Source organism: Anaerostipes sp. CAG:276, from assembly GCF_000432215.1.
Taxonomy (GTDB): Bacteria; Bacillota; Clostridia; order Lachnospirales; family Lachnospiraceae; genus Anaerostipes; species Anaerostipes caccae.
Genome location: NZ_FR889175.1, coordinates 12,690 through 67,180, shown reverse-complemented (window position 1 = coordinate 67,180; position 54,491 = coordinate 12,690). Strand labels below are relative to the sequence as shown.

The window sequence follows — 54,491 nt, the reverse complement described above, 5'->3', positions numbered from 1 at the left end:
AAAATATTTATTAATTAATATTCATTAATATTATAATAAAATATTACTAATAAAGCTATAAAATATTAATTTTTATAAAAAATCATCACATCAACGGAATAGAAAAAACTGATAAAACCTAGGTTTTTTTTTGACAATAGATCTGGTATACAATAATCACAAAAGAAAGGTTATTAATAAACCGTAAAATTATTAATAAATTCACGGGAAATCGCATAAACACTGGGGTTTAGGAGTTTGACAAACCGGGGGGATCCATGGTTAAATGATACCAGAGCAAAAGTGCAGCAATTCATTTTAGGAGGAAGATAATATGAGATTTTTTTTAGACACAGCAGATGTAGAAGACATCAAAAAAGCAAATGACATGGGAGTGATCTGCGGAGTGACAACAAATCCGTCACTGATCGCTAAATCCGGAAGACAGTTTGAAGATGTCATTAAAGAAATCACTTCTATTGTAGATGGAGCCATCAGCGGGGAAGTCAAAGCGACTACTACAGATGCAGAAGGAATGATCAAAGAGGGAAGAGAAATCGCAAAGATCCATCCGAACATGGTAGTTAAGATTCCTACAACAGTAGAAGGGTTAAAGGCTACAAAAGTATTATCTTCTGAGGGAGTTAAGACGAATCTGACTCTTGTATTTAATCCGACACAGGCATTGCTTGCAGCCAGAGCAGGTGCTACATATGTTTCTCCGTTCTTAGGAAGATTAGATGATATCTCTCAGAACGGTTTAGACCTGATCGCTGATATCGTTGAGATTTTTGAGGCAGGCGGAATCGATACACAGATCATCTGTGCTAGTGTCCGCAACCCGATCCACGTAATTGAGTGTGCAAAAATGGGTGCGGATATCGCTACTGTACCTTACAATGTCATTGAGCAGATGATGAACCATCCTCTGACGGACCAGGGAATCGCAAAATTCCAGGCAGACTATAAAGCAGTATTTGGAGAATAAGAAAGGTTGGGAGAAAAAATGACAGTGGCAGAATTACAAAAAACAGCCAATGAGATCCGAAAAGGGATCATAAAAGCGACACACGCTGCAAAATCCGGACATCCGGGCGGATCCTTATCATCCGCAGACATGTTTGCATATTTATATTTTGAAGAAATGAACATTGATCCGGAAAATCCGAAGATGGAAGACAGAGACCGTTTCGTGCTGTCCAAGGGACATGTAGCACCTGGACTTTACTCTACTCTTGCAGAGAGAGGATTTTTCCCAAAAGAAGATTTACTCACACTGCGTCATATTGATTCTTATTTACAGGGACATCCTGATATGAAGAAAATCCCTGGTGTTGATATGTCCAGCGGATCATTGGGACAGGGAATCTCTGCAGCAGTGGGAATGGCTGTAGCTGCGAAATTAAAAGGAAAGGACTACCGTACCTACACACTGCTTGGTGACGGGGAGATCCAGGAGGGACAAGTTTGGGAAGCTGCCATGAGCGCAGGCTTCAGAAAGCTTGACAATCTTGTTGTCATCGTAGACAACAACGGCCTTCAGATTGACGGAAATATTGACGATGTTTGTTCACCATATCCGATCGATGCAAAATTTGAAGCATTCAACTTCAATGTGATCAATATCGATGGACATAACTTTGACGAGATTGCCGACGCACTGAAAAAAGCAAAAGAGTGCAAAGGAAAACCGACGGCGATCATTATGAAGACGGTCAAAGGAAAAGGTGTTTCCTTTATGGAAAATCAGGTCGGATGGCATGGTTCTGCTCCGAATGATGAACAATGTGAACAGGCATTGAATGAATTAGAGAAGGTGGGATGTTAAGATGGCAGATGTAAAGAAAATCGCAACCAGAGAAAGCTATGGAAACGCCCTGGTTGAATTAGGAAAAGAAAATCCAAACGTAGTAGTGTTAGACGCCGATTTGGCTGCCGCTACAAAGACTGGTGTATTCAAGAAAGAATTTCCGGAACGCCACATTGACTGCGGTATCGCAGAGTGCAATATGATGGGAATGGGAGCAGGACTTGCTGCCAGCGGTATGATCCCGTTTGTCAGCACATTTGCAATGTTCGCCGCAGGACGTGCATATGAGCAGGTAAGAAACGGTGTAGGATATCCTCACCTGAACGTAAAGATCGGTGCTACCCACGGCGGTATCTCTGTCGGAGAAGACGGTGCTACCCACCAGTGCTGCGAAGACGTGGCTTTAATGCGCACGATCCCTGGAATGACTGTCATCGTTCCTTCTGACGATGTGGAAGCAAAGGCAGTTGTAAAGGCAGCGGCAGAACTTGACGGACCTGTCTACATGAGATTCGGACGTCTGGCTGTTCCGGTCATCAATGACACAGCAGATTACAAATTTGAGATCGGAAAAGGTACCGTGTTAAGAGAAGGTACAGATGTGACCATCATCGCCAACGGACTTTGCGTAGGTGAAAGCCTTGAAGCTGCTGAGAAGCTTGCCGCAGACGGAATCAACGCAAAAGTTATCAACATGGCAACAGTGAAGCCGCTGGATGACGAGCTGGTGATCGCTGCAGCAAAAGAGACCGGAAAAGTGGTTACTGTAGAAGAACACTCTGTGATCGGCGGACTTGGAAGCGCAGTATGTGATGTACTGAGCGAGAAAGCGCCGACTCCGGTACTGAAACTCGGAGTACAGGACGTGTTCGGACACTCAGGACCTGCAGTGGAACTGATCAAAGAATTCGGACTGGACAGCGAAGGAATTTACAAGAGCGTGAAAGCGTTTGTATAACATTTTCCACATGATTTCCGTTCGGCTCTTAGAATGCCTCACTCCAATCATGTAGAAAATGGACGTAATATCTACTGGATAAGTATCCATCAAACAAATGGAACCGTCCAATGATAGTTTTTTTAGACATATCAGGGAAGAGGTCTTTTTATAGATCTCTTCCCTTTTGTTATGTCCCTGCGCGGCAGAAGATGGTATAATAGTCCTAACAAATGGGCGGGAGGCGATTTTATGAAGGTATTAAATTATGGTTCTTTAAATTATGATTTTGTATATCAAGTAGATCACATTACAGCGGCGGGAGAGACACAGGCATCGGAACAAAGAAAAACCTTCTGTGGGGGAAAAGGGCTGAACCAGTCCATAGCCCTTGCGAAAGCCGGAGCAAAAGTTTATCAGGGCGGGACGGTCGGAGCTGACGGTCAGATGCTTCTCGATGAACTGAATAAATACGGAGTGGACACCTCTTTTGTGCAAAAAATTGACGGCGAGACCGGACATGCGGTCATACAGGTGGACCGGAATGCACAAAACGGAATCCTTTTATTTGGAGGAGCAAATATGAGGCAGTCAAAGCAGGAGATGGAACGTGCTCTGGATACGTTTGGACCGGGAGATTTTCTGCTGATCCAGAATGAGATCAATCTCCTGGACTATCTCATTGACCGTGCATTTGACCGGGGGCTTTGCATAGTCTGCAACCCTTCTCCTTACAATCGAATTCTTGAAACGTGTGACTTTTCAAAAATTTCTCTCTTTATGCTCAACGAAGTGGAAGGTTTTCAGATGACAGGACAAAGAGAGCCGGAAAAAATTCTGGATGTGATGTCGGAGCGGTTTCCTAAGGCAGAAGCCGTACTGACGTTAGGGGAAGAAGGAGCGGTTTACCGGAAAGGAACTGTGGAACTAAGGCAGGAATGTATACCGGCTGATGTGGCGGATACCACAGCGGCAGGAGATACTTTCACCGGCTATTTTATTGCAGGTATAATAAATGGAATGAGTCCTGCCGACAATTTGAAGAGATGTGCCAAAGCATCGTCACTGGCCGTGTCCAGGAAAGGGGCAGCACCATCGATACCGACATCAGATGAAGTGGATATTGTTTGAAGTTTCTGAATATTTTCTTATTCCATAGGAAAGTTCTACGACCTTCCCTATGAAATAAAAACGCTCCGCGGGCTGTGCACAGATGCGTAAGGAAATTATTTGACTGCGTCAAATCGCATCTGGCACGCAAAGTTGTCAAGCCCCTCAAAGATTGAGGGGCCTAAGAGCTGAAGTGGGCTCGCCTACTTTGTTATATGGAAAAATATGTTGATTTTCTTTCTGTTCAGGAGTATAATATTGTTATAACAAAAGAAGGAGGAGCGGAAAATGGACCACGGTGAACTGCTTATACAGATAGAAGAGATGCTGGACCGCAAATTAGAAGAGAAGTTAGAAGAGAAACTCGATAAAAAGTTTGATGAAAAACTTCAGCCAATCCATGAAAGACTGACTTCAGTGGAACAAAAGGTCGATTCATTGGAGACAAAAGTTGATTCGCTGGAAGTAAAAGTTGAATCGATAGACGATAGACTGACGACAGTGGAGGATGATCTTGGTTCTGTAAAAAAGACTTGTTTCCGTGTGGAAAACGAAGTTATACCAAAGTTGGATGCTCTTTATGAGGACAGGATTTCACACGCGGAGTTCAGCAGATTGAGTGAGCGTGTGGATAAAAATACAGAAATGCTTCTGGTAATGAAGGATGTCATCATAGATCACAGCGGAGAAATCCGGCGGCTGGAAGAGGTAAAGTAAGCGATAAGAGAGCCTGCTTATTTTGGTTCTGCACAATTTCAGATCCTTAACAGTTCGCGAACCAGTTTTTTCTATGGATAAAAAACACCAGCCTAAAATAGGCCGGTGTTTTTTGTATCTCAGCAATATCAGCTCTCACATGAAATTCAGTCTTTGTCTGTCGGCTGGATTTCATAAAATTACTCTACGGTTACGGATTTTGCCAGGTTTCTTGGCTGGTCTACGTCATTTCCTCTGAATACGGTTACGTGGTATGCAAGCAGCTGCAGTGCCACAGTGACGCCGAAGGTTCCGAATCTGTCATCCACGGAAGGCACCTGGATCAGGTCGTCATAGACGCCTTCGTAATCTGACATGTCTTTGTCGGTCACCATGATCACATGGGCTCCGCGGGCTTTGACTTCTTCTACATTGGCCATGATCTTAGGAAGGACATGATCCTGAGTAGCAATAGCGATGATCGGAACTCCTTCTGTCACAAGAGAGATGGTTCCGTGCTTTAATTCTCCTGCATTGTATGCCTCAGAGTTAACATAGGAAATCTCCTTTAATTTCAAAGATCCCTCGCTTGCAATGGCATAATCAAGGCTGCGGCCCAGGAAGAATGCAGAGAAGGTATCTTTAATTTTTTCGGCGATATCTTTGATGTAACTGTCCATTTTCAGGACTTCCGGCACGGTTGCAATCGCTTCCTCAAATTTTTTGCAGTACTCTGATAATTCTGCCTCGGTGAATTTACCGCTCAGTTCAGCAAGTTTCAGTGCGATCAGATAGAAACCTGAACACTGTACAGAGAATGCTTTTGTGCTGGCAACAGCGATTTCCGGACCTGCGTGTGTATATAAAACCTGATCGCTTTCCCTTGCGATGCTGGAACCTTTCACATTGACGATGGAAAGTGTTTTTGCACCCCGTTCGTTTGCAAGGCGCAGAGCAGCCAGGGAGTCAGCAGTTTCTCCGGACTGGGAAACAATGACAACCAATGTATGTTCATCCAGAATAGGATCCATATAGCGGAACTCTGAAGAGAGTTCTACGGTGACAGGAATACGCACCATGGATTCAATCAGATGACGGCCCACTAATCCGGCATGCATTGCAGTACCGCAGGCAGTCACGATCACGCGGCTGATATCTTTGAACAGGTCATCTGAGATCCCATCGGCGCTGAAATCCGCAAGACCATTGTGAAGTCTGGGCATAACAGTGTTTGTCAGTGCCTCCGGCTGGTCATAGATTTCTTTCTGCATAAAGTAATCATATCCGCCTTTTTGAGCAGCAGTAGTATCCCAGTCAACGTGAAGCATTTTCGGTGAAACGATGTTCTGTTCCATATCATAGAGTGTGATACCGTCTTTTTTCATAACTACGATGTGCTCTTCCGGCACGACAAAATAATCTTTAGAGTACTGGAGCAGTGCTACCATATCGGAGGCGATGAAGGCACCGTCTTCTGTGGAGGTTGCTACCAGAGGGCTGGAATTGCGCATGCAGTAGATCTCTCCGGGATGATCTTTAAACATAATACAGAAGCCGTAGGCTCCATCCAATGCTTCATTTGCTTTTTTCATGGCAGCAAACGGGTCTCCCTCATATACAGAATCCAGATAAAGAGCGGCAATTTCAGTGTCAGTCTCAGAGACCGGAGTCCGGCCCTGGGCCTTTAGAGCGATCGCAAGCTCTTTATAATTTTCGATGATTCCGTTGTGGATCAGCGTAATATTTCCTGCTACATGGGGATGCGCGTTGGCGGTAGTCACTCCTCCGTGAGTAGCCCATCGTGTGTGTCCGATCCCGCATGTTCCGCTGCGGTCTTCTGATGACTCTACTTTTTCGCGGAGATTGGAAACCTTTCCGGCTGTTTTAATGATCTTAGTGGAGGAGCCTTCATTGACTGCGATTCCCGCACTGTCATATCCGCGGTATTCAAGCTGTGTCAGGCCTCCTACCAAGATATCTGCTGCCTCGAGTTTTCCTGTAAATCCAATAATTCCACACATGTTGAAATCTCCTTTTTATTTAATTTTATGCGAACACAAAGAAAACGTCGCTTAAAATGTAAAAGCGATGAAGTGTCCTTCTATTTAAATGTTCTTTTGTGTGGTTTTTATATCTTTGGCTGTACAGCCTTTGTTCTGCGATTACTCACAGTTTTTTTCTGTACATCACGTGTCCAAAGCCACGGGAAAGCATCCGCCGAATCTTCGATCACTTTCCACCTCGTTAACCTTCTGCTCTTCGTTATCTGTTCGATAAGTCAGGTTCCGTGCCAGAAGGTGCATGGCGCTTAAAACTGTTCTGCTCCTTTCTTTAATATAAACTAGAAACTTTACAAAAAACCATAAGAAAAGTTTCCTAGAGCATCGTATCATGGATACAGAAAACTGTCAATCTGGGCAGAGCATTTAAGAAATTTTTCACAATTAAAGTATAGATACTTTGGAATGACAGTGTTATAATACACTGTATGACTTTTTGCAAATAAGAAATCTCCGAGTTTTTCGGGGCCTTTTTTGAAAGACAGAATCAAAGTAAGGAGAGTATCATGAAATCTTTGGTAAAGAATATAGTAAGGCAGATTGGGAAGTGGATCGAGAAGGTTCCTGTTCTGTGCAATATTGTGCTGGCATTTGGCATGGCATTTTTACTGGAAGTTCTCGGGCGCCAGACATTTGACCAGGGAGTATTCGGCTTTGTCAATGACAGGACCAAGATGTTTCTGTACAGCGCATTCATCATTTTTGTCACTTATTCTGTGGTATTGATCGTGAAGCGAAGGCTGTTTACCTACATTATAGTGACATTGGTCTGGTCAGTCATCGGGATCGTCAATTTTCTGATGCTCAGTGCCAGAAATACTCCATTCACGTATGTGGACGTCACACTGATGAAATCTGTACTTCCGGTCATGACCAACTATTATTCGCCGTCAGCCATCGTCTTTATGGGTGCACTTATTTTAATCGTACTGGTGCTGCTCGTTGTAGGATTTCTGTATCTGCCCAAAAAACAGAATCTGCAGTATAAGAGGAATATCCTTGCGGTTGCTGTTATTTTTGCGGCATTCGGAGGGACAACTGTATATGGTTTCAGGAGCAATATGCTCACAGACAGGATCGGCAACATCCGGATTGCCTATGGAGATTACGGGACACCGTATTGCTTTTCAATTACTGCCTTGAAAAATGGGATTGATAAACCGTCCAACTATTCAGAAGATAAAATTGACCAGATTGAGCAAAAGACCAAACAGGCGCAGGATAAGAAAAAGGGCAGAGTCAGGAAGCCGAATATTATTTTTGTACAGCTGGAGTCACACTTTGATATCACCCAGGTAAAAGGCGTGAAGTTCAATCAGGACCCTCTTCCGAATTTTCACAAATATATGAAGGGATATTCTTCCGGACAGCTGAGCATGCCGTCTTACGGTGCCGGAACTGCCAATTCCGAATTTGAGGCGATTACAGGCATGAACCTGGATCACTTCGGAGCGGCGGAATACCCTTACAAAACTGTCCTGCAGTCGACTACCACAGAGAGCATGGCCACATTGCTGAAGGAAAATGGTTATACTGCGCATGCTATCCACAACAACAGTGCCGCCTTCTATGACAGGGATCTGGTTTTCTCCCAGCTTGGGTTTGACACCTTCACCTCCAAAGAATGTATGAATATCAAAAAGTGGACAGAAAACGGATGGGCCAAGGATACGATACTCACAGGCTGTATTCTGAACGCTTTGGATTCTACAAAGGGACAAGACTATATCTATACAATTTCTGTCCAGGGGCACGGAGATTATCCTAAGACAGAGATTATTGAAAATCCAAAGATCAAGGTCGTAGGCGGAATCAAAGATGAGGCTTTAAAGAACAAATATACCTACTATGCCAATCAGGTATACCAGATGGATCAGTTTGTGGGAGATCTGGTGAGTGCACTGAAAAAACGGGGTGAAGATACGGTCCTTGTGATGTATGGCGACCATCTTCCTAGTCTTGAGGTAGACGATAAAGATCTGACCTACGGGAATAAATATGAGACAAGCTATTTTATCTGGGATAACATGGGACTGAAAAAGAAGGACGGTGTGATCGAAGCTTATCAGCTCGGTTCCGATATCCTCGCCAAGCTGAACATCAAAAACGGGGTCATGAACAGTTTTCACCAGACCCGGCAGGGCACGAAAAATTACCAGAAGGATATGAAGACACTGCAGTATGATATGCTTTACGGCAAGCAGTATGTCTGGGATCAAAAAAATCCATTTCAGGCGACAGATATCTCGTTTGGCATTAAAAAAATCAATGTGACAAAAGCTTATGAGACTGAGAACAGTATATTTATAGAAGGAAATAACTTCACAAACTTCTGTCAGGTGTATGTGGATGAGACGAAGATCAATACGACATTCCACAACGAACATCTGTTGGAAGTATCCAAAAAGGATCTGAAGAAGGGAGATGCATTTACGGTGAAAATCGTGAGCAAGGCCCCGAGAATTCTTCAGACATCCGGTGAATATGTCTATCAGGGAGTAAAGCAGTAGGAAGGCTTCATTTGACAGAAATGGCGTAAAATCTGTATTTTCAGTCGACAGGTCGGAAACGTCATGGTATAATGACTTAATGTTTGTATAAAACTACAACAAAGATAATGATATTTAGGAGGATTTGTAAGAATGGGATTACAAGTTGAAAAGTTAGACAATAATATGGTAAAAGTGACGATTGAGGTAGAGCCTGAGAAATTAGATGCAGCAATCAAAAAAGCATATAATAAGAAGAAATCACAGTTCAGCGTACCTGGATTCAGAAAAGGAAAAGTACCTCAAAACTTTATTGAAAAAGCATACGGAGTAGAAGTTTTTTACGAGGATGCCGCGAATATTTTGATTCCTGAAGCATACAGTGAATCAATGAAAGATTCTGACCTGGATATCGTTTCCAGACCTGATATCGACGTAGTTCAGTTAGAAAAAGGGAAACCGTTTATTTTTACAGCCGAGATTGCGGTTAAACCGGAAGTGACTCTTGGAGAATATAAAGGACTGGAAGTCGAAGAAAAGAAAATCCGCGTAACAAAAGAAGAAATTGAAGAGCAGCTGAAGAAGGAACAGGAAGCAAATGCCAGGGAGATTACAGTAGAAGACCGCCCGGTCAAAGACGGAGACATCACTCTGATTAATTACTCAGGATCTGTTGACGGTGAAAAGTTTGAAGGAGGAACGGCTGAAGACCAGACTCTGGTTATCGGATCAGGTACCTTTATTGAAGGATTTGAGGAGCAGCTGATCGGCAAAAATATCGGTGATGAAATCGAAGTCAACGTAACGTTCCCGGAACAGTACCATGCACCGGAACTGGCAGGAAAACCGGCTGTTTTTGAAGTGAAAATCAAAGGAATTAAAGAAAAAGAACTTCCGGAATTAGACGATGAATTTGCATCTGAAGTTTCAGAATTTGAGACATTGGAAGACTACAAAAAAGAGATCAAGAAGAATATCAGGGCACAGAAAGAAGAAGCTGCCAAGACAGAGAAAGAAAATGCATTGGTTGACCAGGCAGTAGAGAATGCATCCATGGACATCCCTGATGCCATGATCGAAGAGCAGGTACAGCAGATGGCAGATGAATTCTCACAGAGACTCAGCTACCAGGGACTTAACATGGAACAGTACCTTCAGTATACAGGAAGTGATGCCCAGAAGTTTGCTGAAGAGTTAAAACCTCAGGCATTAAAGAGAATAAAGACACGTCTTGTATTGGAGGCGATCGTCGCAGCAGAAGGCATTGAAGCCAGCGAAGAAGACTTTAAGAAAGAATTAGAAAAAATGGCAGGTATGTACCAGATGGAAACAGAACAGTTAGAAAAGATGGTACAGGGAAGCCAGAAGGATCAGATGATGGATGACATTGCTGTACAGAAGGCAGTAGATTTCCTTATCAGTTCCTGCCAGACAAAATAATTGAAAGATAGAAAACCGGGAGGAATTTAAGATGAGTTTAGTACCTTATGTCATTGAACAAACAAGCCGCGGGGAGCGTTCTTATGACATTTATTCCCGCTTATTAAAAGAAAGAATCATCTTCCTGGGAGAAGAAGTTACCGATGTTTCAGCAAGCCTGATTGTATCCCAGCTTCTTTTTCTGGAAGCAGAAGACCCGGAGAAGGATATCAGCCTGTATATCAACAGTCCGGGGGGATCTGTCACAGCAGGCATGGCCATCTATGACACGATGAATTTCATCAAGTGTGATGTGTCTACGATCTGCATGGGTATGGCAGCCAGCATGGGCTCTTTCCTGCTTTCAGGGGGAGCAAAAGGAAAGCGTATGGCGCTGCCGAATGCCGAGATCATGATCCACCAGCCGATGGGCGGAGCCCAGGGGCAGGCAACAGAGATCCAGATTGCCGCAGAGCATATTTTACAGACGAAGAAGCGCTTAAACCGCATTTTAAGTGAAAATACAGGAAAACCATTAGAAGTCATTGAACGGGATACGGACCGTGACAACTGGCTGACTGCAGAGGAAGCTGTGGAGTACGGACTGATTGATGCCGTCTTTGACAAGAAGAGGGAATCATAATTAGAAAGAGCGAGGTAATTCTATGGTAAATCACAGCGATGACAAAAAGCAGCTTCGTTGCTCTTTTTGCAATAAGACCCAGGACCAGGTGAGAAAACTGATCGCAGGGCCGAAGGCAAAAGGCGTCTATATATGTGATGAATGTATTGAGGTCTGTGCGGATATCATTGCAGAGGAATTTGAGCAGTATATTGATGATACAGAGATCCATTTAAATAAACCGAAAGAAATCAAAGCATTTTTGGACGATTATGTGATCGGACAGGACGAGGCCAAGAAAGTGCTGTCTGTAGCAGTCTATAATCACTACAAGAGGATCCTTCTGGGAGATTCCTCAGATATTGATCTTCAGAAGAGCAATATTATAATGCTTGGGCCAACGGGATCAGGGAAAACGCTGCTTGCCCAGACATTGGCAAAGATGCTCAACGTTCCGTTTGCTATCGCAGACGCTACAGCGCTGACTGAAGCCGGCTATGTGGGAGAGGATGTGGAGAATATTCTCTTAAAGATTATCCAGGCGGCAGACTATGACATCGAACGGGCACAGTGCGGGATTATTTATATTGACGAGATTGATAAGATTACAAGAAAGTCAGAAAACACCTCTATCACCAGAGATGTCTCCGGGGAAGGCGTGCAGCAGGCTTTATTAAAGATCATCGAGGGTACGGTAGCCTCTGTTCCGCCGCAGGGAGGACGGAAGCATCCGCACCAGGAGTTTATACAGATTGATACAACCAATATCCTGTTTATCTGTGGAGGAGCTTTTGACGGGCTGGAGAAGATTATTGAATCCAGAATTGGACAGAAGTCTATCGGATTCAATGCAGAAATTGGAAATGGACAGAAAGAAGACATCGGAAGTCTGCTTCAGCAGGTTCTGCCCGAAGACTTCGTAAAATTCGGTCTGATTCCTGAGTTCATTGGAAGAGTTCCAGTAAATGTATCCTTAAATCCTCTGGACAGAGAAGCGCTTGTGCGCATACTGAAAGAACCGAAGAGCGCACTGGTGAAACAGTATCAGAAGCTGTTTGAACTCGACGGAGTAGACCTGGAATTTGAAGATGGTGCTCTGGAAGCGATTGCAGAGAAGGCCATGGAGAGAAAGACAGGAGCCAGGGGGTTAAGGGCCATCATGGAAGGCGTCATCATGGATCTGATGTATCAGGTGCCTTCTGACGAGAAAGTGTCCAAATGCGTGATCACCAGAGGCGTTGTAGAATCTTCGGAAGAGCCGGTGATCGAGAGGTCTGATGACAGATCAAAGAGGACGTCAGGCGTAAAAAAAAGAACGAAGAAGAGCAATGGCGAGATAGCATAAGACATCCGGCCCAAAGTCAACAAACTGCTTTAATACAAGAATTTCTTGCTATTGAGGCAGTTTTTTTGGCATAAATAACGATATAACAACGAAGGAGAAACAGATGAAAAAAGTATTACCGATGCTTGCGCTGAGAGGGAAATACATATATCCGAATTCGGTGATTCATTTTGATGTCTCACGGAGTAAATCGGTGCGCGCGATCGAGGAAGCCATGCAGAACGATCAGATGATTTTTTTGGATAATCAGATCGATCCGGCGATGGAAGATCCTAAATCTTACGACCTCTACCAGATCGGGACATTGGCGAGAATCCGCCAGGTAGTAAAACTGCCTCAAAATATTATCCGGGTTTTCGCCGAGGGCATGTTCCGGGCTGAAATTCTGGAAGTCTGTGAGGAAGAACCGATATTCCGGGTGGAAGCGGCTTATCAGCATACAGAGCAGCAGGAATTTGAACAGGATGAGAAGGAGGCGGTATTCAGAGCCTTAAAAGAAAATTTTGAAAAATATACCGGGGTTTGGAATCAGATGGACCCTAATGTATACAGTTATATCCTCATGCAGACAGATCTGGAAGTGTTTGTGGACCATCTGGCAACCCATCTTCCGTTTTCTCTTCAGAACAAACAAAAACTTCTGGAAGAGATGGACTTAAAACGGAGATGTGAGCTCATGCTTGTGTTTCTGGAACAGGAACTGCGTCTCGCCTATTTGAGACTGGACATTCAGGAGAAGGTCAAAGAGAATATTGACGACAATCAGCGTGAATATATGCTGAGGGAACAGCTCAAGGTGATCCGGGAAGAACTTGGAGAGACCAATATCGCAGATGAAGCCGATGAGTTCCTGCGCAGTCTTTCTGAAATGGAAGCCGGCGAAGAGGTGAAGGACAAGATAAAGAAAGAAATCTCCCGGTTCCAGGCTATGGGAAACAGTGCCGCCGAGAGCGCGGTGCTCAGAACTTACATCGAGATTATGCTGGATGTGCCGTGGGAAAAGCTTTCGGAAGATTCCATGGATCTGGAAGAAGCAGAAAAGATTCTGGAAGCAGATCACTATGGACTGAAGAAAGTTAAGGAGCGGGTTCTGGAATATCTGGCGGCAAGGGCCATGAGCCAGAAGAAGGACGCGGCTATCCTCTGCCTTGTGGGCCCTCCGGGAACGGGGAAAACATCCATCGCAAGGTCGATTGCCAGGGCTACCCACAAAGAATATGTGAGATTATCACTGGGAGGCGTCAGAGACGAGTCCGAGATCCGGGGGCACAGGAAGACTTACGTGGGAGCTATGCCGGGAAGGATCGTGGCAGCGATCCGTCAGGCTAAAGTACGCAACCCGCTGATGCTTCTGGATGAAGTGGATAAGGTGGGAAAGGACCAGAGAGGAGATACGGCATCGGCGCTCCTGGAAGTCCTGGATGGAGAGCAGAACGAACATTTCCGGGATCATTATCTGGAAGTGCCGCTGGATTTAAGTGATGTACTGTTCATCGCCACGGCAAATGATCTTTCCACGATCCCCAAACCGCTTTTAGACCGGATGGAGGTCATAGAAGTTTCCAGTTACTCTGAAAACGAGAAATTTCACATCGCCAAAAATTATCTGGTAAAAAAGCAGATGGAAGCCAACGGGCTGACTCCGAAGGAAATTGTCTGGAAGGACGATGCTCTCAGGCTGCTGATCGACAGTTATACGAGAGAAGCGGGTGTGAGAAGCCTGGAGAGAACCATTGGAAATGTTTCCCGAAAGATTACAAAAGACATTTATCAGGGAAAGAAGAAAAAAGTGACGGTGACGAAAAAAGCAGTCCGGGATTATTTGGGCACGGCTCCGTATGAACTGGAAAAAGAAAATTTGAAGGACGAGGTGGGAATCGTGCACGGACTGGCATGGACCAGTGTCGGAGGCGTCATGCTCAACGTGGAAGTAAACACAATGCCGGGGAAGGGCAAGTTTACCGTCACAGGATCTCTTGGTGATGTGATGAAGGAATCGGCCCAGGCTGCAGTCAGCTATATCCGGAGCAAGAGCGGCAAATATAAGATCAAGGATGATTTCTTTGAATCTCACGATATCCACATTCACATTCCGGAAGGTGCGGTGCCAAAAGACGGACCGTCTGCCGGAATTACCATGACTCTTGCCCTCATCTCGGCGATCACGGGAAGAAAAGTCCGGGGGACTGTGGCAATGACCGGAGAGGTGACGATCAGAGGACAGGTATTGGCAATCGGGGGACTGAAAGAAAAAATGCTGGCGGCAAAACGCGCGGGCATGACAAAAGTACTCGTACCAAAGGCCAATGAAAAAGATGTCAGGGAATTTGATACAGAGATTACAGAAAATATCGAGATCGTATATGTGAAGAAGATTGAGGACGTCATAAGGGAGGCTCTTCTTTCTTAACAGACAAAGAGATGAGACAGGGAGGCAGCTAACATGAACTATCAGGCGACAATGGAATTTATTGGACGAGCCAATAAGTTTGGAAGTATTTTAGGACTTGACAATATCAGGGAATTGTTAAACCGTCTCGGGAATCCCCAGGACCGGCTGAAGATCGTTCATATAGCAGGAACTAACGGAAAAGGTTCTACCCTGGCGTTTCTTGCGTCGGTATTCAAAGAGCAGGGTTATGAAGCAGGGCGGTATGTGTCTCCTGCTTCTTTCTGCTATGAAGAAAAGTTCCGTATTAACGATGAGATCATCACAAAGGAAGATCTCTGCTTTTATATGGAGAAAATAAAAAAAACAGCGGAGGAGATGGTCAGGGACGGAAAAGAGCATCCGACAGTCTTCGAAATGGAGACTGCCCTTTCATTTCTTTATTTTCTCGATAAAAAAGTGGACGCAGTCCTTCTGGAAACAGGGCTTGGGGGACGACTGGATGCAACAAACGTGATAAAGCACCCGATCTGTACAGTCATTGCATCGATCGGCTATGACCATACCCAGTATCTGGGCAGCACGATTCAGGAGATCGCAGGTGAGAAGGCAGGTATCCTGAAAAAAGGATGTCCTGCCGTTTCTTACGATAATACTTCTGAGGCCAGGGAAGTGATAGAGAAGGCTGCAGAAGAAAAAAACGTGCCTCTCATCTTCGCAGACACAAGCCGTGTCACCGTCTTATCCGAAAACTTAGAGGGCTCAGTATTTTCTTATGTCTGTGCAGATGGAACAGAGTACCGGAATATGGAAATCGGTATGCTTGGGGAGCACCAGATCTGTAATGCCGCAGTCGCTCTGGAGACCATTCAAATCTTAAAAAAATCTTATATTTTTCGGCAGGATTCCATAAGAAAAGGATTAAAAAATGCTGTATGGGATGGCCGATTACAGCGTATTTCCGCGGTTCCTGCGGTTTTCTGCGACGGAGCCCATAACCCGGACGGAGCCGAAAAGCTTTTACGGTTCCTTCAAAAGAATTTTACAAATAAAAAAATAATTTATATAATGGGAGTATTGTCGGATAAAGATTATCCGCAGATGTTAAAGATCATGTCTCCAATGTCAGATGAAATTTACACGGTGACACCGGAAGGTGACCGTGCCCTGCCTTCGGGTGTGCTAGCTGACGCTGCCCGTCCGTTTTACCGGAAAGTGACCGAAGGAGGAAGTCTTGGAGAATGTTATCAGAAGGTTAAGAAGGAATGCGGACAGGACGATGTTATCGTCGTGTTCGGAACCCTGTCATTTTTAAAAGAACTGAGAGGTTAGAGCAGTGAAGCGGCTTTCATATATCACGAATCATCCGGAATATCAGAGTGCTTACCGGCAGATTCAGGATGCGGAGAAAGGAAGGGCCTTTTGTCTCCACGACACCGGGCACTTCCTGGCGGTTTCCAGGATTGCTTATATCCTTGTGCTTGAAGAACGGCTTGACGTAAAGAAAGATGTGATCTATGCCGCAGGTTTTCTGCACGATATCGGAAGAGGAAAGCAGTATGCCGAGGGAATTCCACATGAGGAGGCAGGCATTTCGATCGCCTCGGCTATTTTGTCTGAGTCCCCTTATAATATAGAGGAGCGGAGCACGATTCTGCTTTTATTAGAGTCCCACAGAAGGCCGGACAGTGATAAGCTTTCCTGCCTTTTTGGCCGGGCAGACAAGCTCTCCAGGGACTGCTGCAACTGTAAGGCGAGAGAAGAATGCTATTGGCCGGAAGAGAAGAAAAACAACATATATCGGTATTAGGAGCTGGACATGAAGATAGGAAAAAGACAATTTGATATGAAAAACCATGGATATATTATGGGGATACTCAATGTGACTCCGGACTCTTTTTCGGATGGAGGAAGATACACCCGTCTGGATGCGGCTCTGAAGCATGCGGAGCAAATGCTCGGCGAAGGGGCGGATATCATCGATGTCGGAGGGGAATCCACCCGCCCGGGACATGAAAAGATCACCGTGGATGAAGAGATCGAGAGGACAGCTCCGGTGATTGAGGCACTGAAAAGAGAGTTTGATCCGGTCATTTCCCTGGATACATACAAGTGGCAGGTGGCTGAGGAAGGCATCCGTGCAGGCGCCGATATGATCAACGACATATGGGGACTCAAGTGGGACGGAAAAATGGCTCCGCTGCTGGCCAGGGAAGGCCTTCCGGCCTGCCTTATGCATAACCGGAAGAATACAGATTACAAGAATTTTTTGAGTGATGTGATAAAGGACCTCAGGGAGACTATGCAGACTGCCGGGGAGGCCGGCATGCGGAAAGAACAGATACTGCTGGACCCGGGCATTGGATTTGCAAAGACTTTGGAACAAAATTTGATGCTCATGAACCATTTGGAACTTCTTCTTGAGTTTCAGGTGCCGGTACTGCTCGGTACATCCAGAAAATCTATGATCGGATTTACTCTGGATCTGCCGGCAGATGAGAGGACAGAGGGTACTGTGGCCACTACGGTGAGCGGATATATGAAAGGCTGCCGGATGTTCCGGGTTCATGACGTTAAGGAAAACAGGCGCGCCCTCACTATGATCGAGGCAATCTGCCGTTATTAAAGGAGCGGGGAAGATGGATCAGATTATTATAAAAGAGCTGGAGCTTTACAGCAATCACGGCGTATATAAAGAAGAAAAAGTCCTGGGACAGAAATTTCTTGTGTCCGCAGTACTGTATACAGATACAAAACGGGCCGGCAAGAGTGATAAAATAGAATACTCCGTCAACTACGGGGAAGTATGCCATCGGATTCGGGAGATCATGGAGGGAAATACCTTTGACCTGATCGAACGGGTGGCGGAAACGATTGCAGAGCGGCTTCTGATAGAATTTGACCTGATCAGGAAGACAGAGGTGGAAGTCAAAAAACCCTGGGCTCCGATCGGGCTGCCGATCCAGAGTGTCTCTGTCAGAATTGAGCGGCAGTGGCACCGGGCATATATTGGGATAGGTTCCAATATGGGGGACCGGATGAAGTATATAAACGAAGCAGTAAAACAGATGAAACAGGAAGATGATCTCAGGCTGATCTGTGTGTCAGACCTTGCAGAGACAGAACCTTACGGATATACGGAGCAGGATAAATTTATCAACGGATGTATCGGGATCGATACATTGAAGACACCTGAGGAACTCCTCGAATATTTGCAGGGACTGGAAAATAATGCGGGCAGAGAACGGATTGTACATTGGGGACCAAGGACACTGGATCTGGATATTTTGCTGTATGATGACATCGTGATTCATGGAGATCATTTGACGATACCTCATCCAGAGATTCCGAAACGAAGTTTTGTTTTGGAGCCTCTCGTACAGATAGCACCCTATGAGAGGCATCCTGTCTTGAACAAGACGATCCTGGAGTTAAAAGATGCTTTGGAGGAAAAGGAAGAAAAATGAGAGATTTACTTGACATAAGAAAGGACATAGACCGGATAGACCGGAAGATTGTCCGCCTGTTTGAAGAGCGGATGCATTGTTCCGAGGAGGTTGCAGAGTATAAAAAAGGAACAGGCAAGCCGATTTATGACAGAGATAGGGAACAGGAGAAGATAGAGGCGCTAACAGGCGAAGTCGAACCGGAGTTTTTAAAGAAGGGAACAGAGGAACTCTTTTTACAGCTTATGTCCATCGGGCGCAGATACCAGTACAGTCTCCTGTCGGAAGAAGACAGCTACGTGCGGAAAATGTTTAAAGAGGTGGATAAACTGGAGATCAACCGAGATACAAAAGTTGTATATCAGGGGATTCCCGGAGCGTATCAGGAACAGGCCATGGTGCAGTTTTTTGGAGAAAATATCAGCCATTTTACAGCCGATGAATTTAAAGATGTGGTCGTGGCAGTGGATGAGGGAAAGGCAGATTACGGAATTCTGCCCATCGAAAATACCTCCGCAGGCACTGTGAGCGGCATCTATGATCTGCTCCTGAATCATGACGTATGTGTAGTCGGGGAAGAGACGGTAGAGTGCAATCATGCCCTTGTAGGCATTAAGGGAACAGATCTTTCCAAGGTGACCAAGGTATATTCACATCCCCAGGGGCTGATGCAGTGCAAGCAATTTTTAGACGAGACCGGCTGGGATCAGGTTCGCATAAGGAACACTGCCGTTGCGGCCAAAAAAGTTGCGGATGACAATGACCCGACCAAGGTTGCGATTTCCAGCGAGCGGGCGGCTAAGCTCTATGGACTGGAGGTGCTGAAGCGCAAGGTGAATTACGAAGGAAATAACTGCACCCGTTTTGTGGTTATGTCCAAGAAAAAGCAGTACCGGAGAGATGCCGGGAAGGTAAGCATCAGTTTTTCTCTTCCGCATGAGACGGGATCTCTTTATAACATTCTTGCACATTTTATGTTCAATGATGTCAGTATGACGAATATTGAATCCAGACCGCTTCCGAACAGGCAGTGGGAATATGGATTTTATATAGATGTGGCCGGAAACTTAAATGAACCGGGCATACGCAATGCTCTGACCGGCATCCGGGCGGAGGTAAAGGACTTTAAAATACTTGGAAATTTTTAAGGACACTGAAGAGAGGGGCAGGCTTTAAAAACAGCCGTTTAAAAAATACAAAATTAGGTGGGAAGAAAACATGAACAGTAAATCAAATGGTTTGAAAGACAAACTGGGAAAAATCCATAGCTTTATTCACAAGTTTGGAAAGTACTTTATTATTGCGTGTCTGATCTTATTCTGTGTGCTGTGTATTAAGAATAAAGATCAGTTTGCGGAACGGGTAGCTAAGGGCGTACCGGAAAGCGGCATGGAGAAGATCGCGATTGCAGACGGGGATACGATTAAGCAGGAATTTAAAGCTAATTTTACTTCGGCAGAAAGAATTGACTTCCGTGTGGGGAGAAACTATGGAGATGCAAGACCGGGAAGCATTGATCTGACGATAAAAGATTCAAAAGGTAATGTTGTATTTCATATCACCCCAACGATGGAGGAAGTTGACGGAAGGGCTGAAGTCAAATCCACTATGCGCCGCAGAGAGCTTCATGACGACCGCTGGTACAAAGTTGTCGTGAATCAGAAGCTTGAAAAGGGAGAAACTTATACCTACGAAATTAAAGGAATCGGAATTAACAAGAAAGATCCTCTGTATATTTACATTTCAAAGGATATGGGTTCTGTTTTCCAGCCTCTTGTAAAGAATAACAAGACACAGGATATCCGTCTCTGTGCAAGGGTTTGGACAACCCAGATTGACATGTGGGCCATCGGTTTGACGATTGCCATTGCCGTAGGATTGATTGTACTTTTACTGGTTCAGCTGAATATTCCTGAAAAATGGAATAAATGGCTCACATGGGCCTTATTTATTGTGAATCCGTGGCTGGCCTTTTATATGGTCGAAAAGGTATTTTACAATCCAATCAGTGTCATGGGTATTCTGTCCTATGCCTTGAATGTCATATGGTTCTATATCATCTTTGCAATACTGCTTCTGATCTTTAACCGGGTCAAATATGCAGTTATTGTGGGGAATCTGCTCTTATACGGATGTGCGGTTGGAAACTACTTCGTCATGCAGTTCAGAGGCACACCGATCACACCGGCGGATATATGGGCGCTCGGTACTGCTATGGACGTTGCGGATCACTATACTCTGTCCTATGATAAAGCAGCCATTGTTGCTACAATTATTTGTTTGGGACTGTGCATCATAGCATGGAAACTGGATACTATCAAGGCGTTTCGGTGGAAGCACCGTCTGGCGGCATTGGCCGTTGTAGTTGTGGCAACACTGGGACAGAGTTTCTTCTGCACCAGGGTGAACTTTTTAGAAGCACATAACGTAAAGGTAGAATTTTTCAATCAGAAAAAGGGATATAAACGAAACGGCTTTGTCTTAAGCTTCCTTCTGAATGTACAGTATCTTCTTGGGACGGAACCGGAAGGATACAGTGTGGATAAGGTAAAAGACATTGCCAAAAATTATGAGGTGACAACCGGACAGAACAAGAATCTGAAGCAGAAACCAAATGTGGTCGTCATCATGAACGAGACATTTTCTGATCTGAATGTGGTCAACAAGATCAAGACAAATAAAGAAGTGATGCCTTATATCAATTCTATGAAAGAAAATACAATCAAGGGTGATATGCTGGTATCTGTATTCGGAGGCGGAACAAGCAACTCCGAGTATGAGTTCCTCACAGGAAACTCAGTATCTTCTCTTCCGCTGAACGGAAATGCATATACCCAGTTTGTAAAACACGAAGTGCCGAGTCTTGCTACCCAGTTAAAAGAACAGGGATATGACACGACCGCATTCCACCCTTATAAGCCGAATGCATGGAACAGACAGAGCGTGTATCCGCTGCTTGGATTCGACAACTTCCTGGATGAGTCATCGCTGGATGAATCCAAAGTCAGGAGAATCAGAGGATGGGTCAGCGACGAGTCAGATTATGACAAGATCATAGAGACATTCGAGAACAGAAAATCAGATAATCCTCTGTTTATGTTTAATGTAACAATTCAGAACCACGGCGGATATCTGCTTCCGGACGATAACTTCAAGCAGGAAATTACGATTGAAGACGAGAAGAAGACAGAACCCGCAGAGCGTTATCTGTCTCTGATCCATGAATCCGACCGGGCATTTAAGAAGCTGATCGATTACTTTAAGGAGCAGAAAGAACCGACCATCGTTGTGATGTTCGGAGACCATCAGCCAAAACTGGAAGACGAGTTCTATGAGCTTCTCTACGGAAAGGACTTAAACAGCCTGAACATCAAGGAGATGCAGAAGAAATTTACTGTTCCGTTTGTTATCTGGGCAAACTATGATATCAAAGAACAGGAAAATGTAAAACTTACCAGTGCCAACTATCTGTCCACGCTGATGCTGAAACAGACAAATTTAAAAATGACTCCGTATAATCAGTATCTGGAAGAACTGGAGAAACAGATTCCGGCAATCAATGCCAACGGATATGTGACAAAAGACGGTAAAAATGTTGCGACCCAGGATGAGGAAGATAAAGATAAATGGCTGACAAACTATCAGTATCTGCAGTACAATTCCCTGCTGGACTATAAACACCGCGTAGATTCCTTCTTTTCTGTGAAAGAAAAGTAGGAATCTCCATGCGGATTCTTGACACATGGGACAAAACAATATAATATTAAAATGTTGTTCGCTTTATGCAAAAGAAAATGGCGAAAACACGTCATTGATAATTAGGAGGATACACATATGGTTAAAGCAATAGTTGGAGCCAACTGGGGCGACGAAGGAAAAGGTAAGATCACGGATATGTTAGGTGAGACTTCTGACATTATCGTGCGTTTCCAGGGAGGAGCGAATGCCGGGCATACCATCATCAACGACTACGGAAAGTTCGCGCTTCACACGCTGCCATCCGGTGTATTCTATGATCATACAACCAGCATTATCGGTAACGGTGTGGCACTGAATATTCCTGTGCTTTTTAAGGAGATTGGGGAAATCGTCTCCCAGGGAGTGCCAAAGCCGAAAATTCTCGTTTCCGACCGTGCCCAGATCGTTATGCCGTACCATATCCTGTTTGATGAATACGAGGAGGAACGACTGGGAAAAGGGTCCTTCGGATCTACAAAATCGGGGATCGCACCGTTTTATTCAGACAAATATGCAAAGATCGGTTTCCAGGTCAACGAGTTGTTTGACGGCAAAGTGTTAAAAGAAAAATTGGTCAGAATCTGCGAGATGAAGAATGTTTTGCTCGAGCATCTCTACCACAAACCCCTTCTTAATCCGGATGAGCTGTATGAAAAACTGATGGAGTACAAGGAAATGGTAGCGCCGTATGTCTGCGATGTATCCCTGTTTCTTCACAAAGCGATGAAAGAACAGAAGACCATTCTCCTGGAAGGCCAGCTGGGCTCGTTAAAGGACCCGGACCACGGTATTTATCCGATGGTGACATCTTCCTCCACTTTAGCGGCGTACGGAGCGATCGGTGCAGGTATTCCGCCATATGAAATTAAGAAGATTGTCACCGTAGTTAAAGCATACTCAAGTGCTGTAGGCGCAGGTGCCTTCGTCAGTGAGATTTTCGGAGAAGAAGCCGATGAGCTCAGAAAACGCGGGGGAGACGGCGGTGAATTCGGGGCAACGACCGGACGTCCGAGAAGGATGGGATGGTTTGACGTCGTGGCTTCCAAGTACGGATGCAGGATGCAGGGAACGACAGACGTGGCATTTACCGTGCTCGATGTTCTTGGCTATTTAGAAGAAATTCCGGTCTGCGTCGCTTATGATATTGACGGTGAAATAACGACCGATTTCCCGACAACGGGTGATCTGGAGAGAGCAAAACCGGTGATCGAAGTACTTCCGGGATGGAAGAGTGACATCCGCGGAATTACAAAATACGAAGAACTGCCGGAAAACTGCAGAAAATACGTAGAGTTCGTCGAGGAAAAGATCGGATATCCGATTACGCTGATCTCCAACGGACCCGGCAGACATGAGATTATCCGCAGAGGATATACAGACTAAAAATAAAAAAAACCTCTTTGCAGATATGGCAAAGAGGTTTTTTGCAAAGGTATAGGAGACATCTATGGAAAAAGAACAGGAACAAGAGAATAAGAAAAAACAAAACTTCAGGAAAGAAGTCAGAAGCTGGATTGTCTGTATTGCTGCCACTCTGGCCATTACTTTGTTTATCACGAATTTCGTCATAGTCAACGCCAGTATACCGAGCGGTTCCATGGAAAATACCATCATGACCGGAGATAAACTCATTGCATTCAGGACCGCATACCTGTTCAGTGAGCCTGAACGGGGAGATGTGATTATATTTGAGTACCCGGACGACGAGTCAGAGTGGTATATTAAGAGAGTCATTGCACTTCCGGGAGAAACGATCGAGGTAAAGGACGGAAAGGTTTATATCAACGGGAGTAAAAAGCCCCTGAAGGAGCCTTATATTAAAGAGGAGCCAGTGGACGATTTCGGACCGTATAAAGTGCCGAAGAACGGATACTTTGTCATGGGAGACAATCGGAACAGTTCCAATGATGCCAGAGAATGGCAGACTCACTATGTGACCAGGGAAGAGATCATAGGAAAAGCAAGCTTTCGATATTATCCGTCTCCAAAGTGGATCAAATAAAGGAGTGAGACCATGAAAAGAAAAATCAGGATTGTTATGTTTGCAGCGGCAGTCATGCTTGCCCTGGCAGCGGCAGGATGTCAAAAAAAATCTGAACAAAACCAGAAGCCTTTCGTATCGGAAAAAGATCTGAAAGCATTCATAGGAGAGACAACCAAAAAAGACGAAGTTTCTGATTTCCCAAAACTGGACTACGCTTCAGATGACAGGGTGATGTTCCACAATTCCCAGGGCTTCTATGTCTTTGATCTGAAGGAGAAGAAAGTTACTGCAGCTTTGGACCTGGCAAAAATGAAATTATTTTCCGAGGATGGGGAGACAGAGGCAAAGATCATCGTTTCCAGTGACGGAAATATGGTCCGGCTCTTGAGAACAAAAGGGGAAGATACGGTTAAAGACTATTTCTATGATGTGAAGGAACAGACTCTGTCGGATAAAAAACAGGCTTTTGATGATGTCTACGAAGGGGATATCCAGAATACAGACAAAAAGAAGTTTGCCGGACGCCCGAAGGAAGAGGTGATCCGGGAACTTATGGAAAATGGGCAGAATGATTCCAATGCGCTGATCCAAAATGACAGCACCGTGGACTTCCTCGGATACCCATCCGGTGTATATATGAAGGAAGATCAGATGTTTAAAAATCTTTCTTTGGTCCAATACGATGTCAAAGCAAAAAAGAAGACTGTGACTTCTCTGTTTGACGGGTTTGTAAAGACCGATCGGGAGACTGACGCCTCAAAGCTTGTCTTTAAAGGCAGCCGTTTCATGAAATTCAGCGAAAACGGTGTTCTCTACTTCGATGTGGATGCTATGCAGAAGACCGACGGGACGAAGGGGACATTTGGGGAACTTGTCATTGGAAATGTCTTTCAGTCAAAGAGCGGGAAACTTACAGTTACATTTGAAGATATTTCAAAAGGAGATCTTTCTCTGAAACCGGTACTGTCACTGAACAACATCGATGAAAAGGGAGAACCCCAAATGATAGAATTAACAAAAGGTAAAAACACCTATACCTTCAGTGGCCTGAAAAAAGAATTATTTTACTATATTGACTACTATGCCACAAAAGATGCACCGGATGAGAAGAGCATGGAAAAGACCGATCAGCAAAATAAAAAGCTCAGGGTGAGCATAAGCAGCTAAAAGCATGGACGCCGGACACAGTCTGTGCTATAATAGTGATACAAAAAAATTGTATGAACCTAATTATTTTTTAGAAAGTGAGGAATCAGCTATGACATGTGAGACTATCAATGCACAGAAAGCTCCCGCAGCAGTGGGACCATACTGCCATGCGGTAAAAGCGGGTGAACTTGTATTTACTTCAGGACAGCTTGGGCTGGACCCGGAAAATGGAACTCTGCCGGATGGAGTGGAAGCACAGGCGGACCAGGCACTGAGCAACCTGGATGAAGTACTGAAAGAGGCAGGATTATCTCTTAGTGATGTGATCAAGACTACTGTATTTTTAGACGATATCAATGATTTTGCGGCAATCAATGCAATTTATGAGAAAAGGTTCGGAGACAACAAACCCGCCCGGTCCTGTGTGGAAGTGGCGGCACTTCCCAAAGGGGCGCTTTTTGAAATAGAAGCGGTCGTAGCTGTGAAATAACATTATCACCGAAGAAAACCCGGTTTCCTGCAAATGTAAATTCAGGATCCGGGTTTTCTTTTATTGTCCGGGTAAATGGGGTATAATGAAAGTAAGAATTTATGGCTTCACAGAACAGGAGAGACTGCATGGGAGAAAGAAAGAAAAAAATTCAAATAAATTCAGCAGTCATCCTTCTGGTAATTATAGCGCTGCTTTCATATTTCATTTTTTCGTTTGTACAGTATTACCGTGAAATGGATCAAAAGATCGCAGCCCAGACAAAACATGACCTGCAGACTACAAATGATACGGCCAAGGCAGCTTTGAATTCACTGTTAAAGGACGGGAAAAACTGGCTGGAGAGTCTTGCGGTCATATGTGATATTCCAGATGGGACAGGGAAAGAAAACTGGTGGAATGTAGTCAAAAAGTTCGATACAAAAGGAATGAAAATCGGAGTTGCAGACAGCAGAGGAACGATTTACTACAGCAGCCATAAGAAGATGGATATCTCCGGGAGACAGTACTACAAAGTTCTTAAAAAACAAAAGAGCAGCATCTCCAAAGTACTTTTTGATGAAGAAGAAGGAACCGAATCCATTATCATCGGTGTGCCTATGATAAAGCAGGGCAGATTTGAAGGCGCCATCTGCCTGGAGTACAGCACAATGGAGCTGGGAAGACTTCTCAATGGGAAAGATACCAGCGGGATGGGAGCTGTACTTGTGTTTACACGAAAAGGCAGGATGGTCGCTTCCTATGAAGGAATGGAGAAATTTCCGACCATGTATGATATGCTCAAGACTATGAAATACGATGACCCGGCACAGCTGCATGAGATGGAGGCAAACGTACAGAAAGGAAGCAGCGGTTTTCTGAACTATCAAAACAAAGGAAAATTGCGCATGCTTTACTATGAACCGGCGGATATCAGTGACTGGATAATTTGTACGTTGGCTGTGGCGGAACTCTATGAAGGAACACTGTATTCTTTAAAAAGCGAGACATTTATACTCATGACCAAGGGTGTGCTGATTACCATTCTGCTTTTATTCTTTAGCCTGCAGTTTTTTAAAATCCATAGAAACGAAAAAAGAGAGAATACAAAAGATGTGCTGACAGGTGTCATAAACCGTAAATATTTTCAAAAATTACTGGAAAAGGATTTAAAGCGGAATAAAAAGTACCGTGCCTGTTTCTTTCTGGACGTGGATGACTTTAAAAGAATCAATGATACTTATGGACACCAAAAGGGAGACGAAGTTTTGACTGCCGTGGCCAGACATTTAGAGAAAAATCTTCGCGAAAAAGATGTAGTCAGCCGCTACGGAGGAGATGAATTTACCTGTCTGATCTATGGGATTACAGAGAAAGAGAAGATAAGGGAGATTGCCGGCAGGATCCTTCGGGAAGTGACGGGGAAAGTCCATGTGAATATCAGTATGGGTATTACTTTGATCCAGGATAATGATTCCTATGAGCAGATCATCGAGAGAGCGGACGGTGCATTGTATGAAGCAAAAGTAAGGGGCAAAAACCAGTTTATGATTCTTTAAGTATTTAATTTCAGGAGGGATGCTTAACCGGGCAGTCCCTCCTGATTTTAAAAACTAAGCTTTCATTTCCTCCTCTGCAGGATTCCCCTGTTCAGAATCATCAGGAGCATATACGAGCAGTTTTTTTGACATAAAATAGAAAACTCCGGTGGTGACGGCAGAGGCCAGAATATCTGCAATCGGTTCTGCCGCGAAGATTCCCGTAGTGCCAAAAAATAACGGCAGGAACAAGGCCAGAGGGATCAGCAGGATGATCTTTCTCAGAAGGGCCATGACAAGAGAAATCTTTGCCCTGCCCAGTGCCATGAATGTATTTTGGCAGGCGTACTGTGCCCCGATAAACAGAAAGCCTCCCATGAAAATGCGGATCATGGGTCTGCCGAGGACAGAGAGCTGCCTGGCTGCCTCACCGCTGGAAAACAGATAGATATAGATCTGGGGAACTGCCATGGAGAGGGCCCAGATTCCCAAAGTGTAGGCCACAGTGATCACAAATAACAGGCGAAAGGCCTTTTTTACCCGGTCCATATTCCGGCTTCCATAGTTAAAGCTGATGATCGGCTGTGCACCCTGAGCGAGTCCAAGGGCGGGCATGGATAGAAACTGCATGGCGCTTATGGCGATGGTCGTGACAGAGACAAGGGAGTCTGCGTTGGCACCGCCGTAGCGTTTCATTCCTGAATTTAATGTGATCTGTACCAGACTTTCTGTGGACTGCATAATAAACGGCGCGATCCCCAGGGCGATAACAGGGAGGAGAACTTTCGCTTCCAGCCTGAGATTTTTCCTGCGGATCTTGAGATCCGTTTTCTTTCCGGTTAAAAAACGGAGGACCCAGGCCGCAGAGACCCCCTGGGAAATGACGGTAGCTAAGGCGGAGCCCTTGACACCGAGACCCATGATAAAAATAAAGATTGGGTCCAGTACGATATTTAATAGAGCCCCAATCAGCACTGTGAGCATACTGGTCCTGGCAAACCCCTGGCAGGTGATAAAGCTGTTCAGGCCGAGAGAAAACATGACAAAAATGGAGCCGAGCAGATAGATGCCCAGATAGTCATTGGCATAAGGCAGTATATTGTCTGTCGCTCCAAACATGGAAAGCAGAGGTTCTTTTGCAAGATAAAAAAACAGGGTAAGAGGAACGGCCAGAGCAATCAAAGCTGTGACGGCATTCCCAAGGATTTTTTCCGCCCCGTCATGATCCTGCTGTCCCATTTTTATTGAGACTCTGGGGCTTCCTCCCATACCGATCATGGAGGCAAATGCAGAAATGATCATAATGATCGGAAAAGCAATTCCAAGCCCTGCAATGGCAAGAGGTCCTTCTCCTCCCGGAAGACGGCCGATGTAAATGCGGTCCACCATATTATACAGCGCGTTTATGACTTGGGCGGCAATGGTGGGAACAGCCAGCTGGAACAATAATTTGCCGACAGGCATGGTTCCAAGGGCTGTTTCGTTGTTTGTATTCAAAAAATCACTCCTATCATATAAAAATGTCACTTTATTATTTTACATTGTTCTCTCAATGGGAGCAATTCTTTTCTTCAGGAAAGGGGCAGGTTATGGACAGTCAGAAAGGAAAACAGGAAATTGTATATCAGATATATCCGAAAAGTTTTTGCGACAGTAGCGGGGATGGAATCGGAGATTTGAGAGGAATTTTAAAGCATCTTGATTATCTTAGTGATCTGGGAGTGACCATGCTGTGGATCTGTCCGGTCTATGCTTCACCGATGGATGACAATGGTTACGATGTTTCGGATTATTATGCCGTTCATCCCATGTTTGGGACGATGGAGGATTTGGAAAAGCTCATAGATGAGGCGGGGATCAGGGGGATGAAAATCATGATGGATCTGGTGCTCAATCACACATCGGATGAACATGTCTGGTTTCAGAACGCGCTGAGGGATCCAAAAAGCAGATACAGGGATTATTATATATTTAAGAAATCCAGGAATGGGCGCCCACCGAGCAATTTAAGGTCTGTTTTCGGGGGATCAGTGTGGGAGCCTGTTGAGGGAACGGAGGAGTACTACTTTCATTCTTTTTCAAAAAGGCAGCCGGATCTTAACTGGGAAAACGAAGACATGAGAAAAGAACTGTATGAAATGATCCGGTGGTGGATGAAAAAAGGAATTGCGGGATTTCGTGTGGATGCCATCAATTTTATAAAAAAGGATCACACTTTTCCTGACGGAAAACCTGATGGAAGGGATGGGCTGGCAAGCTGCCTTCTGTATGTAAGAAATGTAAAAGGGATTGAAGCCTTTTTGAGGGAACTTAAAAACCAAGTATTTGACCCACTGGACTGTGTCACTGTCTCAGAGGCTGTAGATGTACCATATTCATCACTTGGAGATTATATTGGAAAGCAGGGATGTTTTTCGATGATGTTTGACTTCAGTTATACAAATTTTGATCTGGAAGGAAAAGATGAGAAATGGTATAAAAGGAAAACATGGACGACAGAAGAATTCAGAGAGTTACTGTTTAAAAGCCAGGAAGAGATTCAGAAGACTGGCTGGCCGGCAGTATTTATAGAAAACCACGACCAGCCCAGAGCGGTGAGCAAATTTTTTCCTGATAAAAAAGCCCAGACGTATGAGGCTGCTTCCATGCTGGCTGCCATGTATTTCTTTTTGAGGGGGACTCCTTTTATTTACCAGGGACAGGAATTAGGAACAACAAATGTATGGAAAGATTCTGTCTGTGAATTTGATGATATTGAGAGCAGAGGACAGTACCTTTCTGCTCTGTCAGACGGATGTACAAAAGAAGAAGCACTGTACTATATTAACCTGCGCAGCAGAGACAATGCAAGAGAGATGATGGACTGGAAAGAGGCAGAGACCCAGGAGAAAGAAGAGCAATCGGTACTGAAATTTTACAAAAAGATGACAGCACTCAGAAAACAGGAGCCGTGTTTAATTTACGGTAAATTCATCCCTCATAGAGAATACGGAAAAGAAGTGGTGGCATATGAGAGAAACGACGGATTTACAAGATTCCTTATACTGTGTAACTTTTCACGAAGAACAAAGAAGATTGGGGTAAGAGGAGGAGAGATACTGCTGAGCAATCAGCCGGTGAAAGAAAAAATTCTGAGGCCCTTTCAGGTCATATTGATAAAAGATTGATCTGCAGATGATATAAAAAATTTCTATACTTAAGAAGAAATTCATTCTTTTTTAATCTATTCCATTAGGATACAATGAAATAGAGTGTTACTGTTTTGCCAGATAAATAATTGGAGGTAATTAGAATGAACCAGCGGAGCACTGAGATTGTGCAGTTATTAAGTAAAGAGAAGGATGAGATTACAGTCTCAGGATTTGCAGAATATTTTCAGGTGTCTCAGAAAACTATCCGCAATGATTTAAAAGAAATTAATACGATTCTGAATCAGAATCAGCGGGAGGAAGTTTTGATACAGAGCGGCGGCAGAATCAATCCGCCGGAGAACTTTAAAGAATCTCTGTCATTACTGCTCGAGGGGGATTTCTACAACTATAAATTATCAAGGAAAGAACGCAGGCAGGCAGCATCGGCAATGATTGTAAATTCTGCAGATTATATTACGCTTGCAACCATTGCAGATCATTTGTTTGTCAGCAGGGCAACGGTCATCAATGATCTGAAAGACATTAAGGCATTTATCAGGGAAGGAAATCTGAATGTGATCTCTCATGCCAACAAGGGACTTCGTATAGAAGGTGCAGAGAGTGAAAAGAGAAATTTTCTTTTGAATCTTCTTCGTCCCTCCCTTTCCATCTATGAAAATCATAAAAATGTCGTTGCTGAGCATGTCAGTGTACAGGCAGGTGACTCCTCTGTTATTCAGAAAATTCTGGGAGAACAGGAACAACGGTATAAGAAATATCTGGATGACAGCTCTTTTCGGGAGATTATTTTATATTTAAGAATTATGGTGAACCGGAATCAGATGGGAGAATTTCTTGAGCCGCAGCCGGATACGAACAGTGAGAATTATATGTTTGCCCTGGATACGCTGAAATACATTTCACAGTATTGTGATGTGGTTACAACCGAGGACGACATTAAGTATTTCAGCAGATTTCTGGATGGAGTACGCTACATGAACAACAGCAGATTCAGTAAGAATACAGTTATCATCCAAATGATCACGAGACAATATATTTCGGGTATTTCTTCGGAACTGGGAATCGATCTGAATGCGGATTATGATTTTTTTGAGAATCTGTCCAATCATCTGGGATCTATATTTTCTGCACCTCCAATCGATTATCAGGAAGTCGATGTGATTAATGAGGTATTGGAAGATAATCAGGATGTACTGGAGGCAGTCAACAACCAGATGTTCGTTATATATCAATATACGGAGCGTCAATTAAACGAGATAGAAATAAAATATATTGCAGTCCATGTATGCGCAGCCATTGAACGAAAGAAAAATAAAGAGGTTGCTTTCCGTGTGATTGTAGCCTGCCACGCAGGAATCGGAACGTCCAGATTATTATTGGAAAAGCTGAAAAGGCATTTTAAATTCCGGGTTGTGGATGTGATCTCAGCCCATGAAGCGATGAGCATCGAGCCTAATGCAGCCGACTTTGTAATCTCCACGGTCCCGCTGGAAGGCTGCTCATTAGAGTATGTTGTTGTCTCAGCGGCTTTTAATGATGCGGATTATATCCGTGTGGGAAATAGGATCGATGCACTGAGAAACTGCAGAAATTTTCCGGTCAGAATGGAAGAAGACGGTTTAAGCGCCAAAGGTTTGATCGATGAGATCCATCCGCTTGTATACAGCATGATCGAGCCGGAAGAAAAGGCGAAGACATTTATGAAGGAACTGCGCAGAGTGATCCGGGATTATTTTAAACAATCTGTGGAAAATGAGACGGAGGTTCTGTCGCCGTATCTGCATCATCTGCTGCCGGCAATGAATATTGAAGTGGATGTAGAATGTGAAGACTGGAAGGATGCAGTGCGAAAGTCCGGTGAAAAGCTTGTAGAGAGAGGCTATATTGAGTCAAGGTATATAGACGCAATGATCCATAGCATTGAAGAATATGGTTCTTATGTCGTATTGTCAAAAGGATTTGCCATGCCACATGCAAAAGTAGAAGAAGGAAGTATACGCCTTGGCATGCACTTGATCCGTTTAAAAAATCCGGTGCCATTTGGGGTAGAAGAATTGGACCCTATAGAGTTTGTATGCTGTTTAAGCGCTATTGACCATAAAAGCTACCTGAAAGCATTTTTCAGTCTGGTAAATATGCTGAGGGATGCTGAGTACCGGCAGATGCTTCATGAGGCAGAGTGTCCCGAAGAAATGGCAGGAATCATTGAAAAATATGAACACAGCAACAGTTAAATAAGGTGAAGCTGATTGGTCGAATTTATTTCCGGATCCGGAAATGGATTCGACTGATTTATTTTATTTCCAGAAACAGAAATGGATTTGACCAAGCTAAATTTTTTCCCGAATGGGGAAAGACCTTTCACTGTTTTTGATTTAGGCTGCATGATAGTATGTAACTGTAAACAAGAGATAGAACGTTTGGCCAACAATCTCAGGAACATAACATCATACAAATAATACGATTAGAAAAACGGAGGTAAAAATGGAAATACTATTAAAATTTTTTCAGGGGTTTGTAGGTTTAGGGGCGAGCGTCCTGCTGCCGGTTGTAATCGCAATATTGGGAATTTTCTTTGGGATGAAAATCGGCCGGGCGATTAAAGCCGGCTTGCTGGTAGGAATTGGTTTCCAAGGACTTGTTTTAGCAGTAAATCTATTAATTACTTCAGTGACACCGGCAATGGAATATTATGAAAAATTAGGATCAGGATATGACACTTTGGAAGTTGGATTTGCAGCGCTGGGTGCGGCATCGTGGACGACACCGTTTGCAGTACTTGTAATTCCGTCGATTATCCTTGTGAATATCATTTTAGTCCGTTTAAAGATTACAAAGGTCTTAAATGTTGACATCTGGAATTTTATGCATTTTCTCGTTCCCGGAGCACTTGCGTATGCTTTGTTTGGAAGTGCCGTTATCGGATTTTTAGTTGCTTTTGCCTGCGGTATTATTGTTCTGTTTTTTGGCCAGTGGATTGCAAAACCATGGGAAGAATTTTTTGGACTGGAAGGAACCACATGTACCTGTCTTTCTTTCGTAGCATGGGCCTACCCGATCAGCTACGGATTAAATAAGATCATAGACAAAATCCCGGGACTTAATAAAATTGATCTGAATATGGATAAAGTGGGACAAAAGCTTGGAGTATTTGGCGATCCTGCAATCATCGGTGTTGTAGTTGGAGCTTTTCTTGCAGTCATCACAAAACAAAGTCCCGGAGAAATTCTCACAATGGCAATGGGTGTTGCGGCGGCAATGGTATTGATCCCGAGAATGGTTTCCATCATGATGGAAGGGCTCTCTCCATTGGGACAGTCTGCAAATGAATATATGCATAAGAAAATCGGAGAAGACGCAGATATTTATATCGGTATGGACATTGCCCTTGGTTTAGGTGATCCGACCTGTATCACATGTACTGCCGTTATGATCCCGGTTACCATTCTTCTTGTGTTTCTTGTACCGGATATGAGATTCTTTCCGCTTGGTTTATTAGCTGAGATTTGTTATTTGGCACCTATGGTCGTATTAAGCAGCAAGGGAAATCTATTTCGGTCATTACTTGCAATGACTATTTTAATGTACATAACCCTGTTTTTGGCAAATATGTTTATTCCGGAGGCTACAAGCATGATGTCCGTTACAAATGTAGACTTTGGAAAAAGTGTCACAGCATCTCATTTTGGATGGAATCCAGGCAATGTAGTTGTATCAATTATTCACAGAATTATGGCGATCTTCGGATGAGGAGGCTTGAAATGAAAACTAGATATTTAGTAATTCATGGAACAGCAGATAATAATGAACAGGCAATCAAACTATGTGGAGAAGCCTTATATAAAGCAGGCATTGTCAGTGAAAATTTCGGGGATCTCTGTGCGAAACGAGAAAGGGACTTTCCCACAGGACTTCCGACAGAAATCCCAACGGCGATTCCCCATGTGAAAGACGAAGGAATTACAGAGAACGCCATCTGTTTACTGAAACTGAATCATCCGGTGACGTTTAAAAGGTTGGATGATGATACAGAGGAAGTGAAAACAGACATGATTTTCAATTTGGCGATCAGGGATGCAGATGAACACTTAGCGGTGCTTCAAAAAATGATGGCATTTTTGAATAATCCGGAAGTCTTAACAAAATGTAAAAAACTTTCAAATGAAGAAACAGAAGTTTATCTTCAGGAGCAATTAGAATCATAATAAATCGCAGTAAAGGAGAAATATTATGGCGAAAGAAGTAAAAGTATTAGTAGCGTGCGGCAGCGGCGTGGCAACATCAACCATCGCACAGGAAGAAATTAAAGAAATTGCAAAAAATGCAGGCGTTAAAATCAGAATAATGAAAGGAACGATTTCTGAAGTTCCTATAAAACAAAAAGATGTAGATGTAGTATTTACCACAGCAAATTACCGAAATCTGCTTGAAAAACCACATCTCAGCGTATTTGGGCTTGTCTCCGGACTGAATAAAGAAGCAGCAAAGAAGAAAGTGGAAGAATTGCTGAAAAAGATTTCAGAAGAGTTATAAAAGCCCAATATGTGAAAGGATCAGGTGATTATAAATGAAAGCAGGAGTTTTACACGCAAGAGATGACATAAGATATGAGGAAGTACAGACCCCGGAGCCAAAAGCCGGGGAAGTGCTTGTAAAAGTGAAATATTCAGGGATCTGCGGATCGGATGTACCCAGAGTAATTGAAGACGGAGCCCATTTCTATCCGATTGTTCTCGGACATGAGTTCTCAGGGATTGTGGCAGCTGTGGGGGACGGAGTGACAAAGGTAAAGAAAGGCCAGAGGGTCGCCGGAGCCCCGCTGGTACCGTGCATGAACTGTGAAGACTGTATGAAAGGTGATTATGCACTCTGTAAAGACTACAGTTTTATCGGGACAAGACAGGCAGGAAGTTTTGCAGAATATATCTGTCTTCCGGAGCAAAATGTGGTTTCTTTTACGGATACAGTATCCTTTGAACAAGGAGCGCTGTTTGAACCGGCAGCAGTTGCCCTCCACGGATTGGAATGTCTTCCTTATAAAGGAGGAAAGACAGTTGCGATCCTCGGCGGCGGAACCATCGGACTGCTTGTCATGCAGTGGGCCAATATTTTTGGAGCGGCAAAGACCGTGGTATTCGATATTGATGATGACAGAATTGAGCTGGCAAAACAGATGGGTGCAGCCGACGGAGTCAATACTTTAAAAGAAGGCTTCATGCAAAAGGCAATGGATCTGACGGATGGAAAAGGCTACGATTACATTTACGAAACGGCCGGAAGTACGATTACCATGAAAATGGCATATGAACTGGCAGCGAACAAAGCTGGTATCTGCTATATCGGAAAACCAACGAGAGAATTAACATTTACTGTGGAAGAATGGGAAAACATGAATCGGAAAGAATTCACTGTGACAGGATCCTGGTTATCCTATTCGGCTCCATTTCCCGGACATGAGTGGGACTGCGTGGCGCACTATTTTGCAACAGGACAATTAAAGGGGGAAGACTCCCTGATCTATAAGAAGCTGCCGCTTTCAGAAATCGCAGAGGGCTTTGAAATGTTTAAGACCCGCGGGGCAGTAAAAGGGAAGATATTGATAGATAGTTCTGAGGAGATATAGGAAGGAGGTATGACAGTGAGAGAAATGAAATTATCTCCGTCCATCTTTGCCGCAGACTTAGGAGAATTAAAAAGCCAGATCAAAGAACTGGAAGACAGCGGCGTGGAACTTCTGCATGTAGATGTGATGGACGGACATTTTGTGGAGCGGATGGCATTTGGAGCAGATCACATCAGGGCTTTAAAATCAATGACAGATATTCCGCTGGATGTTCATTTAATGATCGAACGTCCGGAGGTACATATCGACAGCATCGCAGACGCAGGAGCAGATATCATAACAATCCATCAGGAATCCACAGCGAGAGTATTAAGCTGTTTACATAAAATCCGTAATCGGGGTATCAGGGCGGGGATCGTGCTGAGCCCGGGGACCCCGGAAGAGACGATCAAGTATTTACTAGATGATGTAGATATGATCCTTCTGATGAGTGTAAATCCCGGGGAGGGAGGACAGCATTTCCTGAATTCAACTGTGGAGAAAATTAAAAATGTCCGGGCAATGATCGGGGACCGGGATATCGATCTTGAAGTAGATGGAAGTATTGACCATGAAACGATAAAGCCTTGTTATGAAGCGGGAGCAAATGTATTTGTGTCCGGGGGATATTTGTTCAAAAATATCAAAGAGAATACAGAGGCTTTAAGAAAGGCAGTGAGATAATGAAAGCATTGACATTTTATGACGTACAGGATTTAAGATATGAAGAGGTTGCTGACCCTGCAATCGAAAAAGATGATGATGTCATCGTAAAAGTAAAAGCAGTCGGGATCTGTGGTTCGGACATTGCAAGATACCGTAATTTAGGACCTTATGTGAAAGGGAATGTTTGGGGACATGAATTTTCAGGGGAGGTTGTTCAAACTGGTCCTGCTGTTACAGAATTAAAGGCTGGTGACCGTGTGGTGGGGTGCCCAAACTTGGTTTGTCACGAGTGTAGGTACTGCAAAAGCGGACATCCGTCAAGATGTGAATCTTTAAATACCATTGGAGCCTATGTTCCCGGTGCATTTGCGGAGTACATTAAAATGCCTGCCGTCAATCTTGTAAAAATGGCGGAAAGTATGACTTATGAACAGGGCGCATTAGTAGAACCGGCAACGGTTGCGATTCACGGCTTATATCAGACAAACATTAAAATGGGATATGAAGTTGCCGTAGTGGGATGCGGAAATATCGGGCTTATGGCAATCCGATGGGCAAAAGCATTCGGGGCAAAGAAAGTGTTTGCCATTGATATTGATGATGCACAATTAGAAATTGCCCGGAAATTTGGCGCTGATGTACTGATTAATTCTACCAATATTGATTTTCATGATGAAATCAGAAAATACGGAAATGGCGTGGACTTAGCGATCGAATCAGCTGGCAATCCATTTACGGCGGCAAGAGTGCTCGGACTGCCGAAAAAGGGCGGAGAAGTCGTATACATGGGAATTCCATATGCAGATGTTCCGGTACCAAGATTCTATTTTGAAAGAATTATGAGAAATGAATTAACTATCATTGGTTCCTGGTGCACCATTTCTGCTCCATATCCAGGAGAGGAATGGAACAATGCGGTAGAATATATCGGAAACAAAAAGGTGGATGTCCTTGGAATGGTGACGCATAAAGTAAATTTAAGCAAAGGCCCGGAGATGTTTGAAGAGATCATTGCCGATCCAAAGAGCTTCGGAAAAGTTCTGTTATATCCGGAAGAAATCATGTAAGGAAGGTGTTGTTTTGGGAATGAAAGTAATTATAAAAGAATTGGAACAGTCAGCTGACAGAGTCCCTGAATATCAGATTTCAGATCTGATCCGGAAGATCAAGTCCCATAAACGGATTTTCGTTTATGGGACCGGTAGATCGGGTTTGATGTTAAAGGCCCTTGCTATGAGACTGATGCAGATTGGCCTGGATGCATATGTGGTGGGAGAAACCACAACGCCGTCAGTGGAAAAGGGAGATCTGCTGATCGTGGCCTCTGCTTCAGGGGAAACAGGAAGTGTGTGTATGACGGCACAGTCGGCAAAGAAACAGGGGGCAGATTTGATCGTGATTTCTTCAGCAGCGGAATCGACCCTGGGAAAAATCCAGACACCGGATATCATGATTGAATCTGCCACAAAATTTACAACATCCAAAACAAGCATCCAGCCACTGGGAAGTTTGTTCGAACAGATGCTGCTCATCGTGTTTGATGATGCTGTTTTGGAAATGAGCCGGGAAGAGCCGGGCAGTAATGACGATATGGCAAAGAGACACGCAAGCCTGGAGTAGCTTGTGACGGAAATCTTATAGAGAATCAAGGAGAATAAACATGCAGAATAACATTGGTCTACAGACAGCATATTGGAATGGAACAACTCCTGAGTTGGACATTTATAAAATAATTGATTTGACCAAGAAAGCCAACATGGACACCATTGAACTGAAAGCGGGGGACTTTGTTCCTTTGACAACAGAAGAACGCAGGAAGCTTAAGAACTATATCAAGGATGCAGGTCTGTCAGTTACAGTCAACGGGACCGGACTCAGACCGGAAAAAGATGTTTCCAGTTCTGACAAAGAATCTCATGAAGCAGGAATCAAACATTTATGTCATATGTTGGATCTCTGTGTTGAGATGGACGCAAAACTTTTTTCCGGAATTCCTTATGGTTTATGGAATACACGCCCGGATGGAGAGGATATTGCCGGGATCAAGAAGGTCCGCACAGCAAATGCAGTCAAAGGATTAACCGAAGTTGCAAAACATGCCGAAGAAGCCGGCGTAACAATGTGTTTAGAAATTGTAAACCGTTTTGAACAGTATACTGCTAATACTGCAGAAGAGGGAATTGCAGTCTGCGAAGCCATTGGCAGTGAGTATTGCAAGCTTCTTTTAGACACGTTTCATATGAACATTGAAGAAGATTATATTCCGGATGCCATCCGCACAGCCCATGAAAAGGGATATCTGGGCTATCTTCATATTGGAGAAAGCAACCGGAAGATTCCTGCCGGTGGAAGAAAGACCAATATTGACTGGGAAGCCATTGCAGAGACGATCAAAGAGATCGGTTTTGAAGGACCTTTGGTGATGGAACCATTCGTTCTCAATTCGTCCGCAAGCGCTAAGAGCGTTTCACTCTGGAGAGCAATCAAACCAGCAGATGATATTGACGGACTTGTGGCAGATGCCGCCGCAGGAGTGAAATATTTAAAAAGTCTTTAATAATGGGAGGGAAAAGGCATGATTACAACTGTAACGTTAAATGCTTCCATCGATAAAGCATATCATATGACCCAAAAAATTGAGAATGGTACGGTAATGCGGGTAGCAGAGACGAATAACAGTGCCGGCGGAAAGGGACTGAATGTGGCAAGGGTGGTCAAGCTTTGCGGTTCTGACACAAAAGCTGCCGGTCTTGTGGGAGGATATAACGGTCAATATTTAGAATCACTTCTGGACGCAGATGGAATTTCCTATGAATTTGAACATATCGAGGGGGAAACAAGAAGCTGTATAAATATATTGGATCCGGAATACGGTTCCACCGAATATCTGGAACCCGGCTGTCAGGTTACTTCGGAGGAAGAAGCTGCATTTTTAGAACGATTTCCTGATCTTATTAGGGACAGTGATGTTGTGACCATTTCAGGAAGCGCTCCCCGTGGAATGGGAAGCGATATCTATAAAAAAATGATCCGGATTGTAAAGGATGAGGGAAAGAAAGTTATCTTAGATACCAGCGGAGAATATTTGGAAAAAGGGATCGAGAGCATGCCGACGATGGTAAAGCCTAATCAGGATGAGATCGAACTGCTTTTTCATATCAAAGTCCGCAGCCGTGAAGATGTCATTGAATATGCCAAAAAAATCTATGAAAAAGGAATCCCGTATGTGGTCATCTCTCTTGGAGGAGACGGGGCACTGCTTGTATGCGAAAAAGGCATTTATCAGGGGAAACCGCCCAAAATAGAAGTGGTAAATACAGTAGGATGCGGAGACTCCATGGTCGGAGCATTTGCAGTAGGATTAGAACGTCATATGGAACCGGAAGAGGCTCTGAAATTTGCAGTGGCGGTGGCATCTGCCAACGCACTTTCACCCCTTACAGGGACTTTTGATACGGCCAAGAGAGATGAAATTATAAAGAACGTTGAGATCATAAAATTATAAGATCCGGAAAGGGAATAGAATTATGTTAATGACATCAAAAGAAATATTACGGAAAGCTCAGGCCGGCGGATATGCAGTAGGTGCATTCAATGTAGAAAACATGGAGATGGTACAGGCAGTTGCGGAGGCAGCAGAGGAATTGCGCTCACCGGTCATCATGCAGACAACTCCGTCTACCGTGACATATGCGGGACTTGACTATTATCTTGCAAATGTTGAGACAGCCGCAAAAAGGGCATCGGTTCCTGTGGTTATGCATTTAGATCACGGCAGCAGCTTTGAACTGGCGATGCAGGCACTCAGAGCGGGTTATACATCCATCATGATTGATGGTTCCCATGAGGCATTTGAAGATAATATTGCACTCAGCAGGGCCGTCACAGATGCCTGCCATCCGTCGAAAGTTCCGGTAGAGGCTGAACTTGGAAAGGTTGGCGGAAAAGAAGATGATCTGGACGGCGGAGATGATAATCCCTATACAGATCCGCAGGAAGCAAAGGAATTTGCAGAGAGAACAGGGATTGATTCCCTCGCAGTTGGGATTGGTACAGCCCACGGTGTTTATAAGGGAGAACCAAAACTTCAGTTTGACATCTTAAGCCAGATCAGAGATGTCGTAGAGATTCCGCTCGTGCTTCACGGAACAAGCGGTGTGCCGGACGAAGCGGTAAAAGAATGTATCAAACGCGGTATCTGTAAAGTGAATTATGCAACCGATCTCCGTATCGCATTTACCAATGGAGTAAACAGAGTTTTTGCTGAAAATCCAGACACCATTGACCCTAAGAAATATAGTGCGGCAGGTCGTGAAGAAGTTAAAAAATATGTTATGGACAAAATAAAAGTATGCGGAAGTGCAGGAAAAGTATGAGTTATTCACCACTATTTCCGTCGCGCTTTTGAAATGCGTTCCTCCAATTGTGGTGAATAACTTTCGAGAAGTGGAAAATGGACGTAATGTCTGCTGGAGAAGATTATTCGGATTTATGAGATCATTTTGAATAGAAAGAGACTTATACAGTTCCCACGCCGCCTCCTATTCGATTTCAGGAAAGTTGCTGCAGAAGTTCAGAAGGAGTCAGGATTGGGACATCAAATTCCTCGAAGTCCTTTTTATTGCGGGTAATAATGTAATTACAGCGGATGGATTTTGCACAAGTAGCCACAAGACAATCCTCAAAATCCTTTGCTTTTTTCTGGAACGCTGTGAGAACATCGTTGTTGGTAACACTGCATACCTTTACGATTTCCAGCAGCTTTCCAACTGCTGTGTATGCAAGCTCGGTGCTGTGGGTGTATTTTCTGACCAAATAGAAGATGTCTGTAACGGAGGATGCTGATACAAAGCCGTCCATCCGGTGTTCTTCACAGAGGTTTAAAACCTTGCAGGAATCATCGACAAAAGGCTCCCGTTCCAGAAGTACATCGATAATAACATTGGTATCACACATTATTTTCATATTTTGACAGCCGCTCCTCTCGTAAAGAATCAAGATCAATATCCGAAGGGACATCCTTTAACATTCCACGGAGGGAATCCACAGCGGAAATCTGGGGGTTCACGACCTTTGCAATGGTTTTACCATTACGGGTAATGAAAATATCCTCTTTGGAGATCATATCCAGATATTTGCCGAAGTTGGTCTTAAATTCTGTTGCGGTAACAATCATGAATGACTCCTCCTTTCCTTTTAGTTTATTTTTATTATATGCGATTTTTGAAGAAAAATCAATTAATTCGTACGAAATAAAAAATATATTTATAAAAATCGAGCGAAATAAGACAGGGCCCTTGCCAAGGAAGCAAAAGCGACCATGTTCATTTTTGGAATATATGAGCTGTATCATTCAGAAGCAATTGTAAATACTTTTTATACGGTTGCCCTGTGATATTGACCGATTGGTCTTGACAAGAACCTGTGATAGGTTATAATAAACTGTATAAAAATTGAATAGGATCTTCAGGGCAGGGTGAAATTCCCTACCGGTGGTACAGCCCACGAGCCGCAAGGCATGATTCGGTGAAACTCCGAAGCCGACAGTACAGTCTGGATGAAAGAAGATAGTGATAAAAGAACTCTGGGATTTACGCACAGCGTAGGTCAGATGCATTTGGTGTATTTGGCGTGCTGTTATAAGTCCTGGTTTTTTATTTTATAAGAAAGTTCTACGACCTTCCTTGTGAAATAAATACGTTCCGCTTATTTATGAGTGAACTTTAGCTTGTTAAAGCCCTGAAGTCCTGTGTTACAGGATTTTGGGGATTTTTTTATTTCACAGGAAAGTTCTGCGACCTTTCCTGTGAAATAAAAAACGCTCCGCGGGCTGTACACGGATGCGTAAGGAAATTATTTGACTGCGTCAAATCGCATCTGGTACGCAAAGTTGTCAAGCTTGAAAGGAGGTTTGTCCAATTGCAGGAACAATATATGAGAAGGGCCATTGAACTGGCCAAAAAAGGAACAGGATATACGAATCCCAACCCATTGGTGGGGGCTGTCATCGTAAAGGACGGAGAGGTGATTGGAGAGGGATTCCATGAGGCATACGGGGGTCTGCATGCGGAGAGGAATGCACTTAAGAGCTGTACCAAAGACCCAAACGGCGCAGAACTTTATGTGACTCTGGAACCATGCTGCCATTACGGAAGGACGCCGCCCTGTACGGAAGCCGTCATAAAAAGCGGAATTCGAAAAGTTTATGTTGGGAATGTTGATCCGAATCCAAAAGTGGCAGGGATGGGAATCAAAATTTTAAGAGAACATGGTATCGAAGCGGAAACAGGTATTCTCGACGAGGAATGCAGGGGGTTAAACGACATCTTTTTTTATTATATTACCCACGATACGCCTTATGTGGTGCTGAAATATGCTATGACACTGGATGGGAAGATTGCAGTCAGGACAGGTGAGTCTAAATGGATCACCGGCGGGGAGGCGAGGGAACATGTTCAGTTTCTCAGGCATCGGTATGCGGCGATCCTGACAGGGATTCATACGGTTATAAGCGATGATCCGATGCTCAATGCCCGCATAGAAGGAGGGAATAATCCGGTGCGTGTAATCTGCGACAGCAGATTAAGGATTCCGATAAGTTCAAAAATTGTCCAGAGTGCTAAAGTTATCCCGACCATCATTGCGGCATGTGAAAGAAACGAGAAGGCGCAGAGGCTTGAGGCTTTGGGGTGCCGGGTACTGATCTGCCCCGGAAAGGATGGAAAGACAGATCTTCTGGAACTTATGCGGATTCTCAGAAAAGAAAAAATCGACAGTGTCCTCGTGGAAGGCGGAGCAGATATCAACGATTCGGTTATTCAGGCCGGAGCGGTAAACAAAGTGTATGCCTTTATCGCACCGAAAATTTTCGGCGGAAGACAGGCCAGATCTCCGGTGGAAGGAGAAGGGGTCGATAAGATAAGCGATGCGCTGCTTCTCAATGGGCCTGAGATTACCAGGTTCGGCGAAGACCTTCTGCTGGAATATAAAGTGAGGTGAGAAAGTGTTTACAGGAATTATTGAAGAATTGGGGACGGTCCTTTCGGTTAAAAGAGGAGGACAGTCTTCAGCTGTCAGGATAGGGGCATCCAGGGTCCTCGAAGATATACATACAGGAGACAGCATTGCAGTCAACGGGGTATGCCTGACGGCAGTTACCTTTGATGGACAGGGATTTCTTGCGGATGTGATGAACGAGACATTTGAGAGAAGCAGCCTGGAAAATTTAAAGCCGGGAGATCCGGTAAATTTAGAACGGGCCATGAGGGCAGGCGGCCGGTTTGGCGGACATATCGTTGCCGGACATGTAGATGGTACGGGAACGGTCACTTCGGTGAAGCAGGATGCCAATGCAGTATGGTTTACAGTGAAGGCACCGCCGGGAATCATGCGGTACTGTATTAAAAAAGGTTCTATAGCCGTGGACGGCATCAGTCTTACCATTGCGGATACCGGGGATCAATGGTTTCAGGTTTCGGTCATCCCCCACACCTTAAAGGAAACGGTGCTGGGATATAAAAAGCCCGGAGATCCGGTGAATCTGGAAAACGATATGATCGGAAAATATGTAGAAAAACTGATGCAGCCCGAACATGGAGAAAAGACCAGTGCCATAACCGAGGAAATGTTAATAAGAGCAGGATTTTAGGAGGAAAGAACATGAAGTTCAGCACGATTGAAGAAGCGTTGGAAGACCTGAGACAGGGAAAGATCATCATTGTCACGGACGATGAGGACAGGGAAAATGAGGGGGATTTCATCTGTGCCTCAGAATTTGCAGATACGGAGAACATTAATTTCATGGCGGTCCATGGAAAGGGTTTGATCTGTATGCCTATGAGCGCAGCTATGGGAGAAAAACTCGGATTGTCTCCGATGGTAACCAAGAATACGGATAACCATGAGACTGCATTTACAGAAAGTATTGATCATGTGGAAACCACCACGGGAATTTCTGCGGTGGAACGCTCTGTCACAGCATTGAAGTGTATGGAGGACAGCATCAGGCCGGAGGATTTAAGGCGCCCCGGGCATATGTTTCCGCTGATCGCAAAGCCGGGCGGTGTCATGGAGCGGAACGGACACACAGAGGCGACGGTGGACCTTGTGAAGCTTGCAGGTTTAAAAGAAAGCGGTTTGTGCTGTGAGATCATGAGGGAAGACGGTACTATGATGCGTACCACAGAACTCATGGGACTGGCAGAGAAGTTTGGCCTTAAGATGATCACTATAAAGGCACTGCAGGATTACCGGAAGAAACATGAAGTGTTCGTGAGCAGGGAGGCGGAGACACCGATGCCCACTAAGTATGGGGAATTCCGGGCTTACGGTTATGTAAATAAACTAAACGGTGAACATCATGTCGCTTTAGTAAAAGGAAAAGTAGATGACGGGGAGCCGGTGCTGTGCCGTGTACACTCCGAGTGTCTGACAGGAGACACCTTTGGTTCATTAAGATGCGACTGCGGTGATCAGCTGACCACCGCCATGAGGCAGATCGAAGCGGAGGGCAGGGGGATTTTACTCTACCTGAGACAGGAAGGGCGGGGCATTGGCCTGATCAACAAATTGAAAGCATATGCCCTGCAGGATGAGGGAATGGACACGGTAGAGGCAAATCTGGCCCTCGGATTTGAAGAAGACCAACGGGAATATTACATAGGTGCACAGATTCTGAGAGACCTGGGTGCGTCTGAACTGAGACTTTTGACAAATAATCCGACGAAAATCGAAGGTCTGGGTGATTTTGGCCTGGAGATCGTGGAGAGGGTGCCGATCCAGATCAAACTCACAGATTATGATGGATTCTATATGAAGACCAAACAGGAAAAAATGGGGCACTATTTAACATATTAAGCTGAAAAATATGAAGAAGAAGGAGATATAAGATGAAGGTATTAGAAGGAAAATTAGTCGCAAAAGGGATGAAAGTCGGCATTGTCGTCGCCAGATTCAATGAGTTTATCGTATCCAAGCTGCTTTCAGGAGCGCTGGACGGCCTGCGCCGCCATGACGTGAAGGAAGACGATATTTCTGTAGCCTGGGTTCCAGGAGCATTTGAGATTCCGATTGCCGCACAGAAGATGGCGGGCTCAGGGAAATATGATGCTGTCATCTGTCTGGGGACCGTGATCCGGGGCTCTACCAGCCACTATGACTATGTGTGCAATGAGGTATCCAAGGGGATTGCTCACGTGTCTATGGAAAGTCAAATTCCTGTACTGTTCGGTGTACTGACCACGGAAAATATCGAGCAGGCCATCGAGCGCGCCGGTACGAAAGCCGGAAACAAGGGTTATGACTGTGCGCTGTCAGCGATTGAAATGGTAAATTTATTGAAAGAGATTGGTTAAACTGGACGGAGCCGCTTATTTCCTGTAAAATAGAACAGAAAATAAGCGGCTTTTCTAAGCATTAAAAAAGTTCTGCTCGCGTTATGCACACAAATACATAAGGGAGGTATCTTACTATGGATCAGATTCAACAACTTCAGAGAATGATTGACGAAAGCAGCAGGATCGTCTTTTTCGGCGGTGCGGGAGTTTCCACAGAGAGCAGTATTCCGGACTTTCGGAGTACGGATGGACTCTACCATCAGACGTATCAATATCCTCCTGAGGTGATTGTCAGCCATACGTTTTTTGTTCAGAAGACAGAAGAATTTTATGATTTTTATAAGAAGAAAATGATATTTCCGGATGCCAAACCGAATCCTGCCCATTTAAAGCTCGCAGAGCTTGAGAAGACCGGAAAGCTCACGGCAGTTGTCACTCAGAACATCGACGGTCTGCACCAGAAGGCCGGAAGTCAGAAGGTATTTGAGCTGCACGGAAGTGTTCACAGAAATTACTGTCAGAAATGCCATAAGTTTTTTGATGTAAACTACGTAGCCGGAGCAGAGGGAGTACCGCGCTGCGACGAATGCGGGGGACTGGTGAAACCGGATGTTGTACTATATGAAGAGGGACTGGATGCATCCGTGATGAGGGGAGCCGTCGATGCGATTTCTGAGGCGGATATGCTGATCATCGGGGGGACTTCTCTCGTAGTGTATCCGGCAGCAGGCATGATTGACTATTTTCATGGGAAACATCTTGTGCTGATTAATAAAGATGCCACATCCAGAGACCGGCAGGCAGAGCTCTGCATTACAGATCCGATCGGTAAGGTCCTTGGACAGATCAGGGTGAATCCATGAAAAAGAGAGATCTTGTGTTGATCGGAGCAGTCCTTCTTGTAGCAGCGGCAGGATTTTTATTTCTGTCTCTTGTGAAAAAGGACGGGGAAAGGGTAGTGGTGACGGTAGATGGAAAAGAAGTCTGGAGCCACAGCCTTTCTGAGGATGCGGTCTATACGGTAAAGAGCCCGAACGGGTCCAATGTAGTCCGAATCCAAGATCAGAAAGCATCAGTCACAGAGGCCGACTGCCCTGATCAGATATGCAGAAAGCATAAAGCTATCGATAAAACCGGGGAAACCATTGTCTGCCTGCCGCATAAAGTCGTGGTGGAAATTAAAGACGGAACCAGGGAGAAAGAATATGACGGAATTACAAATTAAGGAGAAAAACCAATGACCAGACGAACTGCTGTGGATGGCATGTTTCTGACGCTGGCCATCGTTGTTTCTTATATAGAGGTACTCCTTCCGATTCCGGTAGGGATTCCGGGAGTGAAGATCGGCCTTGCCAATGGAGTCATCATGGTTCTTCTCTTTTTTACCGGTTGGAAGAGGGCGCTGTTTATCTCCGTTTTGAGAATTCTTCTGGCAGGAATACTTTTTGGGAATCCAATGACGATTGTTTACAGTCTGGCGGGCGGAATTTTGAGTATTTTTTTCATGGCGATTTTGAAAAAAGCAGGGGGATTTTCGGCAGTGGGACTCAGTGTTGCCGGGGGAGTGGCACACAACCTGGGACAGCTCAGTGTTGCCGTGTGTCTGATGGAAAATGCAAGAATTTATTATTATGCGCCGGTGCTGCTTATCACCGGAACCATTGCCGGCACTGCCATCGGAGTGCTGGCGGCAGGACTGATAAAAAAGATCCCGGCAAACCTATTTCAGTAAGGAAAGAATTTGAATTGGAGGAAAGACGTGAAAAAGAAAGTATGTGCGGCCATGGTATTTGTTTTTACAGCGGTCATGGCATCTGGCTGTGTGAAGAAAGAAGAGATACAGAAATATTCCCACGTAGACTATGCCATGGGGACTGTGACCAATACGACATTATATGGGAGAAGCCCGGATCTTTCTGAGACTGAACAAGCGATAATGGAGAAGATGAAGAAGCTGGAGACTGAGCAGCTTTCCTGGAGGAAGGACAGTTCCGCTGTGGCAAAGCTCAATCGAGGGAAACAAAGAGCGGCGGATGTCCAGGAGCCGCTGTTTACCTGGCTTGAAAAGTCTCTTCAGATTGCAAAAGACAGCAAAGGGGCTGCGGATCCGGCCATCGGCAGCCTCACTCAAATGTGGGATTTTGAATCCAAGAATCCAAAGGCACCCAATGCGGATAAGATCGAAGCACTGATTAAAGATGGTATCGTCAGTAGTGCATATGCGCACGTAAAACTGAATGAACAGCAGAAAACTGTGAGAAAAGAGAGGGAGATCAAAATTGATCTGGGAGCTTTCGGCAAGGGGATCGGAACCGACGAAGCCATGAAATTCCTCAAAAAAGATGAGAGAATCACCGGAGCCATGGTGGCTCTTGGGGGAAGCATCGCTGTTTATGGGGAAAAGCCCGGCGGGGAGGACTGGAAAGTTGGGATACAGAACCCTGACGGAAAACAGGGGGAGACTATTGGAGGGCTTAGCGTAAAAGGCGGGACCTTTATCTCTACCTCCGGTGATTATGAAAAATATTTTATTGACAAAAAGACAGGAAAACGGTATTTTCACATCTTAGATGAGAATACCGGATATCCGGTACAGACAGAGATCACATCCTGTACCATTGTGTGCAGTTCAGGCATCGTCAGTGACGGACTGTCCACCGCATGTTTTGTGCTGGGGCCGGAAAAAAGCGGTTCACTGTTGAAAAAGTACGGAGCAAAAGCAATTTTTGTGGATAAACAAAAAAATGTTTATGTCAGTGACGGATTGGATTTTGAACTCACAGACGATGCATATAAAATAGTTAAAAAAGATATTGGCGGATGAAAAAATTTATTTGCCAATATCTTTTTTTATGATTGAAATAAATTCTTTATTTTTCTCCGCGGGGTTTTCCGCAGGTCTGCCGTTTAATCAGTGTACACGGCAGTGTTAGGCGCACCGGTGTCTTGTATTCACTTGGCACTTCATTATAGAGTTTGGCCACAAAGTTTGCCGCATATTCCCCCATATACTCCGAAGGGGCATGGACCGTAGTCAGAGGAGGATTGGAAAATTCGGCCACGCTGATATCATCAAAGCCAATGATCGAAATATCTTCGGGAATTTTATAGCCATGTTCATAGAGGGAGCGCATGGCGCCGATAGCGATCGGGTCGCTGGCGGCAAAAACCGCGGTGGGCAGATGTCCGGACTCTATGAGTCTGTTCATCATCTGATATCCGGATTCTGCGCTGAATTCTTCCTCCAGAACAAAAGGTTCATAACAGAGTCCAAGATTCCGGCAGTAATTGATAAACGTTTCTTTCCGCTGTTCAAAATAGACGGTATCCTCGCCGATGTCTTCCTTTCCGCCCAGATAACCAATCTTTGTGTGTCCGAGTTCCACAAAGTAATCGATCACATCTATGACCGACTGGTGGAAATCCAGAACAATGTTATTGAAGGAAATTCTGGAAGTCCGCATATCGATAAAAATAATATTGTCCGTAAGCTGCTCAAAGGCTTTGATATCCTTTTGCGCAAACTTTCCGATACAGATCAGGCCGTCCACTCCGCTTAAAGTCTTTAAATAGTCCGGATCACTCTGAAATGCGCGAATGACTTCAATGTTCTGGTCTGCGCAGTATTTTTCAATCCCCACGCGAATGTTCTGGTAGTAGGGGTCTTCTAATTCCTGAAACAGGGAGTACCACTGGAACACTCCAATGGTAGTTCTTTTCGTTGTTCCTTTCCCCTTTTTTCTGTAGTTTAGACCGTCTGCAATCTTTAAAACTCTGGCCCTTGTCTCCTCTGTGACGCTCAGGGTGTCATCCTGATTTAAAATACGGGAGACTGTGGCGGATGATACACCTGCTTTTTCAGCGATATCTTTAATGGTAGCCATATGAATTCTCCTTTAGCATCTAATTCCAACTCTTTTCTTATTCCAAGTATATCATATCTGTAAACGAAAATAAAATCTTTTCATTAAATTTACTAAAATACAATAAATATATTTAGTAAATATTTAAGTAAAATATAGTTGAAATATTTACTAAACAGTATTACTATATAGACACAGGAACGAAACTAAGATATGAAATAGGAGGCTTTATGTATGGAAACGAATAACAGCAGGGAGAAGGTACCGGGCAGAGTGAAGTATACGTTTGCTTTCGGGGCACTGGGGAAAGACTTAATCTACGGAATGATCGCAACATTCTCGATGATTTACTTTACTGATATCCTCAAAGTATCGCCGGCATTTATCGGTATCGTATTTTTTGCGGCAAAATTGTGGGACGCGTTCAATGACTTGTTTATGGGCATGATCGTAGACAATACGAGATCCAGATGGGGAAAATTTGTTCCCTGGCTGGTAATCGGAACACTGATCAATTCTGTAGTGTTCGTTATACTGTTTACAGACTTTCATTTATCAGGAAATGCACTCTGTGTGTTTGTCGCAGTCATCTATGTGGCCTGGGGAATGACCTACACGATCATGGATATCCCGTATTGGTCCATCATTCCAAACCTGACATCCGATCCGAGGGAGAGGGAAGTGGTTTCCGTCCTGCCGCGTATTTTTGCCAGTCTGGGACAATCTCTGATCATTGCCGGTTTCGGGGTGCAGATCATCGGAGCTCTGGGAGGAGGCTATATCGGTTATCACAGATTTGCCATGTTCATAGCCGGAATGTTTATCTTTACAATCGGAGTCGCCGTATTTAACTTAAAACTAAAAGATGACGGGAATGTGCCGTCAGAAAAAATTTCTTTTAAAGGTGTATTCTCCATTATCAGACAGAATGACCAGCTGCAGTCGGCAGTGGGGCTGATCCTGCTGTACAATGTAGGCATTCAGTTTATTATGGGAGTGGCAGTTTACTATTTTACTTATGTATGCGGCAACGCAGGGATGCTTTCTGCATTTATGATCAGCGCATCCATTGCGGAAGTGGTGGGACTCATCATCTTTCCGAAAGTAGCGGCAAGGCTGTCCAGAAAGGTATCTTTCCTGCTGGCCTGTACTCTTCCGTTTGTGGGATTGGCTCTTCTCCTTGCGGTGGGATTTGTTTGTCCCGAAAATATCGTGCTCACAGCCATATCAGGAATCATTGTAAAGACAGGAACCGGCCTGGAACTTGGCTGTGCCACTGTATTTTTATCCGACGTAGTGGACTACGGAGAATATAAGCTGGGTACAAGAAATGAGTCGGTAGTCTTCTCTTTACAGACACTGATCGTGAAATTTACAGCTGCACTGACCTCGTTGTTTATAGGATTTGCACTGCAGCAGACGGGATACATACCAAACAGCCCGGACCAGAGTATGCTGACCATGAATTCCATACGGGTGCTGATGTGTGCCGTGCCTGCACTTTCTATGCTCACTGCATATGTCATTTATAAAAAAGCATATAAGCTCAGCGACAGTTTTATGAAACAAGTGATTGAAACAATACAGGAAAGGAGATTTAACGCAGAAGCCTGACATTCTGCGGAGGTGGAAAGATGAAAGATACAAGTGTGCTGATGAACGAATTTAAAGAAGGAATTTATGAGAGTCTGTTAAAAGATATTTATGTAGATGACAGTGTGCTGGAATATCAGAAAGAAAGATATATAAAATCACTGAATCAGTATGAAGAAATATTCGGGAAAGAAGAAGTGGAGATCTATTCCGCACCGGGACGGAGTGAAGTGGGAGGCAATCACACGGACCATCAATATGGCAAGGTTCTTGCAACATCTATTAATCTGGATGCCATTGCAGTGACTGCCAGGACAGGAGATGAGAAGATCACGGTAGTTTCTGACGGATATGAGCGCATGGAAATAGGTTTGAATGACCTGCTTGCCAGAGAGGATGAAAGAGAAACCTCGCTGGCACTGATCAGAGGTGTTGCCGCCAGACTGAAACAGAAAGGATATAAGATCGGGGGCTTCCGGGCATATATTACCAGTGACGTACTCATCGGCGCAGGGATGTCATCATCCGCCGCCTATGAAACTCTGATCGGCACCATTTTATCCGGACTGTACAATGAGATGAAACTGGATCCGGTATTTTTAGCCCAGGCAGGCCAGTATGCGGAAAATGAATATTTTGGAAAGCCGTGTGGTCTGATGGATCAGATGGCGTCCTCTGTGGGAGGAATGATCTATATTGATTTTGAAAATCCGGAGGAGCCGGAAGTAAGGCAGGTAAACGTTGACTTTGAAGGCTTCGGACACAGTCTCTGCATTGTGGACACGAGAGGGTCCCACGCGGATCTGACAGAGGACTATGCCATGATTCCGTCTGAAATGAAGCAGGTAGCCCATTATTTTGAAGAAGATGTGCTGCGGAAAGTAGACAAGACCGACTTTTATCTGAACATACCCGCTATCCGTGAAATTCTTGGAGACCGTGCAGTGCTCCGAGCCATGCACTTGTTTGAGGAAAACAAGAGGGTGGAAGAAGAGGTGGAGGCTCTGGAACAGGGGAAATTCGAGGTCTTCAAAAAGCTGGTGAAGGATTCCGGAGATTCCTCTTTTAAGTATTTGCAAAACGTCTATTCCAATCACCAGGTAAACAACCAGAGCGTTTCCATCGGCCTTGCGGTCAGTGATGTGATACTGAAAGACCGGGGCGTGAGCCGTGTCCACGGGGGAGGTTTTGCGGGAACCATTCAGGCCTTTGTACCGGATGAGATCGTTCCGCTTTATCAGAAAACCATGGACAGTGTATTTGGAGAAGAAGCGTGCCATATTTTGAAAGTCCGCAAATACGGCGGAATGAAAGTTTTATAGGGAGACAGGAAGATGGCAGAAGTGAAAGTGATCGAACAAAGACAAGACGGAATTGACATCATAGAGATGAAGAATCAGGAACTGACAGTCAGAGTTACAAATTTCGGGTGCCACATTCTTTCGGTCTGGATGAAAGACAGCAAAGGAAATACAGATGATGTTGTTCTTGGACTGGAACATATAGAGGACTATAGAAAAGATGAGAAATATATCGGAGGAATCCTGGGACGGGCAGCGAACCGGATCAAAGACGGAAAGTTTACCCTTGGGGGACAGGAGTATCATCTGGCGGTAAACAACGGGCCGAACCACCTCCACGGAGGTACGGAAGGATTTGATAAGAAGGTTTGGGACTATGAGATTAGGGATGACAAAGTAATCTTCTGCCATCTGTCTCAAGATATGGAAGAAGGGTATCCGGGGAACCTGAGGATCCATGTCTCCTATGAACTGACAGGAAATACACTGACTATGATATATTACGGGACAACCGACAAAGATACAATTGTGAATTTGGCTAACCATACATATTTCAATCTGTCCGGCAGGAGAGAAAAGATTTATGATCATAAACTCAGGATAAAGGCATCCCGGATTGCCTGTGTTGATAAGGACGGCTGTGCCACTGGTGAAAAACTCAATGTGGCCGGTACTCCGTTTGACTTCAGAAAGTTCCGCAGAATCGGAGAACGTATTAATGATGAGCATGAACAGCTTGCATTTGCGGGAGGATACGATCACCCTTATATTTTAAGCGATCAGACAGAGCAGATTACGCTGCTTCATGAAGAGACAGGAAGAAAACTGACAGTTTCTACAAATCTTCCGACGGTACAGCTTTACACGTCGAACTTTCTGGAAGGAGGATTTCCCGGAAAAGGAGGGAGATCAAATGAAAACAGAGACGGTGTCTGTCTTGAAACCCAGTTTATGCCGAATGCTGTTAACCTTGAGGAGAGGCAGCAGGTGATTCTACGAAAAGAAGACAGATATGCAGTGTTTACCGCTTTTAAATTCGAGGTGCAGGAAAATGATTGATGAATATATTGCAAAATTAGTACAGTATGGGCTCAATAAACATCTGATCGAACCGGAGGACAAGATTTACACGGTCAATCAGTATCTGGAAATCTTTAAGCTGGATGATTATGAGGAACCCAAAGTCCCGGCAGGGGAGATTGATCTGGAAGAGATCTTGACAAAACTTACGGATGAGGCATATGACCGTTATATTATAAAGAGCAATGATGTCGTGACAAGAGATCTGTTTGACACAAAGCTCATGGGTGTTTTGGTGCCGAGGCCCAGCCGGGTGATACAGGATTTCCGGGAGAAGTATGAGAAGAGTCCGGAAGCAGCGACCGAATTTTTCTATAAGTTCAGTCAGGATACAGACTATATCCGCAGATACCGTGTGAAGAAGGACTGGAAGTGGACCGCAGACAGCCCGTACGGAACCATTGATATTACCGTGAATCTTTCAAAGCCGGAAAAGGACCCGAAAGCCATTGCCGCGGCAAAGAACGCGGCGCAGAGCCGTTATCCAAAGTGCCAGCTGTGCATGGAAAACGAAGGGTATGCAGGGCGCATGAATCACCCGGCGAGACAGAATCACAGAGTCATTCCGGTTACGGTCAACGGCAGCAGATGGGGGTTCCAGTATTCACCGTATGTTTATTACAACGAGCACTGTATTGTATTTAACGGAGAGCATGTGCCTATGAAGATTGACCGGACGGCGTTTGTGAAACTGTTTGATTTTGTCAGACAGTTTCCTC

49 protein-coding genes, 1 pseudogene and 1 riboswitch are annotated in these 54,491 nt (G+C 44.5%); of the genes and pseudogenes, 45 read left to right on the top strand and 5 right to left on the bottom strand.

Going from position 1 to position 54,491, the window contains the following annotated elements; translation table 11 throughout:
• Nucleotides 1-313: 313 nt before the first annotated feature.
• From fsa to QVP35_RS01995, 5 genes are all read left to right on the top strand, one after another.
• On the top strand, nt 314-967 hold the full coding sequence (fsa, locus tag QVP35_RS02015) for a fructose-6-phosphate aldolase (protein WP_009289078.1): 654 nt from the start codon (nt 314-316) through the stop codon (nt 965-967).
• Nucleotides 968-985: 18 nt separating this feature from the next.
• The gene (locus tag QVP35_RS02010; protein ID WP_009289077.1) at nt 986-1,807 is read left to right on the top strand and encodes a transketolase; all 822 of its coding nucleotides are present in this window, start codon (nt 986-988) and stop codon (nt 1,805-1,807) included.
• Nucleotide 1,808: 1 nt separating this feature from the next.
• Nucleotides 1,809-2,747 carry a transketolase family protein gene (locus QVP35_RS02005; RefSeq protein ID WP_009289076.1) on the top strand — a complete coding sequence of 313 codons (939 nt, stop codon included), beginning with the start codon at nt 1,809-1,811 and terminating at the stop codon, nt 2,745-2,747.
• Nucleotides 2,748-2,978: 231 nt separating this feature from the next.
• On the top strand, nt 2,979-3,857 hold the full coding sequence (locus tag QVP35_RS02000; RefSeq protein WP_009289075.1) for a ribokinase: 879 nt from the start codon (nt 2,979-2,981) through the stop codon (nt 3,855-3,857).
• Between the two features lie 267 nt (nt 3,858-4,124).
• Nucleotides 4,125-4,553, top strand: coding sequence for a hypothetical protein (locus QVP35_RS01995; protein WP_009289074.1), 429 nt, complete (start codon nt 4,125-4,127; stop codon nt 4,551-4,553).
• Between the two features lie 179 nt (nt 4,554-4,732).
• Here QVP35_RS01995 and glmS read toward each other — a convergent pair whose 3' ends face one another.
• The gene (gene glmS, locus QVP35_RS01990; RefSeq protein ID WP_009289073.1) at nt 4,733-6,553 is read right to left on the bottom strand and encodes a glutamine--fructose-6-phosphate transaminase (isomerizing); all 1,821 of its coding nucleotides are present in this window, start codon (nt 6,551-6,553) and stop codon (nt 4,733-4,735) included.
• A 545-nt stretch (nt 6,554-7,098) separates the two neighbouring features.
• On the opposite strand from glmS, the gene QVP35_RS01985 reads away from it, so the two are divergent.
• From QVP35_RS01985 to QVP35_RS01910, 16 genes are all read left to right on the top strand, one after another.
• A complete protein-coding gene (locus QVP35_RS01985; RefSeq protein WP_009289071.1) occupies nt 7,099-9,102 on the top strand; it encodes an LTA synthase family protein in 2,004 nt (667 codons plus the stop codon).
• A 132-nt stretch (nt 9,103-9,234) separates the two neighbouring features.
• Nucleotides 9,235-10,521 carry a trigger factor gene (gene tig / locus QVP35_RS01980; RefSeq protein WP_009289070.1) on the top strand — a complete coding sequence of 429 codons (1,287 nt, stop codon included), beginning with the start codon at nt 9,235-9,237 and terminating at the stop codon, nt 10,519-10,521.
• 31 nt (nt 10,522-10,552) lie between these two features.
• Nucleotides 10,553-11,143: an ATP-dependent Clp endopeptidase proteolytic subunit ClpP gene (clpP, locus tag QVP35_RS01975; protein ID WP_006566533.1), complete on the top strand. Its 591-nt coding sequence runs from the start codon at nt 10,553-10,555 to the stop codon at nt 11,141-11,143.
• A 22-nt stretch (nt 11,144-11,165) separates the two neighbouring features.
• Nucleotides 11,166-12,467 (top strand): ATP-dependent Clp protease ATP-binding subunit ClpX, encoded by a 1,302-nt coding sequence (clpX, locus tag QVP35_RS01970; protein ID WP_006566532.1) that lies wholly within the window; start codon nt 11,166-11,168, stop codon nt 12,465-12,467.
• Between the two features lie 103 nt (nt 12,468-12,570).
• Nucleotides 12,571-14,877 carry an endopeptidase La gene (lon, locus tag QVP35_RS01965; protein ID WP_009289069.1) on the top strand — a complete coding sequence of 769 codons (2,307 nt, stop codon included), beginning with the start codon at nt 12,571-12,573 and terminating at the stop codon, nt 14,875-14,877.
• 33 nt (nt 14,878-14,910) lie between these two features.
• Nucleotides 14,911-16,188 (top strand): bifunctional folylpolyglutamate synthase/dihydrofolate synthase, encoded by a 1,278-nt coding sequence (locus QVP35_RS01960; RefSeq protein WP_022260736.1) that lies wholly within the window; start codon nt 14,911-14,913, stop codon nt 16,186-16,188.
• 4 nt (nt 16,189-16,192) lie between these two features.
• Nucleotides 16,193-16,666, top strand: coding sequence for an HD domain-containing protein (locus QVP35_RS01955; RefSeq protein WP_009289067.1), 474 nt, complete (start codon nt 16,193-16,195; stop codon nt 16,664-16,666).
• Between the two features lie 9 nt (nt 16,667-16,675).
• Nucleotides 16,676-17,482 carry a dihydropteroate synthase gene (gene folP / locus QVP35_RS01950; RefSeq protein ID WP_006566528.1) on the top strand — a complete coding sequence of 269 codons (807 nt, stop codon included), beginning with the start codon at nt 16,676-16,678 and terminating at the stop codon, nt 17,480-17,482.
• A 13-nt stretch (nt 17,483-17,495) separates the two neighbouring features.
• Nucleotides 17,496-18,323: a 2-amino-4-hydroxy-6-hydroxymethyldihydropteridine diphosphokinase gene (folK, locus tag QVP35_RS01945; RefSeq protein ID WP_006566527.1), complete on the top strand. Its 828-nt coding sequence runs from the start codon at nt 17,496-17,498 to the stop codon at nt 18,321-18,323.
• Nucleotides 18,320-19,450, top strand: a complete 1,131-nt coding sequence (locus QVP35_RS01940) for a chorismate mutase (RefSeq protein ID WP_006566526.1) — start codon at nt 18,320-18,322, stop codon at nt 19,448-19,450. Before folK ends, QVP35_RS01940 begins: the two co-directional genes overlap by 4 nt.
• 70 nt (nt 19,451-19,520) lie before the next feature.
• Nucleotides 19,521-22,019, top strand: coding sequence for an LTA synthase family protein (locus QVP35_RS01935; protein ID WP_009289066.1), 2,499 nt, complete (start codon nt 19,521-19,523; stop codon nt 22,017-22,019).
• 117 nt (nt 22,020-22,136) lie between these two features.
• Nucleotides 22,137-23,423: an adenylosuccinate synthase gene (locus QVP35_RS01930; protein WP_009289065.1), complete on the top strand. Its 1,287-nt coding sequence runs from the start codon at nt 22,137-22,139 to the stop codon at nt 23,421-23,423.
• A 64-nt stretch (nt 23,424-23,487) separates the two neighbouring features.
• Entirely contained in the window at nt 23,488-24,042 is a 555-nt protein-coding gene (gene lepB / locus QVP35_RS01925; protein WP_006566523.1) for a signal peptidase I, read from the top strand.
• A gap of 12 nt (nt 24,043-24,054) precedes the next feature.
• A complete protein-coding gene (locus tag QVP35_RS01920) occupies nt 24,055-25,191 on the top strand; it encodes a hypothetical protein (RefSeq protein WP_006566522.1) in 1,137 nt (378 codons plus the stop codon).
• A gap of 91 nt (nt 25,192-25,282) precedes the next feature.
• Complete coding sequence (locus QVP35_RS01915) at nt 25,283-25,663, top strand: RidA family protein (protein WP_039930231.1); 381 nt, start codon at nt 25,283-25,285, stop codon at nt 25,661-25,663.
• A 128-nt stretch (nt 25,664-25,791) separates the two neighbouring features.
• Entirely contained in the window at nt 25,792-27,201 is a 1,410-nt protein-coding gene (locus QVP35_RS01910) for a sensor domain-containing diguanylate cyclase (protein WP_022260735.1), read from the top strand.
• A 54-nt stretch (nt 27,202-27,255) separates the two neighbouring features.
• Here QVP35_RS01910 and QVP35_RS01905 read toward each other — a convergent pair whose 3' ends face one another.
• Nucleotides 27,256-28,644, bottom strand: a complete 1,389-nt coding sequence (locus QVP35_RS01905; RefSeq protein ID WP_009289061.1) for an MATE family efflux transporter — start codon at nt 28,642-28,644, stop codon at nt 27,256-27,258.
• 125 nt (nt 28,645-28,769) lie between these two features.
• Here QVP35_RS01905 and QVP35_RS01900 point away from each other — a divergent pair, with 125 nt between their 5' ends.
• From QVP35_RS01900 to fba, 12 genes are all read left to right on the top strand, one after another.
• Nucleotides 28,770-30,347: an alpha-glucosidase gene (locus QVP35_RS01900; RefSeq protein WP_022260733.1), complete on the top strand. Its 1,578-nt coding sequence runs from the start codon at nt 28,770-28,772 to the stop codon at nt 30,345-30,347.
• A 125-nt stretch (nt 30,348-30,472) separates the two neighbouring features.
• The gene (locus QVP35_RS01895) at nt 30,473-32,566 is read left to right on the top strand and encodes a BglG family transcription antiterminator (RefSeq protein ID WP_006566517.1); all 2,094 of its coding nucleotides are present in this window, start codon (nt 30,473-30,475) and stop codon (nt 32,564-32,566) included.
• Nucleotides 32,567-32,816: 250 nt separating this feature from the next.
• Nucleotides 32,817-34,082, top strand: a complete 1,266-nt coding sequence (locus tag QVP35_RS01890) for a PTS transporter subunit IIC (protein ID WP_006566516.1) — start codon at nt 32,817-32,819, stop codon at nt 34,080-34,082.
• A gap of 11 nt (nt 34,083-34,093) precedes the next feature.
• Nucleotides 34,094-34,537, top strand: a complete 444-nt coding sequence (locus tag QVP35_RS01885; RefSeq protein ID WP_009289059.1) for a PTS sugar transporter subunit IIA — start codon at nt 34,094-34,096, stop codon at nt 34,535-34,537.
• Between the two features lie 25 nt (nt 34,538-34,562).
• Nucleotides 34,563-34,865 (top strand): PTS galactitol transporter subunit IIB, encoded by a 303-nt coding sequence (locus tag QVP35_RS01880; protein ID WP_009289058.1) that lies wholly within the window; start codon nt 34,563-34,565, stop codon nt 34,863-34,865.
• A gap of 34 nt (nt 34,866-34,899) precedes the next feature.
• Complete coding sequence (locus tag QVP35_RS01875; RefSeq protein WP_009289057.1) at nt 34,900-35,955, top strand: galactitol-1-phosphate 5-dehydrogenase; 1,056 nt, start codon at nt 34,900-34,902, stop codon at nt 35,953-35,955.
• A gap of 24 nt (nt 35,956-35,979) precedes the next feature.
• Complete coding sequence (gene rpe, locus QVP35_RS01870; RefSeq protein WP_227060204.1) at nt 35,980-36,618, top strand: ribulose-phosphate 3-epimerase; 639 nt, start codon at nt 35,980-35,982, stop codon at nt 36,616-36,618.
• Nucleotides 36,618-37,667 (top strand): galactitol-1-phosphate 5-dehydrogenase, encoded by a 1,050-nt coding sequence (locus QVP35_RS01865; RefSeq protein ID WP_009289055.1) that lies wholly within the window; start codon nt 36,618-36,620, stop codon nt 37,665-37,667. The genes rpe and QVP35_RS01865 overlap by 1 nt, the downstream gene beginning before the upstream one ends.
• Nucleotides 37,668-37,686: 19 nt before the next feature.
• Nucleotides 37,687-38,220: a 6-phospho-3-hexuloisomerase gene (gene hxlB, locus QVP35_RS01860; protein WP_009289054.1), complete on the top strand. Its 534-nt coding sequence runs from the start codon at nt 37,687-37,689 to the stop codon at nt 38,218-38,220.
• A gap of 40 nt (nt 38,221-38,260) precedes the next feature.
• Nucleotides 38,261-39,157 (top strand): sugar phosphate isomerase/epimerase family protein, encoded by an 897-nt coding sequence (locus tag QVP35_RS01855; protein ID WP_009289053.1) that lies wholly within the window; start codon nt 38,261-38,263, stop codon nt 39,155-39,157.
• A gap of 18 nt (nt 39,158-39,175) precedes the next feature.
• A complete protein-coding gene (gene pfkB / locus QVP35_RS01850; protein ID WP_022260730.1) occupies nt 39,176-40,105 on the top strand; it encodes a 1-phosphofructokinase in 930 nt (309 codons plus the stop codon).
• Between the two features lie 22 nt (nt 40,106-40,127).
• Complete coding sequence (fba, locus tag QVP35_RS01845) at nt 40,128-40,976, top strand: class II fructose-1,6-bisphosphate aldolase (RefSeq protein ID WP_006566507.1); 849 nt, start codon at nt 40,128-40,130, stop codon at nt 40,974-40,976.
• Between the two features lie 175 nt (nt 40,977-41,151).
• Here the strand turns inward: fba and QVP35_RS01840 are convergent, their stop codons facing one another.
• Together QVP35_RS01840 and QVP35_RS01835 are read right to left on the bottom strand one after the other, a co-directional pair.
• Nucleotides 41,152-41,565, bottom strand: coding sequence for a PIN domain-containing protein (locus QVP35_RS01840; RefSeq protein WP_009289050.1), 414 nt, complete (start codon nt 41,563-41,565; stop codon nt 41,152-41,154).
• Complete coding sequence (locus tag QVP35_RS01835; RefSeq protein ID WP_009289049.1) at nt 41,549-41,776, bottom strand: type II toxin-antitoxin system Phd/YefM family antitoxin; 228 nt, start codon at nt 41,774-41,776, stop codon at nt 41,549-41,551. Before QVP35_RS01835 ends, QVP35_RS01840 begins: the two co-directional genes overlap by 17 nt.
• A gap of 282 nt (nt 41,777-42,058) precedes the next feature.
• Nucleotides 42,059-42,173: riboswitch (FMN riboswitch) on the top strand.
• Nucleotides 42,174-42,534: 361 nt separating this feature from the next.
• On the opposite strand from QVP35_RS01835, the gene ribD reads away from it, so the two are divergent.
• From ribD to QVP35_RS01795, 8 genes are all read left to right on the top strand, one after another.
• On the top strand, nt 42,535-43,599 hold the full coding sequence (ribD, locus tag QVP35_RS01830) for a bifunctional diaminohydroxyphosphoribosylaminopyrimidine deaminase/5-amino-6-(5-phosphoribosylamino)uracil reductase RibD (RefSeq protein WP_022260729.1): 1,065 nt from the start codon (nt 42,535-42,537) through the stop codon (nt 43,597-43,599).
• A gap of 4 nt (nt 43,600-43,603) precedes the next feature.
• Nucleotides 43,604-44,248 (top strand): riboflavin synthase, encoded by a 645-nt coding sequence (locus tag QVP35_RS01825; RefSeq protein ID WP_009289047.1) that lies wholly within the window; start codon nt 43,604-43,606, stop codon nt 44,246-44,248.
• A gap of 11 nt (nt 44,249-44,259) precedes the next feature.
• Nucleotides 44,260-45,456, top strand: a complete 1,197-nt coding sequence (locus QVP35_RS01820; protein ID WP_006566500.1) for a bifunctional 3,4-dihydroxy-2-butanone-4-phosphate synthase/GTP cyclohydrolase II — start codon at nt 44,260-44,262, stop codon at nt 45,454-45,456.
• A gap of 32 nt (nt 45,457-45,488) precedes the next feature.
• On the top strand, nt 45,489-45,953 hold the full coding sequence (gene ribH / locus QVP35_RS01815; protein ID WP_009289044.1) for a 6,7-dimethyl-8-ribityllumazine synthase: 465 nt from the start codon (nt 45,489-45,491) through the stop codon (nt 45,951-45,953).
• A gap of 116 nt (nt 45,954-46,069) precedes the next feature.
• Complete coding sequence (locus QVP35_RS01810; protein ID WP_009289043.1) at nt 46,070-46,798, top strand: NAD-dependent protein deacylase; 729 nt, start codon at nt 46,070-46,072, stop codon at nt 46,796-46,798.
• On the top strand, nt 46,795-47,160 hold the full coding sequence (locus QVP35_RS01805) for a NusG domain II-containing protein (protein ID WP_009289042.1): 366 nt from the start codon (nt 46,795-46,797) through the stop codon (nt 47,158-47,160). Before QVP35_RS01810 ends, QVP35_RS01805 begins: the two co-directional genes overlap by 4 nt.
• A gap of 12 nt (nt 47,161-47,172) precedes the next feature.
• Complete coding sequence (locus QVP35_RS01800; RefSeq protein ID WP_006566496.1) at nt 47,173-47,667, top strand: Gx transporter family protein; 495 nt, start codon at nt 47,173-47,175, stop codon at nt 47,665-47,667.
• 27 nt (nt 47,668-47,694) lie between these two features.
• Nucleotides 47,695-48,759, top strand: a complete 1,065-nt coding sequence (locus QVP35_RS01795; RefSeq protein ID WP_009289041.1) for an FAD:protein FMN transferase — start codon at nt 47,695-47,697, stop codon at nt 48,757-48,759.
• 46 nt (nt 48,760-48,805) lie between these two features.
• Here the strand turns inward: QVP35_RS01795 and QVP35_RS01790 are convergent, their stop codons facing one another.
• Nucleotides 48,806-49,819 carry a LacI family DNA-binding transcriptional regulator gene (locus tag QVP35_RS01790; RefSeq protein ID WP_009289040.1) on the bottom strand — a complete coding sequence of 338 codons (1,014 nt, stop codon included), beginning with the start codon at nt 49,817-49,819 and terminating at the stop codon, nt 48,806-48,808.
• 213 nt (nt 49,820-50,032) lie between these two features.
• On the opposite strand from QVP35_RS01790, the gene melB reads away from it, so the two are divergent.
• The 4 genes and pseudogenes from melB to QVP35_RS01770 form a co-directional block, all read left to right on the top strand.
• Nucleotides 50,033-51,412 (top strand): melibiose:sodium transporter MelB, encoded by a 1,380-nt coding sequence (gene melB / locus QVP35_RS01785; protein ID WP_009289039.1) that lies wholly within the window; start codon nt 50,033-50,035, stop codon nt 51,410-51,412.
• Between the two features lie 20 nt (nt 51,413-51,432).
• Complete coding sequence (locus QVP35_RS01780) at nt 51,433-52,713, top strand: galactokinase (protein ID WP_009289038.1); 1,281 nt, start codon at nt 51,433-51,435, stop codon at nt 52,711-52,713.
• A 12-nt stretch (nt 52,714-52,725) separates the two neighbouring features.
• Nucleotides 52,726-53,751, top strand: a complete 1,026-nt coding sequence (locus tag QVP35_RS01775; protein ID WP_022260728.1) for an aldose epimerase family protein — start codon at nt 52,726-52,728, stop codon at nt 53,749-53,751.
• Nucleotides 53,744-54,491 (top strand): annotated as a pseudogene (locus QVP35_RS01770) (UDP-glucose--hexose-1-phosphate uridylyltransferase); the annotation flags it as partial. The gene QVP35_RS01775 and the pseudogene QVP35_RS01770, both read left to right, overlap by 8 nt.

Coding starts and splice junctions, on each gene's coding strand:
- QVP35_RS01915 (WP_039930231.1), top strand. CDS start 25,283: ATGACATGTGAGACTATCAATGCACAGAAAGCTCCCGCAGCAGTGGGA.
- QVP35_RS02010 (WP_009289077.1), top strand. CDS start 986: ATGACAGTGGCAGAATTACAAAAAACAGCCAATGAGATCCGAAAAGGG.
- folP (WP_006566528.1), top strand. CDS start 16,676: ATGAAGATAGGAAAAAGACAATTTGATATGAAAAACCATGGATATATT.
- fsa (WP_009289078.1), top strand. CDS start 314: ATGAGATTTTTTTTAGACACAGCAGATGTAGAAGACATCAAAAAAGCA.
- QVP35_RS01905 (WP_009289061.1), bottom strand. CDS start 28,644: ATGCCTGTCGGCAAATTATTGTTCCAGCTGGCTGTTCCCACCATTGCC.
- QVP35_RS01820 (WP_006566500.1), top strand. CDS start 44,260: ATGAAGTTCAGCACGATTGAAGAAGCGTTGGAAGACCTGAGACAGGGA.
- QVP35_RS01805 (WP_009289042.1), top strand. CDS start 46,795: ATGAAAAAGAGAGATCTTGTGTTGATCGGAGCAGTCCTTCTTGTAGCA.
- folK (WP_006566527.1), top strand. CDS start 17,496: ATGGATCAGATTATTATAAAAGAGCTGGAGCTTTACAGCAATCACGGC.
- fba (WP_006566507.1), top strand. CDS start 40,128: ATGTTAATGACATCAAAAGAAATATTACGGAAAGCTCAGGCCGGCGGA.
- QVP35_RS01910 (WP_022260735.1), top strand. CDS start 25,792: ATGGGAGAAAGAAAGAAAAAAATTCAAATAAATTCAGCAGTCATCCTT.
- melB (WP_009289039.1), top strand. CDS start 50,033: ATGGAAACGAATAACAGCAGGGAGAAGGTACCGGGCAGAGTGAAGTAT.
- QVP35_RS01985 (WP_009289071.1), top strand. CDS start 7,099: ATGAAATCTTTGGTAAAGAATATAGTAAGGCAGATTGGGAAGTGGATC.
- QVP35_RS01875 (WP_009289057.1), top strand. CDS start 34,900: ATGAAAGCAGGAGTTTTACACGCAAGAGATGACATAAGATATGAGGAA.
- hxlB (WP_009289054.1), top strand. CDS start 37,687: ATGAAAGTAATTATAAAAGAATTGGAACAGTCAGCTGACAGAGTCCCT.
- QVP35_RS01800 (WP_006566496.1), top strand. CDS start 47,173: ATGACCAGACGAACTGCTGTGGATGGCATGTTTCTGACGCTGGCCATC.
- lon (WP_009289069.1), top strand. CDS start 12,571: ATGAAAAAAGTATTACCGATGCTTGCGCTGAGAGGGAAATACATATAT.
- QVP35_RS01995 (WP_009289074.1), top strand. CDS start 4,125: ATGGACCACGGTGAACTGCTTATACAGATAGAAGAGATGCTGGACCGC.
- QVP35_RS02000 (WP_009289075.1), top strand. CDS start 2,979: ATGAAGGTATTAAATTATGGTTCTTTAAATTATGATTTTGTATATCAA.
- rpe (WP_227060204.1), top strand. CDS start 35,980: ATGAAATTATCTCCGTCCATCTTTGCCGCAGACTTAGGAGAATTAAAA.
- QVP35_RS01865 (WP_009289055.1), top strand. CDS start 36,618: ATGAAAGCATTGACATTTTATGACGTACAGGATTTAAGATATGAAGAG.
- QVP35_RS01790 (WP_009289040.1), bottom strand. CDS start 49,819: ATGGCTACCATTAAAGATATCGCTGAAAAAGCAGGTGTATCATCCGCC.
- ribH (WP_009289044.1), top strand. CDS start 45,489: ATGAAGGTATTAGAAGGAAAATTAGTCGCAAAAGGGATGAAAGTCGGC.
- QVP35_RS01780 (WP_009289038.1), top strand. CDS start 51,433: ATGAAAGATACAAGTGTGCTGATGAACGAATTTAAAGAAGGAATTTAT.
- QVP35_RS01930 (WP_009289065.1), top strand. CDS start 22,137: ATGGTTAAAGCAATAGTTGGAGCCAACTGGGGCGACGAAGGAAAAGGT.
- QVP35_RS01900 (WP_022260733.1), top strand. CDS start 28,770: ATGGACAGTCAGAAAGGAAAACAGGAAATTGTATATCAGATATATCCG.
- QVP35_RS01855 (WP_009289053.1), top strand. CDS start 38,261: ATGCAGAATAACATTGGTCTACAGACAGCATATTGGAATGGAACAACT.
- pfkB (WP_022260730.1), top strand. CDS start 39,176: ATGATTACAACTGTAACGTTAAATGCTTCCATCGATAAAGCATATCAT.
- QVP35_RS01940 (WP_006566526.1), top strand. CDS start 18,320: ATGAGAGATTTACTTGACATAAGAAAGGACATAGACCGGATAGACCGG.
- glmS (WP_009289073.1), bottom strand. CDS start 6,553: ATGTGTGGAATTATTGGATTTACAGGAAAACTCGAGGCAGCAGATATC.
- clpX (WP_006566532.1), top strand. CDS start 11,166: ATGGTAAATCACAGCGATGACAAAAAGCAGCTTCGTTGCTCTTTTTGC.
- QVP35_RS01775 (WP_022260728.1), top strand. CDS start 52,726: ATGGCAGAAGTGAAAGTGATCGAACAAAGACAAGACGGAATTGACATC.
- QVP35_RS01835 (WP_009289049.1), bottom strand. CDS start 41,776: ATGATTGTTACCGCAACAGAATTTAAGACCAACTTCGGCAAATATCTG.
- QVP35_RS01890 (WP_006566516.1), top strand. CDS start 32,817: ATGGAAATACTATTAAAATTTTTTCAGGGGTTTGTAGGTTTAGGGGCG.
- QVP35_RS02005 (WP_009289076.1), top strand. CDS start 1,809: ATGGCAGATGTAAAGAAAATCGCAACCAGAGAAAGCTATGGAAACGCC.
- ribD (WP_022260729.1), top strand. CDS start 42,535: ATGAGAAGGGCCATTGAACTGGCCAAAAAAGGAACAGGATATACGAAT.
- QVP35_RS01880 (WP_009289058.1), top strand. CDS start 34,563: ATGGCGAAAGAAGTAAAAGTATTAGTAGCGTGCGGCAGCGGCGTGGCA.
- QVP35_RS01960 (WP_022260736.1), top strand. CDS start 14,911: ATGAACTATCAGGCGACAATGGAATTTATTGGACGAGCCAATAAGTTT.
- QVP35_RS01920 (WP_006566522.1), top strand. CDS start 24,055: ATGAAAAGAAAAATCAGGATTGTTATGTTTGCAGCGGCAGTCATGCTT.
- lepB (WP_006566523.1), top strand. CDS start 23,488: ATGGAAAAAGAACAGGAACAAGAGAATAAGAAAAAACAAAACTTCAGG.
- QVP35_RS01840 (WP_009289050.1), bottom strand. CDS start 41,565: ATGAAAATAATGTGTGATACCAATGTTATTATCGATGTACTTCTGGAA.
- QVP35_RS01935 (WP_009289066.1), top strand. CDS start 19,521: ATGAACAGTAAATCAAATGGTTTGAAAGACAAACTGGGAAAAATCCAT.
- QVP35_RS01895 (WP_006566517.1), top strand. CDS start 30,473: ATGAACCAGCGGAGCACTGAGATTGTGCAGTTATTAAGTAAAGAGAAG.
- clpP (WP_006566533.1), top strand. CDS start 10,553: ATGAGTTTAGTACCTTATGTCATTGAACAAACAAGCCGCGGGGAGCGT.
- tig (WP_009289070.1), top strand. CDS start 9,235: ATGGGATTACAAGTTGAAAAGTTAGACAATAATATGGTAAAAGTGACG.
- QVP35_RS01810 (WP_009289043.1), top strand. CDS start 46,070: ATGGATCAGATTCAACAACTTCAGAGAATGATTGACGAAAGCAGCAGG.
- QVP35_RS01885 (WP_009289059.1), top strand. CDS start 34,094: ATGAAAACTAGATATTTAGTAATTCATGGAACAGCAGATAATAATGAA.